This window comes from Fonticella tunisiensis (assembly GCF_004364155.1).
Classification (GTDB): Bacteria; Bacillota; Clostridia; order Clostridiales; family Caloramatoraceae; genus Fonticella; species Fonticella tunisiensis.
Genome location: NZ_SOAZ01000005.1, coordinates 57,672 through 115,342, shown reverse-complemented (window position 1 = coordinate 115,342; position 57,671 = coordinate 57,672). Strand labels below are relative to the sequence as shown.

60 protein-coding genes, 1 pseudogene and 1 riboswitch (2 of these 62 cut by a window edge) are annotated in these 57,671 nt (G+C 36.5%); of the genes and pseudogenes, 56 read left to right on the top strand and 5 right to left on the bottom strand.

Annotation, left to right across the window (positions count from 1 at the left end; translation table 11 throughout):
* The 12 genes from EDD71_RS04605 to spo0A form a co-directional block, all read left to right on the top strand.
* Positions 1-347: the final stretch of a bifunctional 5,10-methylenetetrahydrofolate dehydrogenase/5,10-methenyltetrahydrofolate cyclohydrolase gene (locus EDD71_RS04605; protein WP_133627572.1), read on the top strand. Its footprint begins 502 nt before the window's first position; the window shows 347 of its 849 coding nt (coding positions 503-849); its start codon lies off the left edge, out of view; its stop codon occupies positions 345-347.
* Entirely contained in the window at positions 343-1,569 is a 1,227-nt protein-coding gene (gene xseA / locus EDD71_RS04600; RefSeq protein ID WP_479724191.1) for an exodeoxyribonuclease VII large subunit, read from the top strand. Before EDD71_RS04605 ends, xseA begins: the two co-directional genes overlap by 5 nt.
* Positions 1,545-1,787 (top strand): exodeoxyribonuclease VII small subunit, encoded by a 243-nt coding sequence (gene xseB / locus EDD71_RS04595; protein ID WP_133627570.1) that lies wholly within the window; start codon positions 1,545-1,547, stop codon positions 1,785-1,787. The genes xseA and xseB overlap by 25 nt, the downstream gene beginning before the upstream one ends.
* A gap of 1 nt (position 1,788) precedes the next feature.
* Positions 1,789-2,667 (top strand): polyprenyl synthetase family protein, encoded by an 879-nt coding sequence (locus tag EDD71_RS04590; RefSeq protein WP_133627569.1) that lies wholly within the window; start codon positions 1,789-1,791, stop codon positions 2,665-2,667.
* Positions 2,668-3,429: 762 nt separating this feature from the next.
* Positions 3,430-4,020, top strand: coding sequence for a hypothetical protein (locus EDD71_RS04585; protein WP_133627568.1), 591 nt, complete (start codon positions 3,430-3,432; stop codon positions 4,018-4,020).
* Positions 4,021-4,038: 18 nt separating this feature from the next.
* On the top strand, positions 4,039-5,895 hold the full coding sequence (dxs, locus tag EDD71_RS04580) for a 1-deoxy-D-xylulose-5-phosphate synthase (RefSeq protein WP_133627567.1): 1,857 nt from the start codon (positions 4,039-4,041) through the stop codon (positions 5,893-5,895).
* Between the two features lie 12 nt (positions 5,896-5,907).
* Complete coding sequence (locus EDD71_RS04575; protein ID WP_133627566.1) at positions 5,908-6,741, top strand: TlyA family RNA methyltransferase; 834 nt, start codon at positions 5,908-5,910, stop codon at positions 6,739-6,741.
* A gap of 66 nt (positions 6,742-6,807) precedes the next feature.
* Positions 6,808-7,665 carry an NAD(+)/NADH kinase gene (locus EDD71_RS04570; protein ID WP_133627565.1) on the top strand — a complete coding sequence of 286 codons (858 nt, stop codon included), beginning with the start codon at positions 6,808-6,810 and terminating at the stop codon, positions 7,663-7,665.
* A 71-nt stretch (positions 7,666-7,736) separates the two neighbouring features.
* Positions 7,737-8,201 (top strand): arginine repressor, encoded by a 465-nt coding sequence (locus tag EDD71_RS04565; RefSeq protein WP_133627564.1) that lies wholly within the window; start codon positions 7,737-7,739, stop codon positions 8,199-8,201.
* Positions 8,201-9,895, top strand: a complete 1,695-nt coding sequence (gene recN, locus EDD71_RS04560) for a DNA repair protein RecN (protein WP_133627563.1) — start codon at positions 8,201-8,203, stop codon at positions 9,893-9,895. Before EDD71_RS04565 ends, recN begins: the two co-directional genes overlap by 1 nt.
* Before the next feature lie 170 nt (positions 9,896-10,065).
* On the top strand, positions 10,066-11,301 hold the full coding sequence (gene spoIVB, locus EDD71_RS04555; RefSeq protein WP_133627562.1) for a SpoIVB peptidase: 1,236 nt from the start codon (positions 10,066-10,068) through the stop codon (positions 11,299-11,301).
* Positions 11,302-11,696: 395 nt separating this feature from the next.
* Positions 11,697-12,497: a sporulation transcription factor Spo0A gene (gene spo0A, locus EDD71_RS04550; protein WP_133627561.1), complete on the top strand. Its 801-nt coding sequence runs from the start codon at positions 11,697-11,699 to the stop codon at positions 12,495-12,497.
* A gap of 235 nt (positions 12,498-12,732) precedes the next feature.
* On the opposite strand, the gene EDD71_RS04545 is transcribed toward spo0A, so the two are convergent.
* The 3 genes from EDD71_RS04545 to EDD71_RS04535 all read right to left on the bottom strand — a co-directional run bounded on the left by EDD71_RS04545 (position 12,733) and on the right by EDD71_RS04535 (position 15,549).
* Positions 12,733-12,942: an aspartyl-phosphate phosphatase Spo0E family protein gene (locus tag EDD71_RS04545; RefSeq protein WP_243116402.1), complete on the bottom strand. Its 210-nt coding sequence runs from the start codon at positions 12,940-12,942 to the stop codon at positions 12,733-12,735.
* A 5-nt stretch (positions 12,943-12,947) separates the two neighbouring features.
* Positions 12,948-13,496, bottom strand: a complete 549-nt coding sequence (locus tag EDD71_RS04540) for an HD-GYP domain-containing protein (RefSeq protein ID WP_166636337.1) — start codon at positions 13,494-13,496, stop codon at positions 12,948-12,950.
* 103 nt (positions 13,497-13,599) lie between these two features.
* The gene (locus EDD71_RS04535) at positions 13,600-15,549 is read right to left on the bottom strand and encodes a DUF342 domain-containing protein (protein ID WP_133627558.1); all 1,950 of its coding nucleotides are present in this window, start codon (positions 15,547-15,549) and stop codon (positions 13,600-13,602) included.
* 298 nt (positions 15,550-15,847) lie between these two features.
* Here EDD71_RS04535 and EDD71_RS04530 point away from each other — a divergent pair, with 298 nt between their 5' ends.
* Together EDD71_RS04530 and EDD71_RS04525 are read left to right on the top strand one after the other, a co-directional pair.
* A complete protein-coding gene (locus EDD71_RS04530; RefSeq protein WP_133627557.1) occupies positions 15,848-16,408 on the top strand; it encodes a tyrosine-type recombinase/integrase in 561 nt (186 codons plus the stop codon).
* A 471-nt stretch (positions 16,409-16,879) separates the two neighbouring features.
* A complete protein-coding gene (locus tag EDD71_RS04525; protein WP_133627556.1) occupies positions 16,880-17,692 on the top strand; it encodes an MraY family glycosyltransferase in 813 nt (270 codons plus the stop codon).
* On the opposite strand, the gene EDD71_RS04520 is transcribed toward EDD71_RS04525, so the two are convergent.
* On the bottom strand, positions 17,689-18,123 hold the full coding sequence (locus EDD71_RS04520) for a hypothetical protein (protein WP_207669280.1): 435 nt from the start codon (positions 18,121-18,123) through the stop codon (positions 17,689-17,691). The genes EDD71_RS04525 and EDD71_RS04520 overlap by 4 nt on opposite strands.
* A gap of 40 nt (positions 18,124-18,163) precedes the next feature.
* Between EDD71_RS04520 and spoIIM the strand changes: the two genes are divergently transcribed.
* The 34 genes and pseudogenes from spoIIM (at position 18,164) to mnmM (ending at position 49,807) form a co-directional block, all read left to right on the top strand.
* Entirely contained in the window at positions 18,164-18,805 is a 642-nt protein-coding gene (gene spoIIM / locus EDD71_RS04515) for a stage II sporulation protein M (protein ID WP_133627554.1), read from the top strand.
* Between the two features lie 310 nt (positions 18,806-19,115).
* Positions 19,116-19,994 (top strand): site-specific tyrosine recombinase XerD, encoded by an 879-nt coding sequence (gene xerD, locus EDD71_RS04510; protein WP_133627553.1) that lies wholly within the window; start codon positions 19,116-19,118, stop codon positions 19,992-19,994.
* Between the two features lie 127 nt (positions 19,995-20,121).
* Positions 20,122-21,294 carry a phosphopentomutase gene (locus EDD71_RS04505; protein ID WP_133627552.1) on the top strand — a complete coding sequence of 391 codons (1,173 nt, stop codon included), beginning with the start codon at positions 20,122-20,124 and terminating at the stop codon, positions 21,292-21,294.
* 19 nt (positions 21,295-21,313) lie between these two features.
* The gene (locus EDD71_RS04500; protein WP_133627551.1) at positions 21,314-22,639 is read left to right on the top strand and encodes a pyrimidine-nucleoside phosphorylase; all 1,326 of its coding nucleotides are present in this window, start codon (positions 21,314-21,316) and stop codon (positions 22,637-22,639) included.
* 126 nt (positions 22,640-22,765) lie between these two features.
* Positions 22,766-23,938: a D-alanyl-D-alanine carboxypeptidase family protein gene (locus tag EDD71_RS04495; RefSeq protein ID WP_207669279.1), complete on the top strand. Its 1,173-nt coding sequence runs from the start codon at positions 22,766-22,768 to the stop codon at positions 23,936-23,938.
* Between the two features lie 241 nt (positions 23,939-24,179).
* A complete protein-coding gene (locus EDD71_RS04490) occupies positions 24,180-25,274 on the top strand; it encodes a CCA tRNA nucleotidyltransferase (protein ID WP_166636336.1) in 1,095 nt (364 codons plus the stop codon).
* Entirely contained in the window at positions 25,255-25,878 is a 624-nt protein-coding gene (locus tag EDD71_RS04485; protein WP_133627548.1) for a site-2 protease family protein, read from the top strand. The genes EDD71_RS04490 and EDD71_RS04485 overlap by 20 nt, the downstream gene beginning before the upstream one ends.
* A 10-nt stretch (positions 25,879-25,888) precedes the next feature.
* A complete protein-coding gene (locus tag EDD71_RS04480) occupies positions 25,889-26,623 on the top strand; it encodes a segregation/condensation protein A (RefSeq protein WP_133627547.1) in 735 nt (244 codons plus the stop codon).
* 2 nt (positions 26,624-26,625) lie between these two features.
* Positions 26,626-27,192, top strand: a complete 567-nt coding sequence (gene scpB / locus EDD71_RS04475; RefSeq protein ID WP_133627546.1) for an SMC-Scp complex subunit ScpB — start codon at positions 26,626-26,628, stop codon at positions 27,190-27,192.
* Between the two features lie 44 nt (positions 27,193-27,236).
* Positions 27,237-27,758: a DUF2953 domain-containing protein gene (locus tag EDD71_RS04470; RefSeq protein ID WP_133627545.1), complete on the top strand. Its 522-nt coding sequence runs from the start codon at positions 27,237-27,239 to the stop codon at positions 27,756-27,758.
* A 14-nt stretch (positions 27,759-27,772) separates the two neighbouring features.
* Positions 27,773-28,192 carry a GerW family sporulation protein gene (gene ytfJ / locus EDD71_RS04465; protein ID WP_133627544.1) on the top strand — a complete coding sequence of 140 codons (420 nt, stop codon included), beginning with the start codon at positions 27,773-27,775 and terminating at the stop codon, positions 28,190-28,192.
* Positions 28,193-28,280: 88 nt separating this feature from the next.
* Positions 28,281-29,399: a D-alanyl-D-alanine carboxypeptidase family protein gene (locus EDD71_RS04460; RefSeq protein ID WP_133627543.1), complete on the top strand. Its 1,119-nt coding sequence runs from the start codon at positions 28,281-28,283 to the stop codon at positions 29,397-29,399.
* A 361-nt stretch (positions 29,400-29,760) separates the two neighbouring features.
* On the top strand, positions 29,761-30,747 hold the full coding sequence (locus EDD71_RS04455) for a sulfide/dihydroorotate dehydrogenase-like FAD/NAD-binding protein (RefSeq protein ID WP_166636335.1): 987 nt from the start codon (positions 29,761-29,763) through the stop codon (positions 30,745-30,747).
* Positions 30,747-32,024, top strand: coding sequence for an FAD-dependent oxidoreductase (locus tag EDD71_RS04450; RefSeq protein ID WP_133627633.1), 1,278 nt, complete (start codon positions 30,747-30,749; stop codon positions 32,022-32,024). Before EDD71_RS04455 ends, EDD71_RS04450 begins: the two co-directional genes overlap by 1 nt.
* A 433-nt stretch (positions 32,025-32,457) precedes the next feature.
* The gene (locus EDD71_RS04445; RefSeq protein ID WP_133627541.1) at positions 32,458-33,465 is read left to right on the top strand and encodes a TRAP transporter substrate-binding protein; all 1,008 of its coding nucleotides are present in this window, start codon (positions 32,458-32,460) and stop codon (positions 33,463-33,465) included.
* Positions 33,466-33,508: 43 nt separating this feature from the next.
* A complete protein-coding gene (locus EDD71_RS04440; protein WP_133627540.1) occupies positions 33,509-34,018 on the top strand; it encodes a TRAP transporter small permease in 510 nt (169 codons plus the stop codon).
* Between the two features lie 2 nt (positions 34,019-34,020).
* Entirely contained in the window at positions 34,021-35,304 is a 1,284-nt protein-coding gene (locus EDD71_RS04435; RefSeq protein WP_133627539.1) for a TRAP transporter large permease, read from the top strand.
* Between the two features lie 4 nt (positions 35,305-35,308).
* A complete protein-coding gene (locus EDD71_RS04430) occupies positions 35,309-36,553 on the top strand; it encodes a nickel pincer cofactor-dependent isomerase, group 22 (RefSeq protein ID WP_133627538.1) in 1,245 nt (414 codons plus the stop codon).
* 39 nt (positions 36,554-36,592) lie between these two features.
* The gene (locus EDD71_RS04425; RefSeq protein ID WP_243116401.1) at positions 36,593-36,940 is read left to right on the top strand and encodes a hypothetical protein; all 348 of its coding nucleotides are present in this window, start codon (positions 36,593-36,595) and stop codon (positions 36,938-36,940) included.
* A 13-nt stretch (positions 36,941-36,953) separates the two neighbouring features.
* The gene (locus EDD71_RS04420; RefSeq protein WP_133627536.1) at positions 36,954-37,976 is read left to right on the top strand and encodes a hypothetical protein; all 1,023 of its coding nucleotides are present in this window, start codon (positions 36,954-36,956) and stop codon (positions 37,974-37,976) included.
* Between the two features lie 14 nt (positions 37,977-37,990).
* Positions 37,991-38,353, top strand: a complete 363-nt coding sequence (locus EDD71_RS04415; RefSeq protein ID WP_133627535.1) for a hypothetical protein — start codon at positions 37,991-37,993, stop codon at positions 38,351-38,353.
* Positions 38,343-38,873 carry a molybdopterin-binding protein gene (locus EDD71_RS04410; protein WP_133627534.1) on the top strand — a complete coding sequence of 177 codons (531 nt, stop codon included), beginning with the start codon at positions 38,343-38,345 and terminating at the stop codon, positions 38,871-38,873. Before EDD71_RS04415 ends, EDD71_RS04410 begins: the two co-directional genes overlap by 11 nt.
* Complete coding sequence (locus EDD71_RS04405) at positions 38,870-39,451, top strand: hypothetical protein (protein WP_133627533.1); 582 nt, start codon at positions 38,870-38,872, stop codon at positions 39,449-39,451. Before EDD71_RS04410 ends, EDD71_RS04405 begins: the two co-directional genes overlap by 4 nt.
* 20 nt (positions 39,452-39,471) lie before the next feature.
* Positions 39,472-40,917 (top strand): sigma 54-interacting transcriptional regulator, encoded by a 1,446-nt coding sequence (locus tag EDD71_RS04400; RefSeq protein WP_133627532.1) that lies wholly within the window; start codon positions 39,472-39,474, stop codon positions 40,915-40,917.
* Positions 40,914-41,195, top strand: a complete 282-nt coding sequence (locus tag EDD71_RS04395; protein WP_166636334.1) for a hypothetical protein — start codon at positions 40,914-40,916, stop codon at positions 41,193-41,195. Before EDD71_RS04400 ends, EDD71_RS04395 begins: the two co-directional genes overlap by 4 nt.
* Before the next feature lie 255 nt (positions 41,196-41,450).
* Positions 41,451-41,969 (top strand): GNAT family N-acetyltransferase, encoded by a 519-nt coding sequence (locus tag EDD71_RS04390; protein WP_133627530.1) that lies wholly within the window; start codon positions 41,451-41,453, stop codon positions 41,967-41,969.
* Between the two features lie 148 nt (positions 41,970-42,117).
* Positions 42,118-42,273: pseudogene (locus EDD71_RS16090) on the top strand (PrpR N-terminal domain-containing protein); the annotation flags it as partial.
* Between the two features lie 36 nt (positions 42,274-42,309).
* Positions 42,310-42,441: a hypothetical protein gene (locus EDD71_RS15910; protein WP_279233006.1), complete on the top strand. Its 132-nt coding sequence runs from the start codon at positions 42,310-42,312 to the stop codon at positions 42,439-42,441.
* Positions 42,442-42,483: 42 nt separating this feature from the next.
* A riboswitch (purine riboswitch) is annotated at positions 42,484-42,585 on the top strand.
* 109 nt (positions 42,586-42,694) lie between these two features.
* Positions 42,695-44,131 (top strand): NCS2 family permease, encoded by a 1,437-nt coding sequence (locus EDD71_RS04380; RefSeq protein ID WP_133627529.1) that lies wholly within the window; start codon positions 42,695-42,697, stop codon positions 44,129-44,131.
* 245 nt (positions 44,132-44,376) lie between these two features.
* Positions 44,377-45,084: a pseudouridine synthase gene (locus EDD71_RS04375; protein WP_133627528.1), complete on the top strand. Its 708-nt coding sequence runs from the start codon at positions 44,377-44,379 to the stop codon at positions 45,082-45,084.
* Between the two features lie 56 nt (positions 45,085-45,140).
* Positions 45,141-46,841, top strand: coding sequence for a LytS/YhcK type 5TM receptor domain-containing protein (locus EDD71_RS04370; RefSeq protein WP_133627527.1), 1,701 nt, complete (start codon positions 45,141-45,143; stop codon positions 46,839-46,841).
* Positions 46,828-47,595 (top strand): LytR/AlgR family response regulator transcription factor, encoded by a 768-nt coding sequence (locus EDD71_RS04365; protein ID WP_133627526.1) that lies wholly within the window; start codon positions 46,828-46,830, stop codon positions 47,593-47,595. Before EDD71_RS04370 ends, EDD71_RS04365 begins: the two co-directional genes overlap by 14 nt.
* 129 nt (positions 47,596-47,724) lie before the next feature.
* Positions 47,725-49,143, top strand: coding sequence for a carbon starvation CstA family protein (locus EDD71_RS04360; RefSeq protein ID WP_133627525.1), 1,419 nt, complete (start codon positions 47,725-47,727; stop codon positions 49,141-49,143).
* A gap of 61 nt (positions 49,144-49,204) precedes the next feature.
* On the top strand, positions 49,205-49,807 hold the full coding sequence (gene mnmM / locus EDD71_RS04355) for a tRNA 5-(aminomethyl)-2-thiouridylate-methyltransferase MnmM (protein ID WP_133627524.1): 603 nt from the start codon (positions 49,205-49,207) through the stop codon (positions 49,805-49,807).
* On the opposite strand, the gene EDD71_RS04350 is transcribed toward mnmM, so the two are convergent.
* On the bottom strand, positions 49,749-50,399 hold the full coding sequence (locus tag EDD71_RS04350; protein ID WP_133627523.1) for a hypothetical protein: 651 nt from the start codon (positions 50,397-50,399) through the stop codon (positions 49,749-49,751). The genes mnmM and EDD71_RS04350 overlap by 59 nt on opposite strands.
* A gap of 108 nt (positions 50,400-50,507) precedes the next feature.
* On the opposite strand from EDD71_RS04350, the gene EDD71_RS16085 reads away from it, so the two are divergent.
* The 8 genes from EDD71_RS16085 to EDD71_RS04310 form a co-directional block, all read left to right on the top strand.
* Positions 50,508-50,600 (top strand): 5'/3'-nucleotidase SurE, encoded by a 93-nt coding sequence (locus EDD71_RS16085; RefSeq protein WP_133627522.1) that lies wholly within the window; start codon positions 50,508-50,510, stop codon positions 50,598-50,600.
* 264 nt (positions 50,601-50,864) lie between these two features.
* On the top strand, positions 50,865-51,095 hold the full coding sequence (locus tag EDD71_RS04340; RefSeq protein WP_243116400.1) for an indolepyruvate ferredoxin oxidoreductase subunit alpha: 231 nt from the start codon (positions 50,865-50,867) through the stop codon (positions 51,093-51,095).
* Positions 51,088-52,206: a 2-oxoacid:acceptor oxidoreductase subunit alpha gene (locus EDD71_RS04335; RefSeq protein WP_133627521.1), complete on the top strand. Its 1,119-nt coding sequence runs from the start codon at positions 51,088-51,090 to the stop codon at positions 52,204-52,206. Before EDD71_RS04340 ends, EDD71_RS04335 begins: the two co-directional genes overlap by 8 nt.
* Position 52,207: 1 nt before the next feature.
* Positions 52,208-53,002: a 2-oxoacid:ferredoxin oxidoreductase subunit beta gene (locus EDD71_RS04330; protein WP_133627520.1), complete on the top strand. Its 795-nt coding sequence runs from the start codon at positions 52,208-52,210 to the stop codon at positions 53,000-53,002.
* Entirely contained in the window at positions 52,980-53,522 is a 543-nt protein-coding gene (locus EDD71_RS04325; RefSeq protein WP_133627519.1) for a 2-oxoacid:acceptor oxidoreductase family protein, read from the top strand. The genes EDD71_RS04330 and EDD71_RS04325 overlap by 23 nt, the downstream gene beginning before the upstream one ends.
* Positions 53,523-53,541: 19 nt before the next feature.
* Positions 53,542-54,426: a MurR/RpiR family transcriptional regulator gene (locus tag EDD71_RS04320; RefSeq protein ID WP_133627518.1), complete on the top strand. Its 885-nt coding sequence runs from the start codon at positions 53,542-53,544 to the stop codon at positions 54,424-54,426.
* Positions 54,427-54,709: 283 nt separating this feature from the next.
* Positions 54,710-56,074, top strand: coding sequence for an NADP-specific glutamate dehydrogenase (gene gdhA, locus EDD71_RS04315; protein WP_133627517.1), 1,365 nt, complete (start codon positions 54,710-54,712; stop codon positions 56,072-56,074).
* A gap of 405 nt (positions 56,075-56,479) precedes the next feature.
* Positions 56,480-57,671: the 5' portion of a BaiN/RdsA family NAD(P)/FAD-dependent oxidoreductase gene (locus tag EDD71_RS04310; protein ID WP_133627516.1), read on the top strand. 32 nt of this gene lie beyond the right edge of the window; 1,192 of the gene's 1,224 nt are visible here — the first part of the coding sequence; the start codon lies at positions 56,480-56,482; its stop codon lies off the right edge, out of view.

Below are 57,671 nucleotides of genomic sequence, written 5' to 3'. Positions count from 1 at the left end.
GCAACATAGTAGGCAAGCCGGTTTCACAGCTGCTTTTAAATAAAGATGCAACTGTTGTTATCTGCCATTCCAAAACAAAGGAGCTTGATGAGGAACTTATAAGTTGTGATATAATAGTAAGCGCTGCTGGAAAACCAGGATTTATAAAATCCAATATGGTTAAGGAAGGTGCAGTGGTTATAGACGTAGGGACAACGATGGTTGAAGGAAAGCTTATGGGTGATGTGGATTTTGAGGAAGTCATTGAAAAGGCTTCCTTTATAACCCCTGTACCGGGCGGCGTAGGTGCTATGACAACAGCTATGTTAATCGAAAATGTTTTGGAGGCCATGGAAACATATGATTAGGGAACCTATTACAGTTTCAGAGCTGACTTCATATATTAAAAGTATAATAGAAAATGATTTTGAACTTTCGGGTGTACTTGTTAGGGGAGAGATATCCAACTTTAAGCATCATTCTTCAGGTCATATGTATTTTACTCTTAAGGATGAAAACGCTAAAATAAAATGTGTGATGTTTAAAGGCAGTAACCAGTTTTTGAAGTTTACCCCTGAGGATGGAATGAACATGATAGTGAGTGGATATGTGTCAGTTTATGAAAGGGATGGACAGTATCAGCTTTACGTTTTAAAGATGGAACCGGACGGTATAGGCAGCCTTTATTTAGCCTTTGAACAGTTAAAAGAAAAGCTTCAAAAAGAAGGTCTCTTTGATACTGAAAGGAAAAAGCCAATACCTCTTTTTCCGGAAAAGATCGGTGTTGCAACCTCACCAACGGGTTCCGTTATAAGGGATATTATAAACGTTTCCACCAGAAGGTTTAAAAATGTAGATATACTTTTGTACCCTGTAAAAGTTCAGGGGGAAGGGGCTGCAGAGACAATCGTCGAGGCTATCGATTATTTCAATACGCGGAAGGATATAGAGGTTATTATAATAGGAAGGGGAGGGGGATCCATCGAGGAGCTATGGCCCTTTAATGAAGAAATAGTGGCAAGGGCTATAGCTAGAAGCCGAATTCCCATAATATCAGCTGTTGGACATGAGACCGATTTTACGATATCGGATTTTGTAGCAGATGCAAGGGCTTCGACGCCTTCCCATGCGGCTGAAATGGCTGTTCCTTCCCTTGCAGATTTGACATATAAAATAGAAAGTTTAAAGTCCGCACTTTATATGAACCTTACCAGCAAATTTAAAAACAAAAGATATTCCGTAAACAGCATGATAAGAAGATTGGAGAATAATTCCCCATTAAGCAAAATAGTACAAAATATTCAATATATCGATAATCTTCAAAACAAAATTAAATTCATCATGGAAAAAAGGCTCAGGGAAAGCAAAAATAAATATTCAATACTTGTTAACAGACTTGATGATTTAGGACCTGGTAAAATTTTAAGCAGGGGGTTTTCCCTGGTTGAAAAGGATAATAAGGTTGTAAGAAGCGTTAAAGAATTAAGAGAAAAGGATGAAATTAAGCTAACCATGAAGGATGGCTCAGCTTACTGTAAAATAGAAAAAATAATGGAGGGCAGTGTATGGCTACTAGAAAAAAGAATATGAAATTTGAAGAAGCTATTCAAAGGCTTGAGGAGATTGTAAACGTGATAGAGGATGACAGCTTATCTCTCGAGGAATCGATTAAGATATTTCAGGAGGGTATGGAGCTTGCTGCAATTTGCAATAAAAAGCTTGATGAGGCAGAAAGAAGAATTAGCGTTATTATGAAGGGAGAAAATAACAATTTAACAGAGGAGGACTTTATACCCGAGGAGGAATAGCATGAATTTTAATGAAAAACTTAAGAGTAAGCAGGATCTAATAAATAGCTACCTTAGAGAATATATAAACATTAAGGATGCACCTGAAAAAATCGTGGAGGCCATGAAATACAGCCTTATGATTGGGGGAAAACGCATAAGACCTATGCTTGCTATCTCAATTTGTGAGGCTTTAGAGGGTGATTTAAATGAAGTGATGCCATTTGCCTGCGGTCTGGAACTTATACACACATATTCCCTCATACACGATGACCTTCCGTCCATGGATAACGATGATTTAAGAAGAGGAAAACCTACAAACCATAAGGTTTTTGGCGAAGCTATTGCCATTCTTGCTGGAGATGGGCTTTTAAACAGCGCCTTTGAAATAATGCTCGATGCTGCAGCATCCGGAGGATATAAAAACAAGTATATAAGGGCTATTGCTGTCATTGCCAGAGCATCCGGTGTTAAAGGAATGATAGGGGGGCAGGTTATCGATATGGAAAGTGAGGGAAAGAATATCGATATCGACACCCTCTATGAGATGCATTCCAAAAAAACAGGGGCTTTAATTGAGGCAGCATGCATAATTGGTGGAATAATTGCAGATAGAGAGGATAAATTAGAAGAAATCAGGAATTACAGCAAAAATCTTGGCATTGCCTTTCAGATTGTAGATGATATACTTGATTGTGTAGGAGACAGCAGTAAGCTTGGAAAAATGGTTGGCAGTGATGAGGTAAATGGTAAGTCTACCTTTGTTAGCATACTCGGCCTTGACAAGTCAAAAAGGCTTGCTGAAAAATACTCAAAATCTGCACGTGAAATAGCAAAAGTGCTGGATTCTACAGGTTTTTTAGTCGAGCTGACAGATTTTCTGCTAAACAGAGATCATTAGAAGGATTATAAGCTGGGTTAAAACTCAGCTTTTTAATTGCATATGCAATCTTTAGTATAGATATGACCTTAGAATCATGTCTATACTAAAGATTGCCATAATTGTATAGAAAAAATATTGTGTGTTATGTATAATTATGATAGAATGTTGTTTCAGCCAGGGTGGCGCAGTATTCTAGTCAGATATATCCTATTTGAAGGCGGGGCTAAAAATCCGTCAAAGGGCACATCGATGAAGTTCCTTGTGCTGGCCTGCTACGCCCAGTAGTGGGTTGGTGCTGGGAGTAAGGGGGATGGGGCGACCGCAATGGCATGCGTAATCGACCCTACCTTCGCGGAGACCCGTGTGCGTGGTATTTTAAAGTATTACGGCACGGGATTAAACCTGCATAGCGGTTTGAAGCTGCTTGCAGCGTAGCCTGCCTTGAGTGGGATTGGTGGAGGACAGATCAGGTTTGCATATAAAGGCCAATATATGCGAACTATTGCTGTAGGAAACCAGTCCTGCAAAAGAGGCTAGAATAGGATTATTCTGTTGAGGAAAACTCCTAGACTGTTCGATTGAGGCAGAAAAGGGATTGCAGTGTGGACTAAGTGGTAATCCAGCCCCATAACCGGCAACGGTATGGATTTTTGGTTAAAGGGAAACCGCCAGAGTGGCGACGCTCTGGTCTCAAAAATGGGAAAGCCTGCTGGACCTAAGCCGCAAACTTAACCTTTTCTGTCGCCACTTTGGGCTACATATAAGGTGGTTATTATAATAATGAAAAAAGAGAAAAATAATAAAAAGAGAATTAAATTTTATAAGAAGCGAACGAGCAAGGATACAAACTATAAATGGATAATAGGAATAATCATCTGGACATTCATTATATCCTCATTAATAAGCTTTGTTTCTGATGCTATGCTTGCAAGGGTAGATCTTTTTTTTGCTTTTATTATCTTAATTGGGATAATTTTAACCGGCATTTTATTTGATATCATAGGCGTTTCCGTAACTGCTGCAGAGGAAGTACCATTCCATTCAATGGCTTCTCGAAGGGTGAGGGGAGCAAAAACCGCTGTATTTCTAATACGCAACGCGGATAAGGTATCCAACTTCTGTAACGATGTTATAGGGGACGTTTGTGGTGTTGTAAGTGGAGGGGCAGGAGCAGCTATTATAGGGAAAATAATAACCTATGGAGGTTTTGATGATAGAACAAAAACATTATTAACGCTGGCCATAAGTGCAACAATTGCATCTATAACTGTAGGGGGAAAGGCACTGGGAAAGAACTTTGCAATATCACAAAGCAATAACATAGTATACAGCGTAGCATGGTTTTTAGATACTATAAGGAGAAAAAAATAAAGGTGCAGGGTGATAAAAATGGCGATTTTAGATAGAATTAACAGTCCCCGGGATTTGAAGGAATTCTCCATGAAGGAATTGTGTAAGCTTGCAGATGAGATAAGGGATTTTTTGATTGAAAACGTCTCTAAAACGGGGGGACATCTGGCTTCAAACCTGGGGGTGGTTGAGCTTACAATTGCCCTTCACAGGATTTTTAATATGCCGGATGACAGGATAATATGGGATGTAGGTCATCAATGCTATGTACATAAGATTTTAACCGGACGAAAGGGAAATTTTGCTACACTTAGAAAATATGGTGGAATGAGCGGATTTCCAAAGCCCAATGAAAGCGTATATGACAGCTTTGCAACAGGTCACAGCAGCACATCAATATCTGTAGCCCTTGGAATGGCCAGGGCAAGGGATATAAAGAAGGAGAAATACAGCGTCGTTGCGGTAATTGGCGACGGTGCCCTAACCGGCGGTATGGCATTTGAGGCCCTTAATGATGCTGGAAATTCGAATACGGATTTGATAGTTGTGCTCAACGACAATGAAATGTCCATAGCTCAAAATGTAGGCAGTCTGTCAGGCTACTTAAGCAAAATAAGAACAGAACCTGTGTATTTGAATTTAAGGAACGATATAGAAAATCTGTTAAAAAGAATACCAGCTGTAGGCAACAACCTGTATAAATCGGCTGAAAGGGTTAAGGAAAGCCTTAAATACCTCCTTGTCAATGGAATGATTTTTGAGGAACTGGGCTTTACATATCTAGGCCCCATAGATGGCCATGATATTGGCAGGGTATGTGAGGTGCTTGTTGGGGCTAAAAAGAGAAAGGGCCCTGTTCTAATCCATGTAGTTACGAAGAAGGGTAAAGGATACTGCTTCGCTGAGGCAAAGCCCGACAGGTTTCACGGTATTGATCCATTTAAGGTGGAAACAGGTGAGAGCCTTAAGGCTTCAAACCTCACCTATTCCAGTGCCTTTGGGGAGGAAATGATAAAGGAAGGGGAGAAAAACGATAAACTGGTTGCCATAACAGCAGCAATGCCTGATGGCACAGGTCTTAAAGCCTTTGCTGAAAGGTTTCCAGAAAGGTTTTTTGATGTAGGGATTGCCGAGCAGCATGGTGTAACTCTGGCGGCGGGACTTGCGGCAAACGGGCTGAAGCCAGTATTTGCCGTATATTCAACCTTCCTTCAGAGGGGATACGATCAGGTTATTCATGATATATGCATTGGTAAAATGCCTGTAACCCTGGCGATAGACAGGGCAGGAATAGTCGGTGAGGATGGGGAAACCCATCAGGGAGTTTTTGATATTTCATATCTAAGACCGATACCAAATTTAACTATTCTATCACCAAAGGATATAAAAGAGTTTAGAATGATGCTAGAATGGATTTTTGCATTTAATGGCCCTGTGGCTATAAGATATCCAAGGGGTGGCGATTCTGAAGTAGAGTTTGAAAAATATGATGAGATATCTTTAGGAAAATGGGAAACACTTTCAGAGGGAAAGGATCTGGCTATTCTTGCTGTCGGTAAAATGGTACAAAATTCATATAAGGTAGTGGAAAAGCTTGGGGCTAAAGGTATAAATGCCAGGCTTGTAAACTGCAGGTTTATAAAACCCCTCGATACAATCATGCTGAACAATATATTTGATGAGTACGACATAATATTTACGGTGGAGGATAATCTTGTTGCAGGTGGTTTCGGCTCATCTGTACTTGAGCATGCTTCATTAAAAAATTACAGGGGTAGAATAGTTATGATGGGATATCCTGATGAATTTATAACCCATGGAAGCCAGAAAATATTATATAAAAAATATGGACTGGATGTTGATGGTATAATGAATACTATATTGAAAAACATATAGAGGGAGAGTACGATGGCTGAAGGAAAGGAAAGACTTGATACCCTGCTGGTTGAAAGAGGTTTTTTCGACAGCCGTGAAAAGGCAAAAAAGCACATTATGGCAGGGCTTGTTTTTGTTGATAATGTCAGGGTCGATAAGGCAGGGGAAAAGGTAAGAAGAGAGTGTAAGATAGAGGTAAAGGGAGTTGCAATTCCCTATGTGAGCAGAGGTGGATTGAAACTTGAAAAGGCCATAAAGGAGTTTGAAATTGATTTAAAAAATAAAATATGTATTGATGTAGGAGCATCAACAGGAGGTTTTACCGACTGTATGCTTAAAAATGGAGCCATAAAGGTTTTTTCAATCGATGTTGGCTATGGTCAGCTAGCTTGGGAGCTTAGAAAGGATCCCAGGGTTGTTTCTATGGAAAGAACCAATATACGTTTTGTTAAGCAGGAAGATATAGGTGAACAGGTGGATTTTGTTTCGATAGATGTGGCATTTATTTCACTTAGGCTGGTGCTTCCTGTGGTTAAAGAACTTTTAAAGCCTGCTGGAGAGGTAATAGCCCTTATAAAGCCCCAGTTTGAAGCTGGAAGGGATAAAGTAGGCAAAAAAGGGGTTGTCAGGGAACCAGAAATACATAGGGAAGTTATTGAAAATGTGCTGAATTTTGCTTTATGCATTGGATTTAGCCTTAAGGGATTAACCTTTTCACCAATAAAGGGGCCCGAAGGAAATATTGAGTACCTTGCTTATCTTAAAAATAGCGAGGGAAAAAACATTTATGAAGAATCTTTAAAAGAAAACCTGGATAAGTTAATATGGAAAGTGGTCGAAGATTCTCATAAAATTCTGGAAATTTAGACGTAAAAAAGAGGAATCCCATGATTTGTGTAGAACAATATTATTAAGTGAACTGGCGGTGGCAGTATGGCTAGGATTGGAATTGTTGTAAATTTAACGAAGGATACCAATTTAAAGGTTACAGCTTCAATAGTCAAATGGCTTGAGGAAAGGAAGCAGGAGGTTCTTCTTTCTGAAGTTACTGCTGCACAGCTAAATAGGTTAGAGCTCGGGTTTCCACCTGATGATTTATACAGGCAATCGGATTTTGTAATAGTTCTTGGAGGGGATGGAACACTTCTGGGAGTAGCAAGACAGGCCGCTCAATTTGAAACCCCTATTCTAGGAGTTAATATGGGACACCTTGGTTTCATAACTGAGCTGGAAGTTGACGATGTTTTCATTGGCCTTGAAAGGGTATTGAAGGGTAACTACTGTATGGAAGAAAGAATGATGCTTGAAGCAAATATTCTCAAAGAGGATCAGCATGCTGAAACATTTTATTGTTTAAACGATGTGGTGCTTACAAGGGGACCACTTTCAAGGATGATTACCCTTAAAACCTCTATCGATGACAAATATGTAGATACTTACAAAGCCGATGGACTTGTAATATCAACCCCCACGGGTTCAACCGCCTATTCTTTGTCAGCGGGAGGTCCTATTGTAAGCCCGGGAGTGAAGGTGATGCTTTTAACTCCTATTTGTCCTCACTCCTTAAGTTCAAGAAGCATTGTAGTTTCTGATGAGGAGTCCATAAGAATTGAGGTTGCAGGTATCTATCAGGAGGTTTACATTACCCTTGATGGGCAACAGGGTCACGTGATAAAGAGCGGAGATAGGGTGATTGTCAGGAGGGCTCCACTTGCAGCAAAATTTATTAAATTGTGCACTAGAAGTTTCTATGACGTATTAAGGAGCAAGCTTAAGGAATCTTCGGTTTGATTCATTTTTATATGATGATGTATTTTATCTTTTCCTGTAAGGATTTGCAGGGTAAGAAAGGGGTTTAACATATGAAGATTGCAAGACATGCAAAGATACTGGAAATCATAAGCCGGAAGGATATCGAAACCCAGGAAGAGCTTGTAGATGAGCTTAGAAAGCAGGGTATGGACGTAACTCAGGCAACTGTTTCGAGGGATATAAAGGAACTAAAGCTAATCAAAGTCATGTCCCAGTCAGGAAAGTACAAATATGCAGCAATCTCTAAGGGTGAAGGCACAGTAACCGATAAGCTCGTAAATATTTTCGTACAAACAGTTCTGAATGTAGATTATGTAGGAAATACTATTGTACTTAAAACTTTGTCAGGCTCTGCCTCAGCAGCTGCAGAAGCAATTGATTCACTGGGATGGGATGGAATAGTAGGATCCCTTGCAGGGGATAATACTATTTTTGTACTTGCTAGAACACCTGAGAAGGCTCAGGAGCTTGTCACAAAGTTTAAAAAACTACTTAATGAACAGGAGGACCTTTAATGCTCCTTGAACTGCACGTAAAAAATTTTGCACTCATTGACAGAGTGGATCTGGAATTTGCAGAGGGTCTTAATATATTAACCGGTGAAACTGGTGCAGGAAAATCCATAATTATAGATTCCGTTAACTTTCTTCTAGGAGATAAGCAGAGCAAGGATATAATAAGAACCGGAGAGGAATCTGCCTATGTAGAAGGGGTTTTTGAAGTTAGAAACGAAGAGTTTAACCGGTTACTCTTGGAAAATGGAATTGAAACAGACGAAGTGGTGGTAATAACCAGGGAAATAAATCAGAGCGGAAGAAGCATATCAAGGATAAATGGAAGAACCGTAACCGTTGGACTCTTAAAACAGGCAGGCAAATATTTAATCGATATTCATGGACAACATGAACATCAATCACTTCTGGATGAGGACAGTCATATGGACATACTTGACTCTTTCTGTGGAGAAAGCTTCCAAGCCCTAAAAAAGGAATACAGGCAAAAATATGCAGATTTAAAGGAAATTAAAAGGGAGCTTAACAAGTTAAACGCTGATGAGCAGTACAAACTGAGAAGGATGGATCTATTGAGCTTCCAGATACAGGAGATTTCCGAGGCTAACCTTAAGATCGGTGAGGATGAAGAACTTGCAAAAAGAAAGGACATACTTGCAAATTCTGAAAAAATCATATCCAACCTTGCCGCGGCCTACGAAAGCCTCTATGAAGGGGAGGAGAAGGGCTGTGCGTATGACCTTATGGGTGTAGGAATTTCCCATCTGGAGTCAATTGAAAAATACGATGAAAATCTCAGCAAAATGAAGACATCCCTTGAGGATTTGTATTATCAGCTTAAGGATATAATTGATGAAATCAGGGAATACAGGGATAGTATAGATTTTGACCCTGAGGAACTGAACGACATAGAAGCAAGGCTTGATTTGATTAACAGGCTGAAAAGAAAGTATGGAAGCACAATAGAGGAAATATTACAGTATTATGATAAGATAAAGGAAGAGCTTTCCAAGATAGAGCGCAGTGAAGAAATAATTGAAGATATGAATAAAAAGAAGGATGAATATTTAAAGAACCTAAGGGAGATTGCAGCTCAAATGACTGAAATTAGAAAGAAGACAGCACTAAGGCTTAAAGAAGCTATAGAGAAGGAGCTTAAGTATCTTGGTATGGAGAGAGCCATATTTAAAGTGGAGGTAAAGGAAAGGGAAGAACTTGGAGAAAACGGAAATGATAATGTCTATTTCACAATGACTGCCAACCCTGGAGAGCCCCTTAGGCCACTTAGCAAAGTTGCATCCGGTGGAGAAATGTCGAGAATTATGCTTGCCATAAAGAGCGTAATTGCAGATGTGGACAGGATACCAACCCTTATATTCGATGAAATTGATACAGGAATAAGTGGAAGAACTGCACAGTCTGTTGCTGAAAAGATGGTTTTAATCGCAAAGAATCATCAGATATTATGCGTTACCCATCTTCCACAAATTGCTTCAATGGCTGATGTGCATTTTAAAATACAAAAATTTATAAATAATGACAAAACTGTAACTACCGTACAGAAGCTGGAATATATAGATCAGGTGGATGAGCTTGCGAGAATGTTAGGCGGAGCAATTGTGACAGAGCTTACAAGAAATCACTCTAAAGAAATGCTGGAGCTTGCAAGGGACCTTAAATATAAAATAAGAAATTAAAAGCATGTTGTATTACATGCTTTTTTATTTTTTTGTCAGATTTCTCATATTATCTTCATAATGTAATTCCTACAATCTTTATTATAGTATATGTGGACACTAAAAAGGTTAAGTTAGATTTAAAGAAAGGAAGGTGACTTGGAAAAAACGACTGCAAAGGAGTGATAGGCTTGAAAATTAATAAATACAGGGTTTTATTGAGTTTTCTTGTTGCCTTACTAATATTTTTAGTATTTTCCACAATAAATGTCATGTCGATGCCGGGAAATATGAATATAACAGATAGCAACAGGGAATTGATGAGTAATGAAAATTTAAAATCTAATTTATTATATAAAATAGATTCTGATGAAAAGAATTATGATGAAAAATCCAGTTATAAACTAAATAAGCTGCATATAAATGTTAAGCTTTTTGGGATAATACCCATAAAAAAAATGACCATAAATTTTCTTCCTGAGATAAAAGTAATACCGGGAGGATATCCAATCGGAGTCAAACTCCATACTGATGGGATACTTGTTGTTGGATTTTCAGATGTAGAAACTCCTTCAGGCAGAGAGCAAAGCCCTGCTGTGAAGGCAGGAATTGAGATAGGTGATTGTATCATAGAGGTAGATGGAAAAAGAATCGAAAGCAGTAAGCAACTTTCGGATGTTATTTCAAGCAATAGAAACAAGGTGATAGATGTTAAAATAAATAGAAAAGGTGAAGTTAAAAAGCTTCAGATAACGCCTGTGGCAACCGGTAACAAAAATGAATATAAAATTGGACTATGGGTGAGGGATTCAACGGCAGGAGTAGGTACCTTGACTTTCTATGATCCTGTTTCCGGAAAATTCGGAGCGCTCGGCCATCCCATAAATGATGTGGATACAGGAAAGCTTCTTCCAATAAGGGATGGGAAAATATATAACGCAAAGATAATATCGGTAGAGCAGGGAGCTAGAGGTAAGCCAGGGGAGCTCAGGGGTATATTTTCTGAGGATGATGAAATAGGAACGTTGAATAAAAATACTCCTGCAGGTATATACGGTGAGTCAGATAAAATCCTGACCAGAAATAGTTATAATAAACCAATACCAATAGCAAGACAGAGCGAGATCAAGGAGGGGCCTGCAAAAATATTGACCTCTATACAGGGTGATGAGGTAAAGGAATACGATATATATATTGAAAAGCTCACTCCTCAAAGCAGATTAAATCCCAAAAGTATGATTATAAGGGTCACTGATCAAAGGTTAATTGAAAAGACGGGAGGAATCGTACAGGGTATGAGTGGAAGTCCTATAATACAGGACGGGAAGCTAGTTGGAGCAGTAACACATGTTTTTGTAAATAAACCCGATATGGGATATGGAATATATATCGAATGGATGTTAAAAGAAGCAGGTTTTGATATATAGAATTAAAAATGATCTTTTCTACGCTCTAACCCATAATTTCAATTTGTCCGTTCCATTCTTTATCCCATATATTTTTTATCTACGACTGTTTGTAATTTTTCGGCGCTATAGATTAATGGAGATAAAAGTATAAGCTTTTATCTCTTTTTTTGATATGAAGAAAATATCCGTTGAGTTATATGATTATTTATATAATAATTTGGATTTATATGGAATATAATGAAATATCGATAGTTTTATGTGTCGCTGTAAAATTTTATTTTATATGTAGAAAGTGTAATTATTTTTAAAAATACATAACTATTTAAAAAAATTTTGTATTTTAGAAGGAATATTTATAGTTTTGTCGAATAAATACTTTGCTAGGAAATGGAAGTTAAATGGGAGGTTACATTATGGAAAACGGTAAAATCAAAATAGTTATTGCAGATGATAACAAGGAATTTTCCGGTATCTTGAGTGATTATTTAAAAGGTCAGAATGACTTTGAAGTGGTTGGAATAGCCAAGGACGGGCTTGAGGCGGTTAAGCTTGTATCAAGCCATCAACCCGATGCGCTTGTACTTGATATCATCATGCCCCATCTTGATGGACTTGGAGTTCTTGAAAAAATCAATTCCATGACGAATGTGCCTATGCCTAAGGTTATTGTGCTATCTGCTGTAGGACAGGATAAGATTACACAGAGGGCTATAAACCTGGGAGCAGAATATTATGTTGTAAAACCCTTCGACATGGAGATCCTATCAAAAAGAATCAGGCAGATGTTTTCATCGGGTGTTTCAACAGAAGTTAGAAGAACAGGCGGAGTAGTGCCAGAAAGCCAGAGCTATATAAATTCCAACTCCCTTGAAGCAGAAATTACAAATATAATACATGAGATTGGAGTTCCAGCTCATATAAAAGGGTATCTTTATTTAAGAGAAGCAATTCAGATGGTTGTAAACGATGTGGAGCTTTTAAGTGCGGTTACAAAGGAACTATACCCTTCAATAGCAAAAAGATATAATACAACAGCAAGCAGGGTAGAAAGGGCCATAAGACATGCAATTGAAGTCGCATGGTCAAGGGGACAGGTTGAAACTATAAATAGGTTGTTTGGATACACTGTGCACAACGATAAAGGCAAGCCAACAAATTCAGAGTTTATTGCAATGGTGGCTGATAAGTTAAGATTGAAAAGCAAGTTGGGATAATCTTGTATAATCAAGGCATAGATAGGAAAAGGATTTATACTTTCTTACTTATAAACTATTAAGGCTATTACAACAAACCTCTCTTATTTGTCGTCTAATATCTCAATAAATAGGAGAGGTTTTTTATACGATAAATCAATTTTGGAATTGATGCTTTTTTGCTTTTGAATTTCCTTCGATAATCGTAACAATTGATCTATGTGTTTGAGAAATAAGGTATATACCTTAAGAATACTTAAATGCAGTTTGTAGGCTTCATATTATTCTGTTCCTCTTTATAATAAGCACATATCAATTTATCCAAATCCTGACTAATACTTATTACTTCGTCGGATAGATTAAAATTTTTCATATCGCAAATCAACTGGTATAATTTTGTTCTTAACTTTTCTATTTCGTCCTTTACAGGCTTGTCCTTCACAAAACCTTGTTTATGTAATTCCAATTTTATCATCCTTTCTTAAAGACATTAATAGTATTGAACTTTGAATTTATATACTTAAAAAAATTTAATAAAATCGTCTTATCAAATTGAGTTCCTGCATGGGCTGAAAGCTCAACAAGGGCATCATGAAGGTTTGATTTTTTTCTATATACACGATTGGTGGTCATTGCATCAAAGGCATCACATATAGAAATTATTTTGCTTAATTCATCAATTTCGGCGCTTTTTAAACCAAATGGATACCCTTTGCCATCTATTCTTTCATGATGCTTTCTTATTATGCATGCTTCGTCCTTCATGTGAAGTATGTACTTTGTAATTAAATAGCCTATATGTGGATGCTTCTTTATTTTTCTATATTCATCATCGTCCAGCCTTTCGTTTTTCGATAATATTCTTTTAGGGATAGCGAGTTTTCCAATATCATGTAGCAGCGAAGCGTATTTCAATATTTTTATTTCATGGCCCGGTAAATCATAATACTTTGCATAACCATATGCAAGTCTCATAACCCTTATACTGTGGGTGTATGTGTATTCGTCTTTTTGTCTCATTAATAAAAGAAGTATTTTTATGAGTTTAAATCGAAAATAAAAGATAAAAGTTCCATGTCTTTTTATCTTCCGATGCCATTCATTATAAGAAGCCTTGTTATCTTTACTTTGCATTTGTTGCATAATTTTCATTTCCTTTGTATTTATTTTCTGAGTTAGTTAGAGAAAAAGCATTATCATGCATAATTTTTATGTTATTATTAAAGTTTAAAATTGTATTATCATAATAGTATGCAGCATCTATCTTTCCATCTTTATCAAGCACCCTGCAGTAGGTTGAAATGCCAGAAGGGGATCCTACTATCCCCATCTTAATACGCTTTCCAGCAATTAACATACCTCCACGAACGATGCTGGAAGGTTTATGGAATATAATTGAATTTCTCGCTATTAAATCTGTTTGATAGCTTCCCTGTCCTATAATATCAATATTTCCATTTGCCTGAATGCAGGAATTTTGACCATACTTAAACAAGATATTTGCCTGCCTGTCATATGAACCTTTAATTTCTTCTATATAATCGTTAATCAGTGTAGCAATGGTGTTAATTTGTTCGAAACTTTTTGTTACGGGCATTTTTGTGTTCAAAAGCAGTTTTTTGACTTCTCTTAAAATATTGTTGACTTTTTCAATGTCATCATCTGTCAGAAGATCAAACAATTTTGTTAAGTCATTTGTTGTTTTTATTATTTTTCTACCTGCATCTATAACTATATTTTTTAATTGATATTCCGTATATTGAGATGGCTGCAGCATTTTAACTCTGGTGTACATTTCTTTAAATATATCCTGTACCTGTTTCATTTTAGGTAGTACGTATAAATAGTTGATTACGCTTGCACCAGCTCGTACTTTACTGTTAATTATGCTGCCATGTACTTCTATATTTCCTTTAGAAGAAACCTTTGCCTGATTAATATTTCCGAACACTATAATATTTCCTTCGGCTTCAACTTTTATGTTGTCCATGATATTACCCTTAATGACTATGTCACCGTCAAAATGGACATTACCCGTCCTGACATCAACATCGTGTGAAATTGTAAGTGTCGGTAAAACACTGACAACACCATCATGTAGTACAGGACGTCCTGAAGAAATAGCTACGATCTTCATATCATTATCCAGCAAAACTGTACCTTTTCCTGCCTTTAAAGGAATATCCCTTCCATGATGTGCTTTAAGAATCTCTCCTGTCACCGCAACACCATCCCTGCCTGGTATGGCTGGCATAACTTTAATTGCCAGTACGTCACCAATACTTACAGTAGGAATAATAGTGTGGCTTAAAAGATCTACTTGTTTGTCCGTATCAAAATCGGGATTGCGATAACTACTGTTGTTGAATAGATATTTTATTTTGCTGTTAAATCCGTGAATTGGAGCTTCACCCTTTGCTACAACAGAACTTCCACCATTAGGTGAATTTATCAGATCATTGATAGCCTGGACATTGATATACTGTATTTTAACGCCTGCTTTCAGCAGCTCTTCAATACACTGGTAAAGTGTAACTTTGGGAGCTGGAATTTCCCTGAAGTCCGAACATATATGTACGGAGTTTTGGCGTCCTGCATCCTTAACAAAGTATTCCTTGCCCGGTTTTTTTTCTATTGTTAAAGTTGCTTTGAGCTTATCGCCTGATATATCAACTTTTATCTTGGTAGAAGGAGCGATAGTCTTTGCCTTAAATTCTATTCTGTCTTTTTCTGTAACAATAGCACTGCCTTCTACCACCTTATCATTAATGTATACTTGAATATTTGGATCGTCAGCTATAATTGAGGCATATTTTCCCTCAGGTGAAGGGTCCGTTACCTTTATCTTTCCCGATGATATCTCAACTGTGCCATTCTCTATTCTTTTATTTTCTTTTTGCTGCGTTTTAGGCTGTATGAGCTCAATGCGAAATATTCCTTCTTTCTTTATTATGCCCCAGAATCTGTAATATGGCTGTTTGATAATATGTATTTTTAACTCATTTTCATTACATCTATAAAATTCACTGGCTTTTATTATTGCTTCTTTAATATCAAACGCAGTAAACAACATTAGACATCACTCCCTTCATTTCTTTTTATAGAGCGACGTAATGAAATTTACCAAAATACACCAATATTTTATGTTTTACTTATATATAGAAGTTCCGATTTTTTCCATGCAAGTATTTTTTTAGTTAAATAAAATGCAACAATATGTATATAATGTTGCTTTTTATAGTTTTGTAAAATTGTTTACATATAAAGATGTTGATAAAAAAATGTTAGCATTTTTTGAAGAAAATTGTTGAAAATTGATGTAACGTTTTTTAATATATTATTGTTAAATGTTGCATAAAGGAGTGCTGTACATGACGGTTGAGCCCATAAGAGAAAAAAATAAGATTAAACAGATGTATCAATACTTAAATGGTTATGATCCTAAATATGCTCTGCTTTTTAAATTTGGCATAAATACAGGGTTAAGAATTAGTGATATCATTCCTTTAAAAATAAAAGATATTTTCAATAGTAATGGTCAATTCCGTGAATATCTTGTTATAAAAGAAAAGAAAACAGGAAAAGAGAAAAAGATAAAATTGAATGATGTGCTGCGAAAGGCCATCACTACATATGTTAAAGACCAAAACTTTACAGATGATAGTTATATATTCTATAGCCAGAAAGGTGGACATCTCGGCCGCATTCAGGTGTACCGAGTTTTAAAAGAGGCAGCAAGTGCTGTTGGCATTGAGAATTTTGGAACGCACAGTCTAAGAAAAACCTGGGGATATTGGACATATCGAATGTCTAAGTATAATATTGGTTTAATCATGGATACCTTTAATCATAGTTCTCAAAGTATAACTTTGAGATATATTGGTGTAAATCAAGACCAAAAAGATGAATTATATTCCATAGTACAATTATAAAAATTCTTCTACCCCTAACTCAAGTGATCAAGATAGGGGTAGTTTTATTAATATTGAAATTTTGCAAAATTTGGTGTAAAATGCTTTTATATAAAAAGAAATGTTGTTTTATGTCAAATTATATATAAAAAGCAACATTATATACATATTGTTACGTCTTATGCTATAAAATGCATTGAATGATTGATTTATTTATATTTTTCTAGAATTATATACAGTCTATTCGTTCTTTTCTCAAATTTCTAGAGTTAATTTTTCTGTCTGTCACTTACAGCATAGTGTTAGAATTTAACAGGGGAAATAGAATGTGATTGGAGATAGAATACTGAGCCATTAAATGATAGGATCTGTTTTTTATTGAATATATTCTCACTGCTTCTAGGTATGGTATTCAGGTTTATTTTTTTCTTTTTATGGCAAAATAATATCAGAATTTCAAAAATGCCATACTGTTTATAGAGGAGTGAGGATATGATAGTTTATGAATCAACACTTATATTAACCACGATGCTGTCTTTAATTTTGCCCTTGATATTCCAAAAGCTTCACCTTGTAAAGAATATAGATGAAGAAATTTCTATTCCATATTCGGGAGGAAGTGTAATATTTTTAGGAATATCCGTATCCTACTGCCTGCTTTACTTTCAAAGGGAGGTCTCACTTTTCAAATTTTTATTTTATATAATCAGTCTCTTTGTAATATATTTCATTGGTATCTTTGATGATTTATATGGACATCATACTGCGCCAAAAGAGAAAAAAAGATTAAGATCATTGCTTAAAAGGCTTCTTTCTACAGGATTTATTAATTATACGGCTATTTTAATAATATCCTCCTACATCTTTTTCTTTTTTAACGAGGAATATTGGATTTTTAAGGGAATTTTGACAACATCCATTTCAATCCTGTTTAGCCTTATAGACAATAAACCCGGAAGAAGTATCAGGGCTTATTTCCTATTCTATATACTTGCTGCATTTTCATCTCTAAGATGGACCAGGGAGCTTTATAATATAATGGTTTTAGTCTTAGCACCCTATTACTGCTTTGATAATTGGCATTATTCAGCCCTTGGAAAATCAGGCTCAAACTTAATAGGTTTTGGAGTTGGATTCATTCTATCGGAAATGTTTTCTACGAATCTACTTGTGATTTCAGTTATGTCTTTATCTGTTCCTTTATTTTATGCTGTAAACAAGAGGCATGTATTAATTGAGGCAATAATAAAAAGTCCATTTCTGGACTATTTACACAGGGTTGCAGCTCAAAGACAGGAAAATTAGTTAAGGCATTTTGTTTTATTGTCTGATTTCAATGCTTCTATTAAATCCTTTACATAGATATACTTCTTTTCGAAATACTTTAGACAGCTGCATACATCATTTATTTTACCTACAATGACAAGTTGATTTGTAGTTTTTTTTGCTTGCATAATTAATTCTCCCTTCGTGGTATTTATTGGTATTAAAATGTTATGCAGTTTATTAAAAAATATGCAGGCTAATTTTACAAACCCCGTTGTAACTTCTTCATTTACCATTCCGGTAAATATATTGCTTCCGTTAATTCTGTCCCTTCTTAAAGAATCTATAGCGCTGGCTTTGTTTGAATTTTTTTCCACGGATACGACGTGCGCAGGCGAAGTGGTGAATGGAGTATATTTTTTATTGCAGAGTCTTTTAAAAGCGATACATATTCCATGCCTTCTTTTCATATAAATTTATATAGCTACTTGAGAAGAAGGGGGAATTACTTTGAAAAACGGTTTTAATGAACAATTAGTAAAAAACATTAAAGAAAATCTTGGATCCTATTTTATGGCAGTACTTTTTTTTACCATTGGAATAGCTGCGGGAGCATTTACGGTAAAGGCTCTCGACAATGGGCAGAAGCAGGATCTGGTTATATATCTTAACAGATTTTTTCAAATACTTGGGAATGAACAGATAAAGAGTACAACGATACTAGTACAATCTCTTAAAAATAATTTTCAGACTATATTTTTTATATGGCTTTTAAGCATAACTATAATTGGTGTACCAGTTACCCTTTTCATTACTTCCTTCAGAGGATTTATTGTGGGCTTTACTATATCCTTTCTCATTCAGGGACTTGGATGGAAGGGCCTTCTGTTTACCCTTGTAGCAGTATTGCCCCAGAATATAATATTTATACCATGTCTTATTATTATTTCTGCATTAAGTATCAGCTTTTCGGTGCACAGCATTAAAAGAAAGGTGAGAAAAGGATTTATAAACAACGTTAAGGGAAATATGCTTTCCTACACCCTCTCCGTTGGAGCTATTCTTTTGATTATGCTCCTTGGGAGCCTTGTTGAAGCGTACCTATCACCTATCTTGATAAAAAGCCTATCAGCATACATGATTGTTCAATAGAGGTGAAACAGGTGAAAAATAAAAATGCTGTCATATTATATTTAAAAATATTTCTTATAATTTTAATCATAGGTTTTATATTGCCCTATTTAATAAATTTAATATTAAATAGGTTTTTTATAATTAATGACAGAATTCCACCAGGAAATGCCTATTACGTGATGTATATAAATGAAACTCCCAAGTCTTTTCTATATTATATTTTCAGGCTGATGGAGAAAATAATAGATTTTTCATAAATTTTGAAGGAATTATAGCTTTTATGTTGAATATATAAATAAATTAAAGTTGTCATAAAGGAGACTTAGTAATGGAAAAGGTTATAAATGATTTTATTAATGAACTTGAACATGGTAAAAAGCTCAGCAAGAATACCCTTGAATCCTACAGCAGGGATATAAGGCAGTTTTTAGAATACCTTAATGATATTGGCATTAGCTTCGAAAACGTAAAGAGGACTAATATCATCGCCTATATTCTCCATCTTCAAAAAATGGGTAAGGCTACGTCCTCAATTTCCAGAAGCATTGCGTCAATAAGGGCTTTTTATCGGATTTTAGTTAAAAATGCAATAGTAATGAACGATCCGACATTAAACCTTGAGTCTCCAAAAATCGAAAAAAAGATGCCTCAGATATTGTCCATAAAGGAAGTTGAAAAGCTTTTATCCCTTCCATCGAATATTGATCCCAAGGGCATTAGGGACAAGGCAATGCTGGAGATACTTTATGCGACGGGAATAAGGGTTACAGAGCTTATCAATCTAAACCTGGAAGATGTTAATCTTGATCTTGGATATATAAAATGCAGCGGAAGCAGGGAAAGAATTATACCAGTAGGAAAAATCGCTCTCAAGGCATTAGAGGAGTATGTTAATAAGTCCAGAGGAATCCTGCAGAAAAATAAAAAAGAAAAGGCGTTTTTCTTAAATTTCCATGGGGAAAGAATGACAAGGCAGGGATTTTGGAAAATTATAAAATATTATGCATCTGTAGCTGGTATAGATAAGGAAATAACTCCGCACACCTTAAGACATTCCTTTGCAGCCCATCTAATTGAAAATGGTGCAGATTTAAAGTCTGTACAGCAGATGCTGGGGCATTCCGATATATCAACAACGCAAATCTATGCAGAGGTTATAAAGAACAGGATAAGTGACATATATAAAAAGTCACACCCAAGGGCGTAATGCCCTTTTTATGATTCTTTGGAATATAAAAAATCTTTAAAGCAGCATATATAAAGTATGCTTTTATGATAAAATATGGATATATAAGAAATAATATATTTATGAAATTGAAAAAGAGGTGATATAATTGGTTGATAGAGTGGTGCTTATCGTTCTTGATAGTGTTGGAATAGGAGAACTTCCAGATGCGGCAAAGTACGGCGATGAAGGAAGCGATACGATAGGGAACATTTCAAAGGCAATAGGAGGTCTTAAGCTTCCTAATATGGAAAGAATTGGCCTTGGAAATATTGAGGGTATTAAGGGCATAGACAGGGTATCAAACCCTGAAGGTTCCTTTGGAAAATGTGGTGAAATGTCTGCAGGTAAGGACACTACTACAGGTCACTGGGAAATAGCCGGGCTTATACTCGATAAACCATTTCCTACCTATCCTGATGGTTTTCCAGAGGAGATTATAGAGGAGTTTGAAAGAAAAATTGGGACAAAAATCATTGGAAACAAACCGGCTTCAGGAACGGTTATAATACAGGAGCTTGGGGATGAACATGTTAAAACAGGATATCCTATCGTTTATACGTCGGCCGACAGTGTATTTCAAATTGCTGCACATGAAGAGGTTATACCCCTTGAAAGGCTTTATGAAATGTGCCAGATTGCAAGGGATATGCTGAAAGGGGAGCATGCTGTTGGAAGAGTTATTGCAAGGCCCTTTGTGGGTACCTCCGGCAATTACAAAAGAACTACAAACAGGAGAGATTTTTCTCTGAAACCCTTTAAGAGCACTTTATTAGACTATGTATCAAAGAAGGGGCTTGATGTATGTGCAGTTGGCAAGATAGAAGACATCTACGCAGGTTGGGGAATTACAAAGGCAGTACATACAAAGAATAATATGGATGGAGTGGATAAAACCCTTGAATACATGAAGGAAGATAATAAAGGTTTAATATTTACAAACCTGGTTGACTACGATATGATTTACGGCCATAGAAACGACGTTCAGGGTTATGCTAACGCTTTAATGGAGTTTGATAACAGGCTTCCTGAGATAATAGGGGCAATGAGGGAAAAGGATGTTTTATTTATAACTGCAGACCATGGATGCGATCCTACAACCCCGAGTACGGACCATTCAAGGGAATATGTTCCGCTACTTATATATGGAAAAAGCATTAAGGCAGGGGTTAATCTGGGTGTTAGAAAAACGTACAGCGACATAGGAAAAACAATTGCAGATCTTTTAAACGTAGAGAATGATATTGCAGGTACAAGCTTTGCAGGGGAAATTTTAAAATAAAGCACTGGGGGAGATTAACATGAGAATGTATGACATTATACTTAAAAAGAGAAATGGTGGAGAGCTTACAAAGGAGGAAATTGAATTTTTCGTAAATGGTTATACAAGGGGGGAAATACCTGATTATCAGGTTTCTGCACTGCTTATGGCCATATATTTTCAAAAGATGAGTAAAAAGGAAACGGCGGACCTTACTATGGCCATGGTAAACTCCGGCGAAACCATTGACCTGTCGGCTATTGAAGGAATTAAGGTTGATAAGCACAGCACAGGAGGAGTTGGAGATAAAACCACCCTTGTTTTAGGGCCAATAGTTGCAGCTGCCGGTGCCCCCGTTGCCAAGATGTCGGGAAGGGGGCTCGGACATACTGGAGGAACGATAGATAAGCTTGAATCTATAAGGGGCTTTTCAGCGGAAATGACCAGAGAACAATTTATTGACAACGTAAACCGCGTCAAACTTGCTGTTGGAGGGCAGACTGCAGATCTTGCCCCTGCGGATAAAAAGCTCTATGCCTTAAGAGACGTTACCGGTACGGTTGACAATGTATCACTTATTGCCTCAAGCATTATGAGCAAAAAGATAGCCTCAGGTGCTAACAGCATAGTTCTGGACGTTAAAACGGGTACAGGAGCCTTTATGAAGACTGTAGACGATTCCTTTGAGCTTGCAAAGGAAATGGTTGACATAGGAACCAGCCTTAACAGAAATACTGTAGCAGTAATATCTGACATGGACCAGCCCCTTGGATTTGCTGTAGGGAATGCCCTTGAGGTTAAGGAAGCAATAGATACGCTAATGGGAAATGGTCCCGAAGACCTTCTGGAGCTCTGCATGGTTTTGGGTTCCTACATGCTTGTACTTGCAGAAAAGGCTAAGAATACGGACGAGGCAAGGGCTGTGCTTGAGAAAACCATAAAAAATGGTTCTGCACTTGAAAAGCTTAAGGAATTTGTTAGTGCACAGGGTGGCGATGTGTCTTTAATCGATAATCCGGATATGCTTCCTGGGGCAAAGTATCAGGTTGAAGTTAAGGCAAGAATTGATGGATATATTTCAAAGATAGTTGCAAGCGAGATAGGCCTTGCAGCACTGGTGCTTGGAGCAGGAAGGGAAACGAAGGAAAGCGCAATCGACCACTCCGTCGGCATTGTTATTAAGGAGAAGGTTGGAGCGTATGTTAGAAAGGGAGATACCATAGCTGTAATTCATACTAATGATTTAGAAAAGGCAAAGGATGCAGAAGAAAGAATTCATGAAGCTTATAATATTACTGAGAATAAGCCTGAAAAGAGACCTCTCATATTTGGCATTGTAACAAAGGATGGTATACAGAGATTTTAAAACTATTAAAGGGCCACAGGGGTCCTTTTCTTTTTTTTTGTAAAAATTGATGCCACATATAAATTTTAAAATTCAGGGGAAAATAAAATCAGGCAGCTAAAATATTTAATAACAGGAGGTAGGAAGATGAAAAGGTATTTATCACTAATAATGGTAGTACTGCTGCTCATTGTGTCACCGGTAAGGGTTTCGGCTAAAGCAGCTGACGAAAATTTAACACCGGAAACCTTCAACATAAAAGCAAAATCTGCCCTTCTTATGGAATACGATTCGGGTAAAATAATATTCGAATACAACTCACATGATAAACTGGCGCCAGCAAGCGTTACGAAGATTATGACCATGCTCCTTGCAATGGAGGCAGTTGACAGCGGAAAGGTTAAGCTGTCGGATAAGGTTACTGTAAGTGAAAGGGCGAAGTCAATGGGTGGAAGTACCATGTTTCTTGAAACAGGAGAAATAAGAACCCTTGAGGAACTGATTAAGGGAGTTGCAATAGAATCGGCAAACGATGCAGCAGTTGCAATAGCAGAATTCCTTGGAGGTACGGAGGAAGAATTTGTTAAGATGATGAACAAACGGGCCAGGGAACTTGGAATGAAGGATACAAACTTTGTAAACAGCATGGGGTTCCACGATCCAAACCACTACACATCTGCACACGACGTTGCAATAATGTCCAGGGAGCTTTTAAAGCATAGAAAGATACTTGATTATACAACTATATGGATGGAAACCATAAGTGAGGGAAGAAAATCTCCATTCACTTTGACAAATAGAAATAAAATGATTAAAAGATATTCAGGCTGCGATGGACTTAAGACGGGTTATACAAGTGAGGCTAAATACTGCATCTCCGCAACAGCAAAGCGCGGTAACATAAGGTTTATTGCAGTTATTATGGGGGCTGATTCATGGAAGGATAGAAATGCCCAGGCCGAGAGGCTCATGGATTATGGATTTGCAAAATATGAAAGTGTAAATGTTATAAAGAAGGGCGAAGTTATTCAGGAGATTAAAATGCCAAAATCCATACCTGAGAAGGTTAATCTCATTGCAAAGGAAGACTTAAACGTTGTCTTTGAAAAAGGAACTAAAGCTCAAATTTCTAAAAAGATCGATATTAAAGAGAACGTAAAGCTTCCTCTTAAAAAAGGTGATGTAGTTGGAAGTATAAAAGCCATTGAAGGAGACAAGATTTATGGTGAGATTCCTCTTGTAATTGACTGTGATGTAAATAGAATGACATTTCCTGATGCTCTTAAGAAGGCTTTCAAATCATGGCTTGGGATTCAATAATAAAAAGGGATGAGTTAAGCTCATCCCTTTTTATTATTGAATTAACGTGTGGCTTTATGTGAATTTCATATATTTTTTATCTCCGCTTATTTATTAATATATAAAAGAACAAGGATAAAGAGTTAAATTAAGTTCAGAAAGTTTATAAGTAATGGTATAATATAAGTCACGGGAAGGTGGTTTGATGCTAAACTTGCAAAAATATGATATTATAGGTTTATTCTCAAAAATTTTTAACAGTATGAATCTCAGGGCATATCTTGTAGGCGGGGCCGTAAGGGATATGTATCTTGGAATTGTCCCACTTGATTTTGATTTTGTGGTTGAGATAGGTGAGGAGGAGCACCTAAATGCCTTTGAAAAAATAACTTCTATATTAAAGTGTAAGTCAAAGTATAATTCATATTATCATACGGGTAAGTTTTCAATAAATGGAGAAGATGTAGATTTTATTATGGCAAGGGATGAAAGCTATAGTGGAATAGCATCGAAACCACGGGTATGGTCTTCAAATATCATCAAGGACCTTGGAAGAAGGGACTTTACTATTAACTCCATTGCTGTTTCTCTTTATGGGGATGAATATGGAAGGATAATTGACCCCTTTAATGGACTTTTGGACTTAAAAAGGAAGAAAATAAGGGTACTCCATGATAAAAGTTTTATGGATGATCCAACCAGAATATTTAGGGGCATAAAATATCTATCAAGGTTTGATTTTGAATTCGATAGGAAAACCTATGAGCTTATTTTATGCGCCATAGAAAGGGGAGCAATGCTTTATTTAAAGTCTGAAAGAGTAAGGCAGGAGCTTGAAAAAATACTGGAAGAGAAAAATATTTATAAAGGGATTAAATATATAAAAAAGACTAAAATATTGAATTCAGTTATAGGCAAAGAGGTGTTTATAAATACATGCTTCGATGAAGCTTCCTTCCTCAATTTAAAATTTAAAAACAAGCTTGCAGTGCTGCTGTACAGAAATTCAATCGATATAATAAAAGAAATAGAAGAATATTTAAAGCCTGGGGCGTCATTTTCGGATCTGTGCTTAAAGATTAAGGAACTAAAGGAGGCTACATTAAAACAGGATGATTCTCTGTATACTTCATTGTTTAACTGCCAAAACGTTGTAGCGGATGAAATCCTCAGAACGCTATTTAAGAAGGATAAAAGGATAGATGGTTTTTTAAGGTTTAAGAAAATTGTAAAACTGTCAAGACATCAATTCGATAAAGCAAACAAAAGAGGAGAAGGTCAGGATTTTATTGACGTAAAGCTTGACGCACTATATAGTTTTTTAAGAGGTGAATTAAATGGATATAACAAACTTTGATTTTGCAAGTTTTATCCTTAGAGGAATAGCTGTGATAATATCGCTTTCAATACATGAATATTCACATGCTCTTGTGTCCTATATGCAGGGGGATAAGACACCACAATATTATGGCAGGCTAACGTTAAACCCCCTTGCACATATTGATGTAATGGGACTTATAGCGCTTTTTGTATTCAAGTTTGGATGGGCAAAGCCTGTGCCGATAAACTCATATTACTATAAAAATGAAAGGGCTGGAGTTGTACTGACTTCAATGGCAGGACCTTTATCCAATCTGCTTCTGGCATTTTTCAGTATACTTATTTTGCTCGGTATACAGCCGCGGAATTCAGGAGTTGAGGCATTTTTATGGGAATTATTTGTTATAAATATAGGACTTGCTGTATTTAACATTCTTCCCTTCCCACCCCTTGATGGTTCGAAGATATTTGCAGAGCTTTTTGGAGGAAAAGTAGCTGAATTCATATATAGAATCGAAAGAACAGGCATATTTATTCTTTTCTTTTTATTGTGGATTCCTGAAGTAAGCAGAGCATTTGGCGGGTTAATTGGCATTGTAGCTGAATTTATATTTAAGGTTGCTGCTAACATTGTAGTGTAGGTGGTTTTTTATGGGTATTAACATTAAATTAGAAATATTCGAAGGGCCATTAGACCTTCTTCTTCACCTTATTAAAAAGGCAGAGGTTGATATTTACGATATACCTATAGCCGAAATAACGGATCAGTATATTACCTATCTTAGGGCCATGGAGGATCTGGACCTTGAAATAGCAAGCGAGTTTCTTATTATGGCAGCTACACTTTTAGAGATAAAATCAAGAATGCTTCTTCCAAAGGCAAAGACCGAAGGGGATAAAGAAGCTTCAGCGGAAGAAGACCCCAGAGAGGAGCTCGTTCGAAAACTCGTGGAATATAAAAAATATAAGGAGTTTGCATATCAGCTTAAGAGTATAGAAGAAAATAACGTTATTTTCTTTAAATCTCCGGATATAATCGACGATATTGATAACAGCGAGGTTTTTTTCAAAAACATAACCCTTGAAAACCTTATGGTGGCATTTAAAAAGGTTATCAGAGCCTATGAAAACAGGTACAATGACAGAGGGAAGATACCTGAAAACATAGATCATGACGAGTTTAAAATTGAAGACAAGATGGATGAGATCAGGATGCTTCTTAAGGAGAAAAGAAGGATAAGTTTTAATAGATTTTTTGAGAGGGCATCAAACAAAATAGAAATCATCGTTATATTTCTTGCCATGCTGGAACTTATAAAGCTTAAGGAGATTAACGCAATTCAATATGAAAGTTTCGGTGATATTATAATAGAAGGGCAGGGATAAAGATGGACAATTTTTTAAGGGAGCTTGAGCTTCTCAATGACGATGACAGGTTTAAAGGAATAATAGAGGCTCTGCTTTTTGCCTCGGGAGACCCGCTATCAATAAAGGAACTTAGCTCCATACTTGGAATCGGGGAAAAGCAGGTGAGAAGAATAATGGATCAAATGATAGAAGAGTATAATAAGGACACAAGAGGAATATGTGTAATTGAATTCAACAATAAATTCCAATTATCTACCAAGCCTGAATATGGAAACTATGTGAAAAAGCTTGTTAAACCGGATAACAAGCAAAATCTATCCAATGCAGCTATCGAGACGCTTTCAATCATAGCATATAAACAGCCTATCACCAAGGCGGAAATAGACGAAATAAGAGGGGTTAGGAGCGACAGGGCTATAACAACCCTTCTGGAGAAGGGCCTTATAAGGGAGGCCGGAAGAAAGGAAACAACGGGAAGGCCAATACTTTATTGTACAACGGATGAGTTTCTGAAATACTTTGGATTTAAAAATCTTGAAGAACTTCCAGAACTTATTGAATTTAATATGGAATTTGAGGAAGAATAAAATACAGAATAGGTATTTTATTCTTCTTTTTTTGAGGTGCAGTGATGGTATTAAATATACTCTTCATAGCAATGATCATTATATTATTTTTAATATTGCTGCTTTTTACTCTAAGGGTTGAGATTGAACTGTTTTTTAAAAACAAAAAATTTAATGCTAACCTTAAAATCTTTAAAGTTATAAAAATCAACCTAAAGGATAAAAATAAGAAGGAAAGGGAGGGAAAATTAGATTTCGCCAGAATAAGCGCTATTTTAAACAGGAAAAACACGGAACACGTTAAATATCTGTTATCTAAATCTGACATGGAGGTATACGGAACCCTTATTTTTGGAACTTCCTATCCTGATAAAACAGCACTGCTTTATGGCTTTATAAATTCATTATTATACACCATAGAGCCGGTTATACAAAGTACATTCAAAAGTTTTGAGAGGGAATACAAGGTATATCCAGATTTGAAGAATAAAAAACTGGAATATGAGGTAAAAATAAAGATATATTTAAAAATTATTCATTATATCAAATATAAACTAAGAAGCATGAAAGATGCTAAAAAAATGTAGAGGTGGTGTATTAAATGTCAGAGCATCCAATAGGAGACCTCATGAGAACTACCATGGATAACCTGAAGCAGATGATAGATGTAAACACTATAGTAGGTGATCCGGTTGAAACAAATGAAGGAACTTTAATAATCCCTATTTCCAGAGTAACCGTAGGGTTTGTTTCAGGAGGTTCCGAGTTTAAAAATGAAGAAAAAAAAGATAGCAGCAATTCAACAGACTATCCCTTTGGAGGAGGAAGTGGAGCTGGCGTTTCAGTAAGCCCTGTAGCCTTTCTCATTGTTTCAAAGGGTCAGATAAAACTGATGCCTATAGAATATGGAACACCCATTGAAAAGATAATAGACAGCATACCTGACTTGCTTAGAAACGTTTCAGGAGTATTTAAGGGAAAAGAGGAAAGCTCCGATGAGATTGTAGTGAATCCAACATAAAGCTATTCTAGCTTGCGGAAAAGGTAAGGATCTGCAAGCTATAATTTTAATTATGCATTAATAAGTTGGTGTATGGTTGGTGATAGACATGAAAAAAATATCTGTAATGATATATTTACTTATTCTTGTTTACTTAATCATTCCAGGAGTTAAATCCGAGGCAAAGGAAAAGGAGCCAAAATTAAGATGCGTATCGGCGGTGGTAATGGACCAGGATTCTGGAAGAATATTGTATTCGAAAAATGGAAATGCTGTTCTTCCGATGGCAAGTACAACTAAAATAGTTACAGCAATTGTTGCCATTGAAAAGGGAGACCTAAGGGATATGGTGGTTGTATCAAAACACGCCGCAGGCATGCCTGGATCTTCAGCAAGGCTTTCAAGTGGCGAAAAGATAAACCTTGAAGAGCTTTTGTATGGGCTTATGCTGCGCTCCGGAAACGATGCTGCGGTAGCCATAGCAGAGCATATAGGAGGCACTGTGGAAAAATTTGTTGACATGATGAATGAAAAGGCCATAGAACTTGGGGCATACAGTACCAGCTTTAAGACACCCCATGGGCTTGATGAGGAAAACCATTTTACAACTGCAGAGGATCTTGCAAGGATAACGGCATATGCAATGAAAAATGATTTTTTTTCAAAACTTGTATCAACTAAAGAAATATCCTCGGGCATTAGCGGCAACTTCAATAGAACTTACTCAAATATAAACAAGTTTTTATACCGTGTTGATAATTCAGATGGTGTTAAAACAGGATATACTGGAAATGCAGGCAAGTGCCTGGTTGCTTCCGTCAAACATGATTATGGAAGATATATATGTGTTGTATTAAACAGCCAGGACAGATGGGATGATGCTGCAAGGCTTGTAGAATATGCGAAGGATAATTACAAATATATTAAGATCATGGATAAGAACGAACCCGTTAAAAGGTTCAGGGTTTATGGAGGTAGTGAAAAATATGTATCAGGGGTTGTAAGACAGGATCTTATGTTTCCTGTTAAGAAGGATAGCGTTGAGGATTTTAAAATTGACGTTTATGCTCCATCAGCTGCATTTTCGCCAATTGAGGAAAACGAGGTACTTGGAAATGTTGTTGTAACGATAGATGATAAGATTGCAGCTAAGTATCCTATATACAGCGACAGAGAAGTAAAGAGAAAAAACTTCATAAACATAATTAAACAGATGTTTTCAATGTGAAAATATATTCCATTCATTACCATACTGTGGAAGAGGTTTCAAATCTCAGGGTGGATGACAGGCCAAGTGAATTCGTAAAGCTTACTAACGAATTACACCAGGGCTTATCAACCACCCTTTTTTATGAATTTTAATTGCTTACTAAATATTAATTTTACGTGTTGTGCTACTTTTACTCTGAAAAGCTCATTGAAATAAAAGCAGAGTATAATACATCATTGTCTTTGCAACTTTATATAAAATCTAAATGAAGCAATGAATATAGCTTGAAGAAACATGGAGTGAGTCTTATTTTTGTATCATTGTAACCAATTTCAGTTTAGGTGAATAATCTAATTATATGGGAAAGGAGGTTGTTTATGTGCTCAGGTATATTGATTGCATAGACGCAGGAACGGATTTTTGTCCGTGTACCCTTGCTGAAAGAAAGGAGTGCATTATATGCCCACAGCTTCAGGACAGGAACGTATGTGACTGCCTTAATTGGAAGGGAACATGTATGTGTCAGGAATTCATTTGCAATGGGTTAAAAAGTAAGAAGAGCAGGGAGTTTAAGAAATTTGATATAGTTGAAACGGTTAAACTCAGGGAGGATTTATTTCAGCTGGATATAAAGGTTACAAAGGGCCTTGCAAGGGAGTTAAACAATATTGGCTCATATGTGTTTTTGAAAAGGGAAGGTGACATTGAAGCCTACAGCACCCCATCATCAATAATGAATAGTGATACGGTAAACAACATAATTTCAATAGTAATAAGAATAGTAGGCCCTAAGACAAAAGCATTAAAAGAAGTTGAAGATAAAATTTTAGTAAAGGGGCCATACTGGAATGGCATACAGGGGCAGAGATTTTTAAAGGAGCTTAAGAATAAGAGCTGTCTTATACTTGCAAGGGGCGTTTCTGCTGCTCCTGCAGTGCTTGCAGCGAAGAAGGTTATGGAAAATGGAAACCAGGTCTATGTTCTTCTTGATAGGGGCAGGAGTACAGAGAACTTCACAAAGCAGAAGTTCAAAGATCTTGGTTGTAAAGTAGAGGATGTAAGTTTTTTTGATAGGAGCGGCAATATAAGTGGTGAAAATGCTGCTATCATAGAACACCTTTTGAAGAAATGGGGTTTTAAAGTAGTTTTAAGCGCAGGTAGCGATTGGTTTCATAGGAAGATGATTTCTTTTATACGTGGATTGGATAAGAGTATAAATTTTTCTACTGTAAACAACAGCATTATGTGCTGCGGCGAGGGAGTATGTGGAAGCTGTGAGATAATAAATATACGGGGTGAAAGGATAAGATCCTGTAAGCAGCAATATGATCCTTCTGAAGTATTCTTAAAGGAGATGGATAATTGATGAAGGTTGTTATAATCGGGGGAGGATGGGCAGGTTGTGCAGCTGCAATTCAGGCTAAAAAATCCGGGGCAGATGTTTTAATACTTGAAAGGACTGATTTGCTTCTGGGCCTTGGGAACGTTGGCGGAATTATGAGAAACAATGGAAGGTTTACTGCTGCAGAGGAAATGATAGCCCTTGGAGCAGGAGACATTTTTAATATAACAGACAGATGTGCAAGGCATAAAAATATTGATTTTCCAGGGCATAAGCACGCCTGGCTCTATGATGTTACAATAATTGAACCTAATGTTAGAAGGTATATATATGACATGGGCATAGATGTTTTCTTTGAAGCTAGAGCTGTGGATGTAAGCATGGATGGAAAAGCCATAAAGGGCATATACCTCCATGACGGCACACTGATTGAAGGGGATGTGTTCATTGAAACTACCGGTTCTACAGGCCCTATGGGGAACTGCATAAAATACGGTAAGGGTTGTTCGATGTGCATATTAAGATGCCCATCCTATGGACCCAGGGTAAGTATAAGCCGAAGGGCCGGGGTTGAGGATTTAATGGGTATGAGGGAGGATGGAAGCTATGGTGCCATGAGTGGTTCCTGTAAGCTTAACAAGGATTCCCTCTCAAAGGAAATAAGAGATGCCCTAAACGAAAAGGGAGTTTATGTTGCACAGGTTCCACCTGAGGATGTAAATCTGGATAAGCTTAAAATGAAAGTATGCCAGCAGTATGCACTTAAAGAGTTTGCGGAACAAATTGTGCTTCTTGACACAGGCCATGCAAAGCTTATGACAAGCTACTATCCCCTTGACAAACTAAGGAAAATAAAGGGTTTTGAAAATGCAAAATTTGAGGACCCATATTCAGGGGGGAAGGCAAACTCCATAAGATATCTTTCAATGGCTCCAAGGGATAATTCGATGAAGGTTAAGGGAATAGATAATCTCTTCTGTGCAGGAGAAAAAAGCGGTCTTTTCGTAGGGCACACTGAAGCTATAGTAACAGGTACCCTTGCAGGATACAACGCTGTCAGAACATCTATTGGCCTTGATCCTGTTGAACTTCCGGTATCCCTTGCAGTTGGCGACATAATTAGATATGAAAACAGTATGAAGGATACACAGGAGGGCATACGCAAGAGATATACCTTTGCCGGAGCAGGATATTTTGAAAGAATGAAGGAATTGGGGCTTTATACAACTGATGTGGCAGAAATAAGGGAGAGGGTTGAAAGGCTTAGAATGGAGGATTTCTTCAGGCAGAGGCTGATATAAAAATAGCCATATGTCAGTGAAAAGGCTGGCATATGGCTATTTTTATATCAAGTAGTAATACATCATTTAATAAAGTACGTATGTCTGTCTACTTTATTTAAACAATAAATTGTAATAAAAAATTTTAGATTTTTAATGCATTTAAGACTTTTTTAGCAAATATAAGTTGGAAATTGGATACAGTAACGGTATATTTATAAATATATTTAAATTTTTGTATGCAAAAAGCTCGATAGTTAATTGAAATGTTATAAATTTAATAGAAATATAACAATATTCTAACGATTTCTAATAATTTGGTATAACATTCTTTTAAAAAATATTATAGAAAATTCTAAAATATAAGCAAAATAAAGAAATTTATATTAATGGCACAGCTTTTGCATATATAACATATATGTAATGCAATAATTAAGTAAAGGGAGGGGAAACTATGTCCCAAAAAACTATCTCAATATTAATGATAGTTATAATTTTTTCCACATTATTTACTGGTTGCGGAAATATCAAAGCTAACACAGCATTAAAAAATGACGTTATAACTATCAAAATAGGACATGTGTTAGCACCAACTCATCCTTATCAATTAGGACTCGAAAAATTTGCCCAGCTTGTAAGCCAGAAAACCAATGGTAAAGTAAAGGTGGAAATCTTCCACAGTTCACAGCTTGGCAATGAAAGAGATATGGTTGAGGGGCTTCAAATTGGGGTGCTTGAGTCAACACTTGTTTCAACAGCACCATTATCAAGTTTTACAAAAAAATTTTATGTATTTGACCTGCCTTTCATATTCAAAGATATTAAATCTGCAAGGCAGATAGTTGATGGACCAATAGGCCAGGAACTTTTAAAGAGCCTTGAAAATCAAGGAGTTATAGGATTATGCTATTTTGAAAATGGATTTAGAAATATTACAAACAGTAAAAAGCCTATAAATACTCCAGAAGATTTGAAGGGCATGAAAATAAGGACAATGGAAAACCCTGTTCATATGGCAAGCTTTAGAGCAATGGGAGCCTCACCAACTCCAATGGCATTTGGGGAATTGTTTACAGCGCTTCAACAGGGAACAATAGATGGTCAGGAAAACCCACTTCCAGTTATAGATACTTCAAAATTCTATGAAGTTCAGAAGTATCTATCTTTTACAGAACATTTTTATGCACCAGCGCCACTACTTATTAGCAAGCTCTTTTTTGAGAAACTCTCCCCAGAAATCCAAAAGGCTATAAAAGAATCTGCACTCGAAGCTAGAGACTATGAAAGACAACTTCTAGATGATATGAATTCAAAGCTTGAAAAGGACCTTGCAGAAAGAGGCATGAAAATAAATAAGCCTGATAAGGCACCTTTTATAGATGCTGTACAATCCGTATACAAGCAATATGAAAAAGTTATTACCCCTGAGTTAATCCAAAGAGCTATCGATGCTCAAAAATAAATACTGAGGGTGGTTAGACTCTCTAGAATTTATAGGAGGAATCATGAGAAGGATTTTAAGATCTTTAAATAATATAGAGGAATACTTAATTATAGGTTTACTTTCAGTTATGACTGTTGTAGTCGTTGTTCAGGTAATATGTCGATTTATATTTAAGTTTTCACTAACATGGTCAGAAGAATTGGCAAGATACATCCTTGTATGGACAACCTTTATAGGGGCAAGCATGGGGATAAAAAGGGGAGCACATATAGGAATTGAAGCTTTTACACTTTTGCTTCCTGAAAAATTTAGAAAATATGTAGCTGCTTTTGGATATATACTTTGTGCTATCTTTACAATTATAGTTTTTAAGGAAAGCTCAAGGATAATACATAAACAGATATTAAACCACCAAATATCTCCTGCAATGGGAATGCCAATGTGGCTTGCATACCTTGCACTTCCAGTGGGAACATTCCTAATGACTTTAAGATTTGGACAAGCATTATTTGAATTGTTTAAGCCAGATAAAGACATATCAGCTCAACAAAGAGCAAGTAAGGAGGTGTAATAATGGGCTCAATACTTTTAACAAGCTTTGTTGTTTTTGTAGTTTTAGGTCTGCCCATAGCTGTTGTTTTAGGATTATCCTCAGCAATTGCTTTGGCGTTAACAAGCAATATACCCCTTGCTGTTGTTGCTCAAAGAATGTTTACAGCGACAGATTCCTTTCCACTTATGGCCATTCCCTTCTTTATGATAGCCGGCGCTCTTATGGAAAGAGGTGGTATATCTAGAAGGCTAATAAACTTTGCAAACAAAATTGTAGGTTCCCTTCCAGGTGGACTTGCACTGGTTGGAGTTCTAACATGTATGTTTTTTGCAGCTATATCAGGATCAGGCCCGGCAACGGTTGCAGCAATTGGTACAATACTAATTCCTGCAATGGTTAAAGAAGGTTATGATGTAGGGTTTGCTGCAGCTGTAATGGCTATTGCGGGCTCAATTGGTATTATTATACCTCCAAGCATTCCTATGGTTACATACGGAGTAATAGGGGGAGTTTCAATAGGTTCACTTTTCCTCGGTGGATTTGGTCCTGGCATTGTAGTCGGTCTCTCACTTATGGTAGTGGCATATTACATTTCTAAAAAAAGAGGATATGGAAATAAAAATGAGAAATTCTCGTGGTCAGGATTATGGAAAACTTTTATAGATGCATTTTGGGCACTTCTAATGCCTGTAATAATACTTGGAGGTATTTACGGAGGAATATTTACTCCTACGGAAGCATCTGCTGTTGCTGTTGTTTATGGATTAATTGCAGGTTTCTTTGTATATAAAGAACTTAAAATAAATCAGCTCCCAAAGGTGCTAGTTAACTCAGGTGTAAGTACAGCAGTTGTAATGCTTATAATATCAACAGCCCAGGTATTTGGTTGGATTATGACAAGCCAGAGAATTCCTGATGCTGTTGCAAAAACTTTTATTAGCTTTTCAAGTAATCCAGCAGTATTTCTTCTATTAATAAACATTTTACTATTATTTGTTGGATGTATTATGGAAACTAACGCAGCAATAATAATTCTTACTCCTATATTCTTACCTCTTGTTGTTAAACTCGGAATAAATCCAATATTCTTTGGTGTAATTATGGTTGTAAACCTTGCAATAGGAATGATTACTCCGCCACTTGGCGTAAATTTATTCGTTGCATGTGGTATTCAAAAGATAAGTTTAGAGAGAATAACAAAAGCAGTGATACCGTTTCTTGTAGTAAATATAGTTGCACTGCTTCTTGTAACTTATATTCCTGATATAGTGATGTTCTTACCAAAAATCTTAATGGGAAGGTGATAAGTTGAATTATCCTAGGATTTATAGAATAAAACAGAGATTTAATACTTTAAAAATACATGATATAGAACGAGAAATTTTAGAACAACTTAATTTAATTAACATTAACTCTAGAATAAAACTAGGAATGAAGATAGCTGTAACTGCAGGAAGCAGAGGTATATCTAATATTGCATCAATAATAAAAACAGTTTGCAACGTATTAAAGAACTATGGTGCTGAGCCATTTATAGTTCCTGCAATGGGAAGCCATGGAGGAGCTACAGCAGAAGGGCAAAAGAATGTTTTAAAAAAGCTTGGTATTACTGAGGAAACTATGGATGTTCCCATAGTTTCCTCCATGGATGTGGTTGAAATTGGAAGAACTCCTAATGACATTCCTGTATATATGGATAAGAATGCCTATAATGCCGATGGAATTGTTGTTATAAATCGTGTGAAACCACACACTGATTTTAGTGGAGAAATTGAAAGTGGTTTGATGAAAATGATAGCTGTAGGGCTCGGAAAAGCAAAGGGCGCAGTAACTATGCATTCAAACGGAATTAGTAAGGCTATACTTGAAGCTGCAAGAGTCGCTTTAGAAAAAGCACCAATTATGTTCGGATTGGCAATACTTGAAAATTCCTGTGATGATACATATATGCTTAAGGCAGTATTGCCGGAAGCTTTTGAGAAAGAGGAGAAAAATCTGTTAAAAGAATCTAAAACAATAGTTCCTAAAATACCTGCTGATTATTTGGATGCTTTAATTGTTTATGAGATGGGAAAGATGTTCAGTGGTACTGGAATGGACACAAAGGTAATAGGCAGAATGAAGATTTTTGGTGAAATGGAGCCTGAAACTCCAAAAATTAACAAGATAGCTGTTTTGAATCTATCGGATTCTTCTTACGGAAATGCACTTGGAGTTGGCCTTGCGGACATAACTACCCGAAAGCTAGTGGATAAAATAAACTATGATATTACCTATGCAAATACAATTCCAACTACTTATTTAGAAAGAGCAAAGATACCAGTAATATCTAAGGATGATAGAAGTGCCATAGAGCTGGCTCTAAAAACCATAGGTAATGTAAAGCCTGAAGAAGCAAAACTTGCCATTGTAAAAAATACACTTAGCCTTGAAGAACTATATGTTAGTGAAAGTTTATTAAAGGATATCAATAGTAACAAGTATGAATTAATCGATGAAAATTGTATTATAAGCTTTGATAACAATGGAAACTTAATCTTGGATTGGGAGTGATGAAACATGAAATTAATGCATACAAGTTTGCCAGAATTTATGTTAAAGATTATGCAGGCCGTAATCAAGCGCTCTCCAAATAAAAAGCTGGAAGTTAGAGGACTTGAAAACTTGAAGTCTGCAAAGATGCAATCGCTAAGAACAGGAAGAATTGAAAGTGCGGTTGAGGAAGTTGCAAACGATAAGGATATAGATAGAGTTGAAGTTATTGTATTACCAAGGGTACCCGAAACAATGCACACTGTTATTGTAAAGGGAATAGATAAGTATGGAAATGCAAAAAAGGCAATACTTGAAGTAATAAACATAATACATCCAACAGAAGAGGCAGAACTTGAGAACTGTGAAGAAATTATAGATAGAAGGCCACAGCTTGGAAGACATTAAGGGGGGAATTGTTATGGCAAATTTAAAGTTTAGATTGATAAAAGAAGGGGTAGGTCCAAAGGGAGGGGTTCCTTTAAACATAGCCTTTATAGATATTAGGGATATAAAAGAGGCAGGAATTACTATTGAGCATGCATTTAACGCAATATCAAAGGAAGTCAATGGCCCAATAGGAATGAATGTTTTTGATATGGATGCAGTTACAACAACAAGCGATGGGATCGCCGTAGATGGAGCTATAATAGCTATGGCAGCAGGCGATATTGGAAAGGTTCATAAGGAATTCGGAATTTTATATATGGAGGAAATACCTGTAACAGATGAGTTAATTAGTGAGGAGCCGCATTTGATACAGTTAGTGAAAAATTATCAGGGAAAAAGATTATTTAGAGGCCCCGACCCACGTAAGAAGTTAATACCTGTACATAATGCAGTAATGACAGGAAAGGCGGTAAACAATAACTCGGCAACAGAAATGATGAATGCTGTAACAATGAAAGAAATAATACTTCCCATATTAGGACAGATACAGATCATGAGGGATGGACCTATTCTTTTTGGTTATACAGGTGAAGTAATATCCGTTGGAATTGGAATGACAGTTGCAGAAAAATATGGACGTGTATTTCCAACACGTCAGTTTAGAGCAGGAGATACAGCTCATGGTTCAGGTCAATATGCTAAAACTTTAAAAAAGAATATTCCATGTATTGTTGCTTCCAAGGCTATACTAGCTAAGTACACTATACAAGCATTAAAAGCAGGGATGGTACCTGGAAAGGATATCGGATGCTCACCTGCAGTTTTATGTATTGCAAAGGCCATGGGGGTGCCAATTGCGTTTGATAATATAACTGAAAAAGCATGGGTTGAGCTTGAAAGTGTAGGAATTACTCGCGAATTTCTAAAGGCGAAATCACGTGTATTAACAGAAGATGAGATCATAGAAAGATCAGATGAAATTGTACCAGGAGTTGAGGAGCCTGTAGCGATGAGTTCAATGGATATAGTAGAGAAAGTTGAAATATTTGTGTAGACCGAGGTGAAAAAATGGGATCAAGTGTTATTGCTTATGTCGATAAAACTATAGTAAAAATTAGTGGCCTGAAGGTAAAGGGACTTAAGCCATATCAATTGGAGGATAATCTAAGAAATTTCATAGGAAGGCCCATTAGAGTTATTGGTGTTACTGGGGAATCAATTGAGATGGACATATATGGCATTGAGCCTGAAGCTATCTACAAGGATGAACAGGGGTTTATTAAGGCTGTATCTACCGCAGATGGAATAACTGCAGCAGATGTTGTAAAAATTGATTCAGCACAAAAGGCGATTGAAGTACCAATTGACAAAGTTCCAAGGGGTAACTCAGAAGGCTGCATAAAGGAAAGGTGGATTAATATTGGTAGATAAAGTTTTTATTATACCAACGGGTGACGAAATATTAAATGGAACTGTAATAGATACAAACAGTTCCGCAATAATGGAGATGCTTTTGGAGAATTTTCCAGCTTGTGAGATAACGCGTACAAGGCCCGTTTATGATTTAGAAGAGGAGATAATAGAAAAATTAGATAGATGTGTTGAAAAAGGCGGCGATCTAATTTTTCTTATAGGAGGATCAGGTGGAGGTCACAGATATATTCCAACTTTGGGTAAGGATTATACCCATAGTGCTTTAACAGCATATCTTTCTAATGTCGAATGCAGGGAGATATATGGACCGAATGGACACCTCTGGTCAAAATTGGTTGTTGGTGAAAAATTAAAAAGTTTAATTGTAACTGTGCCAGGCCCCTTTGTAGAAGCTGTTGCAGCAGCAAAGGCGGCCATAGAGATTATTAAATCAGGTGAAAGAAATTTAAACGTTCTGGTTGAAGCCACCTCAAAGGCTGTTTTTTCTCAGTATCCATCAGGTGGGGAGATAATATGAGTGAGTTAACAACATTTATATTTAAAGAATATACCGTGGATGGATATCCTGTGTTAGTGGCAGGAATCTGTCCACTTATTTTTAAGCAATTTGCAGAAGCAGAAATCAAAGAGAAGATAAAAAGTTTCAAAATAGATGCAGTCGATAATCCATATTATATTGACTATATGCTTGCTTCTTATATCAGCGAAATCTCACCTAAATGTTTATACGCACTTGGTATTAGTATAAACATACCAGGGATATCAGGACCTACAGGAGGAATTATAGGTAATCCTTTAGCTGTCATTTCTTCCGCAGAGGGGCTAAGTGAATACATTGACAATGGCTTAAGCATGGCAGCCTATCCTGGTGGTCCAGGTATAGTAATAAATGGCAAGCCACATGTCGCGAAAGAGATTTTAAGAACAGTAAAACCAGGAGATGGAGAAATAAACACTCTACTTAATATGGCAGAAATAGCTGTTAAATATGACATAAAAATTGCTATAATAATAAGTGATGGTACAGGAACATCATATCCTGGAGCCGCTGTTACTATAGAAAATAGAAAAATAAATTATTTTTCTATCACTTAAATAAAGGGTAGGGTTAGGGTATGGAGTTTGGATTTAAATCCGAAGATATCATTTCTATGTTTAAAATTATCCTCGATAATTTAAGGGAAGGCGTAAACATAGTAGATGAGAATGGAATACTGATGTATGTCAACAAAACATCTGCAGAATATGCAAAGGTTTCTATAGAAGAAATGATTGGGCAGCATATATCAAAATTTTATCCAAAGGCTGCATTACTGGATGTATTAAAATATAAAAAACCACAGCTTGATCAGAAAATAGATCATCATAATGAAAAAAAATACATAGTAAATGCATTTCCGCTAATAATAAATGATAAATTTGTAGGTGGTTTTGCTACGTTTAGGGATGTAACTGAAATAGAGGAGCTTATTAAAAAGATTGAACATCTTGAAATGCAAGTTGCGTTAAACACAATTGACGATGTTTTTGATAATCTGATCGGTAAAAGTGGAAGCCTTAAAAATGTGATTATTAAGTCACAAAAGGCTATTGGCTCTCTCGCAGGGCCAAGACATTCTGTAATAACAGGTGAATCTGGAACTGGCAAAACCTATTTAGCAAATATTATGTACCATTATGCTAAAAAGATAGGTGTCTTAAAAGAAGACGCATCATTTATTGAGGTTAATTGTGCACAATTTACTAATCCGGATATTGCGGCAATAGAAATATTTGGCTCAGAAAAAGGAGCCTTCACAGGTTCATTAGAGAAAAAAGGTCTTTTTGAACTGGCAAATGGCGGTATGCTTTTTTTAGATGAGGCTCATGCCCTTGAACATCATCAAACTATCCTTTTAAAGGCTATTGAATCTGGCAAAATTAGAAGAATAGGTGGAAGAAAAGAAATAAATGTCAATGTTATTATTGTAGCAGCTTCTACTCAAGATTTAAAAAAGGTATTTATTCCAGAACTTTATCAGAGACTTGCACAGTATGAATTAAAACTGCCACCTTTGAGAGAAAGGCCAATGAAGGAAAGGGAAGAACTTTTGCAGTTCTTCGCTATTAACTATGAAAAATGTGTTTATAACAGAAATGGAATAAGTTTAAGGGTTAATTTTTCTAATGAAGCTAAGGATATATTATTAAATGTAAACTATCCAAGGAATATAAGACAATTTAGAGATGTAGTTAATGCTAGTATTGATGCAGCGGTTCCCTTGATAAATGATATTTACGATAAAAGAAAACTTGAGGTTGTAGTTAATGCTGAGAATATTCCCATTGATATTATTGAATTCAAAGATGCATTTAGAGAATCATCAGAATGTAATAAAAATACTACATCTTCTTCTATTGAAAATGAATATCTAGGAATAATTGATCAATTAATTTTAAGCCTCAATGAAAAAGGGTATGGGCCGCGTAAAATAGCTAAGATATTAAATAACAAAGGGTTTGATCTTAAGTACTATCAGATTGCATACAAACTAAAAAAAGCTAAACTGAATAAAGAATGAAGGAACCAAAGCACATGGCCTGTTTAAGAATTCATATTTACTGCTGCCGTATCGATGAAATGGTAGAATGTGAATTACCTTCATTTCAGGTTTTTAACAAAGTCAACTATATCCGTAATATTTTTCTCATCCATAGAAGAGGTGAAGATGGTTTACCTGATTCAGTAGAAAGAAATAATTACAACCTGGGGATTTGGAGGATATATGAAGAAGGCTTTGATCAATTTAATCAGAACAAATTATTACCAACTGAACATGATTGCAGAGGTAAAGAGTAGATTGATAAATGTGCTTCAAATCAAAGTGAATTAAAGGAACTTTATGTAAGAGCACTTCAGGATGAACAGACTGGAGTCAGGCACTTCTTTGGAAATTAGTTTGAGGTACTAGGCATATGCGATACAGGTTATTTCTTAGGAGAAGAACTTATTAAAGAAATTGATAGAAAGTATGGTATTGAATTTGTAGCAAAATTACCGTTAGTAAAATTGCTGATGAAGTTATTAGTTTTTTAGAAGGAGGGGAAAGTAATATTGCTAAGTAGTTTTAGAGCTGATGGGAATTTAGTTTATATAAAGAAACCTAATTTTGATGAGTTGGATTATGTGGCAGAGCTATGGGCTGATGAAGAAACAATGAATGATGTCGGTGGAGTTGTATCCTTTCCGGTAGAAAAAAGAGAAGCGTGGTATAGGAAAATGGTAAATCCATCTGATGGAAAGAATTTTTATTGTTTAATTTATACTTTTGATGATGTTCCAGTTGGAGAAGTAAGTTTTCATAGATTTGATATGGAAGAGAGAAAGGCTGATTTTAATATAAAGATTCAGGCTAAATACAGAGGTAAAGGATATGCTAAGGAAGCAATGCAACTTATTTTAAGTTACTATTTTTGTGATTTTGGCGGACAAGTTATTTATGATAATGTAATAAACGAAAAAGGCAAAAAGGCATTGCAAAATTTTGGGTTTGAGATAGTATCAAAGTTTGACAATGAAGTTTTATTTAAAATGACAAAAGAAAGATTTATTGAGTTATTAAATAAAAAGTAAGCGTAAAATAATCTCCCCCTAATTATATTGATGGGGATTGATATATCATTTGCTTTTTAAAAATATGCTGTATGAAAAAAGAGATTTATCCAAGCTATTTGATTGCAATATTAAAATATACTACATAGAAAAATAAGAGGAAGCAGAAGTATTTGTTATTCAGGCAGTAAAGGATGGGTACGGCATCATTATTGGGGGAAGAATTGTTGAAAAGACTACTGCCAAGATAGGAGTTCCAGACATTTTAATCACATCGGGTAAGGAATCTATATATAGTGCCATAAGAGAGGCTGAAAACATATTAAAGGCTAAAGATGAGTCAGCAAGAGAATTAAACCTTATGAAAGAAGTTATAGAGAATACAGCTATAGGAATTATTGCTGCAAACAATTCAGGTGCAGTTAAAATAGTAAATAAAACTACTTTTGATATGAAAAATATAATCATAGATAAACATATGCTTTGGGATTAACTGACATTGACTTTATCTTCCCTAGTTGATATTATATAAAAAATAAATTTAATAACTGCCATCCATATAAGCCCGATAATATGGTTCGGGCGTTTCTACGAGATTACCATAAATATCTCTGCTATGGGTGAATCCGATTAATAGTCATACAAAAGTATTATTATGACAATACTAGTATTTTTGTATGTAGCTATTTAAGTATTCTGTCATTGGATTTGCCTGGTCTGATGGCAGAATTTTTTTGTAAGGAGGAATGATAATGGAAGCATTAAAATTGAAGGAAGAAAAAAAGGATATGGGATTTTTAGAAAGGTATTTTAAGCTATCAAAGTATAAAACTGATGTTAAAACAGAAGTGATTGCAGGTTTTACAACTTTTATTACAATGTCTTACGCACTTTTAGTTATTCCAAACATATTAAAATTTTCAGGTATGAATGCAGCAGGGCTTAAGGGAGATGCAGCGGCACAACTTACAATATTAAACGATACCGTTGTTGCATCAATTTTTGCTGGGACATGCATTGTGGCTGCTATTGGGACACTAATAATGTCGTTATATGCAAACCTTCCCTTTGCAGTAGCTCCTGGAATTGGTCTTACAGCCTTCTTTACCTACGGTGTAACCCTTACACTGGGATATTCCTGGAAGCAGGGCCTTGCAGCAGTTATGATATCAGGAATACTTTTCATATTAATAACTGTAACCTCAATAAGAGAAAAGATAGTAGACAGCCTCCCCAAAAACATTAAAATTGCCATAACAAGTGGAATAGGCCTTTTTATAGCACTTATAGGGCTCAAAAGTGGTGGAATTATAATATCAAATCCAGGAACACTTGTTAGCTTAGGGGATTTTACAAAACCTAATGTGATACTTACACTTATCGGAATAGTTGTTATGGGAATACTCATTGCGAGACGGGTTAAGGGAGCAATGCTTATATCAATCTTAATTACAACTGTAATAGGCATACCTATGGGGGTTACAAATGTAACCGGAGTAAAGTTTTTGAGCGCTCCTCCTTCCTTTATTCCGACATTTATGAAAATGGATTTTCAAGGTCTTTTATCGCATGGAGGTTCCGGTATTGTTGGGGGACTTACAAATATATTTATGATAGTTTTAACCTTCAGTCTTGTTGACCTTTTCGATACAATAGGGACCCTCGTTGGAACAGCTCAAAAGGCGAATATGATTGAAAAGGATGGAAGGGTAAGAAATATGAAAAAGGCCCTTTTAGCAGATGCAGTTGCGACAACTTTAAGTGCTCTATTCGGTGGTACAACCACTGCAACCTACGTTGAATCAACTTCAGGAATTGCAGAAGGCGGAAGGACAGGCCTTACTACCTTTGTGGTTGGAATACTCTTTATACTTTCAATCTTTTTAGGAGGAGTAGTTGGAGTAGTGCCTTCAGAAGCTACAGCACCTGCACTCGTAATAGTTGGAATTCTTATGATGGAATCCATAAAGGAAATAGATTTCAGCGACTTTACAGAGGCACTCCCTGCATTCTTTACAATTGCAATAATGCCTTTTAGCTACAGCATAGCAAATGGAATCGCAGCGGGAATAATATTCTACCCTGTTATGAAAGTAGCAACAGGAAAGCATAAGGATGTTCATCCAATAGTGTACATTCTTGCTATTCTCTTCGTATTAAGGTTCATCCTTCTTCCTCAATAAATGGGGGCAGGTTTCATTTAATTTGATTTAGAAAGCTATTTTTGAGATAAAAAATTTAAAGAAAGATGTTTAAAGTAAGGTTGTATTCAAATTTGAATACAACCTTACTTTCATTATGAAAATTATGCTATGAAGATATGTTGTTTATAATTTCACATATCTTCTTTTTTATCCTGTTTGTATAATACACTTATGCAGGATATAATGATGTATGGATGTTTATTTCATGCAGGAGATGATGATATATGCAGGAGAGACTTCATAAATACATGGCAAGATGCGGAGTTGCATCAAGAAGAAAATCTGAGGAGATTATATTTAGCGGTATGGTTAAGGTAAACGGTGAAACCATAAAATCGATCATATCCATAGATCCAGATAAGGATATCGTTGAAGTTAATGGGAAGGTTATAAGACCGGAAGAGAAAAAGGTATACATAATGCTTAATAAGCCAACGGGAGTTATAACTACGGTTAGGGATCAGTTTGATAGAAAAACCGTGCTTGACATCGTCAAAGTCGATGAACGTATATTTCCGGTAGGCAGGTTGGATTATGATACCTCGGGGCTTCTGATTCTTACCAACGATGGTGATGTTGCATACAAGATGACGCATCCATCCCGTGAGATCGATAAGGTCTATATAGCCGAGGTAGCAGGAATACCCGATGAAAGTGAGATGGATAGGTTTAGAAAGGGGCTTAAAATTGAAGACTATATAACATCCCCGGCGAAAATCAGGATTATCAAAAAGAAGACGAAAAGTTCTGTTATAGAGGTAATAATTCATGAAGGCAGGAACAGGCAGGTAAGAAAGATGTGTGAGGCCATAGGACATCCTGTTATTAAACTAAAAAGAGTACGAATAGGCAAATTAACGTTAAAGGATTTAAAGCCGGGGAAATGGAGATATCTTACTGATGAAGAGATAAACTACTTAAAATCTCTATAATGGTATTAAACTTAAATATTGTATAATTATATGGGATGGATAATAGGGGGGATTCCATGCTTTTTATCAGGTTGCTTGAACGAATGTCTATAATTGCCCTTGCTGCTTATATTTTTAGCCATACCTACATATTTAGAAAGATTGTAAAAAATAAATTAACGTTGACTGATAGGGTACTGATGGTATCTTTTTTCAGTATACTTTCCATACTTGGAACTTATATGGGTATAATTGTAGATCCTCAGAATTTTACCAGTTTAGATTTTGGAACGTATATGAAGGAATTGGAGAGTGAGGCCCTTGCCAATACAAGACCAATAGGGGCCATTGTTGCGGGGTATTTTGGGGGGCCGGTCATAGGTATAATTGTTGGAATTATTTCAGGAACACACAGATATTTTATAGGAGGTTTTACAGCCCTTGCCTGTGCTGTTGCAACGGTTTTTGAGGGACTTATTGGAGGAATTGCAGGAAGAGACAAAAGAGATGGGAAATTCAGCACCATGGCTGCCTTCTTTGCAGGTATCATAGCAGAATTTATTCAGATGACTATAATAATACTTATTTCAAAACCCTTTGAGAATGCGGTCGAACTGGAAAAAATGATTGCCATACCAATGATATTGGTCAATTCAATAGGTGCAGCCATATTCGTAGATATAATTAACCACACAAGGGATGAATACAGCAGAGTAGGTGCATTTCATGCCCAGAAGGCATTAAACATTGCAAAACGAACTATACATTATCTAAGAAAGGGGCTTAATAAGGAGACGGCTCAGAAAGTGGCCGAAATAATTTATAAAATAGGTGAAAGTAAAGGGGTGTTTATAGGGGATAAACATGAGCTGCTTGTATATTGTGGAAAGAGCATTGAATTTCAAAAACTAAGAACGTTCATGGAGGAATATTACAACTATCCTAAATTTGGAACCATGACCTTCAAACATTCTAATAAAATCCTGACGTTTTATTGCGTACCACTTCTAATTCAGGATAGGGATTTTGAAGGAGTGCTTGGAATAGAGGTTGAAAGAGCAGGGGAAATGGATAAATATTTTGTTGAGTATATGAAAGGAATTGGGGAATTGCTTTCAACACAAATAGAATTATACAAGCTTAATAAGCTTGCACAGGAAGCATCGACTGCAGAACTTAAGGCTTTACAAGCACAGATACATCCTCATTTTCTTTTTAATGCTTTAAACACGATTGCATCATTTTGCCGGACCAATTCCCTAATAGCAAGGGAATTGATAATGGACTTATCAAACTACTTTAGAAAGACGTTGAAAAGAGAAAACGATTTTGTGAAGGTTAAGGAAGAGATAGAGCTGATTAACTCCTATCTGTCCATTGAAAGGGCACGTTTTGGAGACAGGCTTAAACTGCACATAGATATTCCAGATAACATTATGCAGGTTAAAATACCCGTGTTTCTTCTTCAGCCAATTGTTGAGAATTCTGTAAAGCATGGAATTTCTCCAAAACCTTCTGGAGGCAGCATATTCATAAAGGCCTTTGAGGAAGGTAATGAATTTGTTTTCATTGTGGGAGATACAGGAGTTGGCATGACAAGGGAGAGGCTTAATACAATATTGAGGGAATGGCCTGGCATAGGCCTTAGAAACATAAATGAAAGATTAAAGTTTATATATGGAGACAACTATAAGTTTGAAATATCAAGTTCTATAGAAGAGGGAACGAGGGTTTCTATAAGAGTACCTAAGGAGGATGGTATAAATGAAAACAGTTAAATGCATAATTGTAGAGGATGAATTTCCATCAGAGGAAGAGCTTAAATACCTCCTATCACAGTATGATTTTTTGAGTATTGAAGGTTCTGCCTTTGATGGAAATAGTGGATATGAAATGGTTAAAAAAATAGTTCCTGATGTTGTATTCCTGGACATAAATTTACCTGGAATGAATGGAATCGAACTGGCAAAAAAAATAAGGGATTTTAATAAGAATATATCCATAGTCTTTGTAACTGCCTATGATGAATATGCTCTTGAAGCCTTTGAACTATATGCAATGGATTACGTGCTAAAACCCTATGATGAGAGGAGAATATATAATACTATCATAAGAATTAAAGATAGACTGGATAATAACGTTGATCAGGATAATATTTCTGATAAGATTGAAAAAATACTGGTAAGGCTCCAAAAAATAGACAATACTTTAAAGAAAATTCCCTGTGAATATGGAGGAAAAACTGTTCTTGTAGATATAAAGGACGTGTATTACTGTTTTATAGAAGATGAGCAAATCTATGTAAAATTAAAGAATAAAAAATATTACTCTAACTATGCTCTTCATGAAATAGAGGAAAGGACAGGGCTTTTCAGAACTCATAGGAGCTTTCTTGTAAACCTTGACCATGTTAAAGAGCTCTATCCATGGTTTCATGGCACCTATAAGCTTGTGATGGATGATAATGAAAAATCAGAAATACCCGTTAGTAGAAACAACGTTAAAAGAATGAAAGAAATATTAGGGCTTTAAATTCACTGCTTTTTAAGGTTAAATTTTACGCATGATAAGTCCGAATTTTAACATTTTACCCTAAATAAATAGTCGGAAAATTCAATTTATTGTATGATTGGCTTGTACAAAAATAAAGGAGGGGGTAAAATGTTTTCTTTCATTGGAGGAATCATGGTTCTAATTATCGGGTATGCTGTCTATGGGAAATATGTTGAAAAGCTCTTTGGTGCAAACTCCGAAAGACGAACACCAGCATATGTTCTTCAGGACGGCGTAGATTATGTGCCAATGCCAACATGGAAGGTTTACCTAATTCAGCTTTTGAACATTGCAGGACTTGGTCCTATTTTTGGAGCTATCCAGGGAGCTCTCTTTGGGCCTGCTGCATTTTTATGGATTGTTCTTGGAACAATATTTGCAGGCGCAGTTCATGACTATATTTCAGGCATGATATCATTAAGACATGACGGTGCAAGCATTTCAGAAATTCAGGGGATTTATCTAGGCAAAACAATTCAAAACATCATGAGAGCATTTACAATTGTTCTGTTAATACTTGTTGGTGTTGTATTCGTCACAGGGCCTGCAGGACTGATTGCAGCATTGACACCAGAGAAATACAATCTTACGTTCTGGGCAGTTGTAATATTTGTTTATTACTTCCTGGCTACAATTCTTCCAATAGACGTGCTCATAGGAAATTTATATCCAATATTCGGTATTTCGCTTATAGTTATGGCTTTTGGAGTTGGTGGTGGAATAATTTTACAGGGATATCATATTCCTGAAATAACGCTCCAGAACCTGCATCCGGCTAAAATTTCCATATGGCCCTTTATGTTCATAACAATAGCATGCGGCGCTATATCAGGCTTCCATGCAACTCAGTCACCTCTTATGGCAAGAACTTTAAAGAATGAAAAGTATGGCAGAAGTGTGTTCTATGGCTCAATGGTTGCAGAGGGGGTTATAGCTCTTGTTTGGGCGGCAGCAGGTATGGCCTTCTACAACGGAACACCAGGGCTTGAAGCAGCTCTTAAGAATACACCAAATGCTGTTGTTTTAGAGATTACAAAGACATTGCTTGGGCCTGTCGGTGGAGTTCTTGCAATGATAGGAGTTATCGCATGTCCTATAACTTCAGGGGACACTGCCTTTAGAAGTGCAAGGCTTATGCTTGGTGATATGATTAAATACAAGCAGGATAAGATATATAAAAGACTTGCTCTTGCAGTACCGCTATTTGCAGTGGGAATTGGATTAACCCAAATTGATTTCAACATAATCTGGAGATATTTTGCATGGGCCAATCAGACCCTTGCAATGGTAACACTCTGGGCTTGCTCAATGTTTTTAGTCAAGTACAATAAGCCACACTGGATTGCAACGGTTCCTGCAGTGTTTATGTCAGGAGTATCGGTAAGCTATATTCTTCAGGCAAAGGAAGGCTTTAAGCTTAATGCTTCAATATCTAACTCATTCGGTATTGTAGCAGCCGTAGCGTTATTAGCAATATTTCTTGTAAAAAGTAGGAGTTTTGCAGAAACTATTGAAACAGTTGCATAGCTATGGTAATAATAAGTAGGGGGATTTATCTCCCTACTTTTTTGTTTGAAAGGAAGATCATATGTTTAAAATAATATTAAAAATTACGGAAATGGCGCAAAATTACGTAAAGCAGGTATTAAGAGACAGGGATGTTGCCGTTGATGCAACCCTTGGAAATGGAAATGATACTATCTTTTTGAGCGGCCTTGTTCCGGAAGGCAGGGTTTATTCCTTTGAAATTCAAAGGGAATGCGTAAAAAAATTCAAAAAAGAAATTGAAATAAAGGGTATAAGAAATATAGAAGTTATAAATGATGGGCATGAGAACATGGATTTATACATTAAAGAAAGCCCTAAGGCCATCATGTTTAACCTTGGATATCTTCCGGGAGGGTATAAAAACGTTATAACGAGGCCTGAAACGACTATTGCTGCTCTTAAAAAGGGGCTTAAAATGCTTTCTCCGGGTGGAATTATAACTATAGCAGTTTATAGAGGTCATGAGGGAGGAGAAGAGGAGGGGAATGCGGTCCTTGATTTTATAAATGGCCTTGATCCTAAAATTTATAATGCAATGGTTATAAAATATGTTAATAGAAAAGGAATGGCTCCATTTTTAATAGTCATTGAGAAGAACTGCAGTGTGGGTGGAGATAAATATAATAATCCCGATTTGTTGTAAACTTAATAACCTTTATTTTCCCAGGAACCTCAATATAATTGCCGCATTTCATGCATCTGTAGGTACCGCCCATTAGGTAATCATAATAATGATGTGTCGCGACAGAACCGTATTTTTTCCAGCTGCGCCAGGCTGTCTTGCACAGTTTTTCTCTATTTTTAAGGTCCGCAAGGACCCATTTTAGCATTCTGTGAAAGTGAAATGGGTATTTAGTGAACTGGAGATAGTCAAGGGGAACACCAATACCTATTATATAATCCATAAAGGTTTCTTCTATAACGGATTGAAGCGGCTCCGAAATTTTTGTGCTTATAATATTGTATCCACCCTCCTTTAATAAACTCCGGGCAGCGTTAAACATATACCCCTGACATATTTCAATTGGCTCGGATTCATCGACTTTAAGATTTGAAAGGCCTTCATATATTATCTTTATACAGTAATCTTCAAATTTTTTTTGTTCAAAATAGGGAGTGGTGAAGTATTTAACCGGTATTACATCGTAATAAAAATCCCTGGTTTCAACCCTCATCATGCCAATTAAAGTTCCTCCAATAAGGCTGCCGCTTCCTGCATCATCAATTTGAATCATTTTTATACATCCTTTCAAGGGTAGTAAAAAATCGTATATGTATTTAGTATGTTTAATAAGTTCAAATTATATTAAACATGCACAATACATTTAGCTTGAAGGATATAAATGAAAGTGCTTATAACAAATGATGATGGAATAAATTCAGCAGGATTACATATGTTAGTAAAGGAAGTGGAAAAAATTATAATTTCATGGTGATGCAGGAATAATCAGAGAAATACATGGTTACAAGTCTGCAAAAATTAAAAGCCAACGGTGGAGAAGGAGGTGAGGCCTAATCATAGGCTTTTAAAGCTATGAAGATTTTGAGGAGTGCGTAAAATTTGAATTTTAGATATGATGCAAGATGGTAACCCTTCGAATACAAAAACATATTCTGAATGAGATGTTGCATCAATTCGAATTAAATGATAAAATAAATTTGCATTTTGGTAAATTGAATGAGAATTTTGAAAACATTCAATGGAAAAGAGGGTATATATGGGGGAAATGGGAGAAAGCAAGCCTATTGCAATCCATAGAGATTGGTGCAAAGGCTGCGGACTTTGTTCAGCATTTTGCCCCAGAGGAGTCCTTGTGCTGAACTTAGGCAAGGTTGAAATACAGAACTCTGAAAATTGCATAGGATGTGGATTATGCGAGAGAATATGTCCCGACTACGTAATATATCTAGGGAGGGATATTTATGGGTGAAGCCCTTCTTATGCAAGGAAATGAAGCATGTGTAAGGGGAGCGATAAGGGCAGGAATGAGGTTTTTTGCTGGTTATCCCATAACCCCATCAACTGAAATTGCTGAACTTGCTTCCTTAATGCTTCCAAAATACAATGGAAAGTTCATTCAAATGGAAGATGAGATTTCCAGTATGGCTGCTGTTATTGGGGCGTCCCTGTGCGGCCTCAAAGCCATGACGGCAACAAGTGGCCCGGGATTTTCACTTAAGCAGGAAAATATAGGATATGCATCCATGACTGAGATACCCTGTGTTGTTGTGGATGTTATGAGAGGTGGGCCAAGTACCGGGCTTCCTACATGTGTTTCCCAGGGAGATGTAATGCAAAGCAGGTGGGGAACACACGGAGATCACCCAGTAATTGTAATTGCCCCATCCACCGTAAAGGACATATATTATATGACTATTAAAGCTTTCAATTATTCTGAAAGGTATAGAATTCCTGTGATACTTCTTCTTGATGAAGTAAACGCGCACATGAGAGAAAGCGTTGTTATAGAAAATGATGTGGAAATATGGGATAGAAAAAGACCCTTAACAAGGGAGAACCATAAACCCTATGCCGCCGATGAAGATGGAGTTCCCCCAATGGGGGAGTTTGGAAAGGGTTACAGGTTCCATGTTACGGGGCTTGTACATGACGAGACAGGCCATCCTACAAACAGCTCTGAAGAGGCTGAAAAACTGATTAGAAGGCTTCATTATAAGCTTGAGAAAAGCAGAGATGATATTGTAATTTATGAAAAGTTTAAAACAGAAAGATGCAGGACGCTTATAATAGCCTTTGGCTCGGTGGCCAGAGTATGCAAGGATGTTATATGCCAGATAAATGACGACAGCATAGGACTGTTCATACCATATACTATATGGCCATTTCCTGACAAAGAACTTCTTTCTCTTATACAAAAAAATAGAATAGAAAGAATATATGTACCAGAGCTAAATACCGGGCAAATGATACTTGAGGTTCAAAGGATTGTATTTGGGAGATGTGAGGTATTGGGCATAAACAAGTATAGTGGAGAGCTTATTACCCCTACTGAAATAATTAAGTGTCTAAGGAGGGGGTAAGATGCGTATTGAACTTCTTAATAAGTATTTTAAAATGGATCAGCTGCCTCATATATGGTGTCCTGGATGTGGAAATGGCATTGCCCTTGGGGCTGCTGTTGAAGCTATTGATAATTCTACAATGGACAAAGATAAGATATGCATAGTTTCTGGAATAGGATGCTCCTCAAGAGCTTCGGGTTACTTAAATTTCGACTCGTTACATACAACTCATGGGAGAGCGATAGCCTTTGCAACTGGAATAAAACTTGCAAACCCTGAGCTTAATGTAATAGTAATAACAGGAGATGGTGACTGTACTGCGATAGGAGGAAATCATCTAATACATGGATGCAGAAGAAATATAGATATAAACGTTTTAGTATTCAATAACAATATTTATGGTATGACAGGAGGCCAATATTCTCCTACCACTCCAAGAAACGCAAGAACTTCAACCTCAAGGCAGGGCACAGTAGAGAGACAATTTGACATATGCAAGCTCTCTGAAAACGCTGGAGCAACATACGTTGCAAGAGGAACAGTTTTTCATTACAAACATTTAATAGGTTTGATAGAGGGGGCCTTTAAAAATAAGGGATTTTCCATAGTTGAGATATTAACACCCTGTCCCATCCAATTTGGAAGAAGAAACAAAACACCGGAGCCTGCCGATATGATGAGGCTTTTAAAGAATTCTACTTCCTTTTCGGATGACGGAAAGACCAAAATAGGGGTTTTCAGAGATGAAAAGGAACCGGAATTTGTAAGTGAATACATCAAGCTCCTATCAAATGAGGGAGACATTAGTGTTTAAAAAACAGGTTATAATCGGGGGGACAGGGGGACAGGGAATAATGCTTGCAGGGATAATTATTGGTGAAGCTGCTGTTTATGATGGCTACCATGTAATACAGTGTCAAAACTATGGTCCCGAATCTAGAGGGGGGGCAAGTAGATCTGATATAATAATTTCAGACAGCGAAATATACTATCCAAAGGTACAGAAGGCTGATATATTTGTATCCCTTAGCCAGGAGGCCTTTAACAGGTATTTAAAATACTCGGATGCCAGTTCTATCATAATAGTCGACAAAAGCATTGATGTAGGAAATGTAGCAGGCTGTAAAAGCTATGGAATGATAGAATATGCCTATAAGGTTTTAAATAGGCCCATGACGATTAACATGATAGCAATTGGGATTATGAATTCACTGACTGGCATATTAAGTCAGGAAGGGATTAGAAAAGCAATTGAAAAGAATGTTCCGCCGAATACATTTGATGTAAATTATTCTGCCTATAACGCGGGCTATAGTTTATTAAAAAGCTTATGAAAAGGATGTGGGATGTGCTATGGAAGAAAAAAAGCAGGATTTGATGAGGCTTATTCAGATGAAATTTCCAAGGCTCAGCAAGGGACAAAAGCTGATTGCTGAATACATTCTTAAACACTATGACAAAGCCGCATTTATGACAGCTGCAAAGCTTGGAGTTACTGTAGGTGTCAGTGAGTCTACGGTTGTAAGGTTTGCAAATGAATTGGGATTCAGTGGGTATCCAACACTTCAGAAGGCGCTTCAGGAACTTATTAAAACCAAGCTTACCTCGGTTCAAAGAATAGAGATTTCAAGCGATTATATAAGCGAGGATAATGCACTAAAAAGTGTACTCAAGGCAGATATGGAAAATATAAGGGCAACTCTTGAAAAAATAAATAACAATGCCTTTGACGACGTTGTAAAGGCTATTTTCAATGCTAAAAGGATATATATTATTGGCCTTAGAAGTTCACAGACTCTTGCTGAATTTTTAGGTTTTTATTTGAACCTCATTTTGGATAATGTTAGAGTTGTTTCTACGGGCGTTAGCGATATATTTGAACAGCTTTTAAGAGTTGGGGAAGGAGATGTGGTTATAGGTATTGGTTTCCCGAGATACTCTATAAGGACAATTGAAGCCCTTAAGTTTGTAAAGAGCAAAAATGCAGAAGTGGTTGCCATAACTGACAGTCTTCTGTCACCCCTTGCTTCATATGCTGATCATACCCTCATTGCTCAGAGCAACATGGCCTCCTTTGTAGATTCTCTTGTTGCACCGCTTAGTGTAATTAATGCCCTTATAGTAGCTGTAGGAATGAGGGAAAAGGAAAAGATATATGAAACCTTTAAGGCCCTTGAAGGTATATGGGAAGAATATCACGTCTATACTTACAATCCAAAGGATAAAAATATGGAGTAATTCAAAGAGGATCTTAAGATGAATGAATACATTCGTTTAAGATCCTCTTTATTCTGAATGAATGATGTATTGCAAAGAAAAGGATTTATGTTTTTTATTCATATAATAAATAGGTCTATTGTGTGAATAGACAGAAAATAAAGAAAAAATGGAGGATAGCACTAAATAATTGAATAAAATCCTGAAAATATGGGGGCTTTTATGATTGAAAATATGAATGAAATATTTCACAATTAAATTGTATATAGTATATTTCAATCTCTTTTATTTAGGGGGGTATATAATGGCAAAGGTAAGACCAAACCCATCGGCCTATATTGAAGAGGTCATTGAAAAGGTAAAGAAGAGAAATCCTTATGAACCTGAATTCATACAGGCCGTAGAAGAAGTTTTAAAGTCACTTGCACCAGTGTTTGAAAAGCATCCGGAATATATAGATGAGAATCTACTGGAGAGATTTGTGGAACCAGAAAGGCAAATAATGTTCAAGGTTCCATGGGTTGATGATAACGGTAATGTGCAGGTTAACCGCGGATTTAGGGTACAGTTCAATGGTGCTATAGGACCTTACAAAGGAGGACTCAGGTTTCATCCTTCAGTATATATAGGTATAATTAAATTTCTTGGCTTTGAGCAGATATTAAAAAATGCACTTACGGGACTTCCCATAGGCGGAGGCAAGGGCGGTTCTGATTTTGATCCGAGAGGAAAATCGGATGGAGAAGTAATGAGATTCTGTCAGAGCTTTATGATTGAGCTGTACAGGCATATAGGACCAGATATTGACGTTCCTGCAGGGGATATTGGAGTTGGCCAGAGGGAAATTGGATACCTCTATGGTCAGTATAGAAGAATTAAAGGTGCCTTCGAAAACGGAGTATTAACAGGAAAAGGTTTATCATATGGTGGAAGTTTGGTAAGGCTTGAAGCTACCGGCTTTGGAATAGCCTACTTTTGTAATGAAATACTCAAGCACGAAGGCACAAGCTTTGAAGGTAAAACTATTGCCCTTTCAGGATTTGGCAATGTAACCTGGAGTACAGCCAAAAAGATTACCCAGCTTGGAGGAAAGGTAGTAACTGTATCAGGTCCTGATGGATACGTTTATGACCCAGATGGAATATCAGGAGAGAAGATTGATTACCTGCGTGTAATGCGTTCGTCAGGAAGGGATAGGGTGCAGGACTATGCTGATAAGTATGGCGTGGAGTTTTTCCCCGGGCAAAAGCCATGGGGTGTTAAGGTTGACGTTGTAATACCATGTGCCACTCAGAATGAAATACATCTTGAAGACGCTAAAAAGATAGTTGCAAATGGAGTTAAGTTTGTTTGCGAGGGTTCAAACATGCCATGCACAAACGAGGCGATTGAATACCTCCAATCGAATGGAGTGATTGTTGGACCTTCGAAGGCTGCAAATGCAGGAGGAGTTGCAGTATCAGCCCTTGAAATGGCGCAAAACAGTATGAGATTATCATGGAGTGAGGAGGAAGTTGATAGGAGGCTTCATGAGATTGTGGTAAATATATATAGGAATGCAATAAAAGCTGCTGAGGAATATGGGTTTGGTCACAACCTCGTTGCCGGTGCAAATATAGCAGGATTCTTAAAGGTTGCTGACGCAATGCATTCACAGGGTAATTATTAATAGAAAGCCCCTCACGGGCTTCTTCTTTTTTTGCCTCTTTTATGATATTGTATTTATGGTACTAAGCTTTGGGAATCTACGAAGGATTAAAATGTATAAGATTTATTTGATACGGCATGGAGAAAGGGTGACGGGAATAGGGCCTAAAAATATACATAAAATAAGAAAAATGATATATTAACTCGTTGTGCTAGATAAATTTACAGATGGTTGCTGCGATAAAAAATATATTTCATTCACCAGCACGCTTAGCAAAGAAGTTCCAAGGCTCGGAATTTGAAAAATATGAATTTCATATATTTTTTATCGACTCTCAGCCCCTGAACTGGTACAACGGATTATATTGCTTAATATCTTTGAATAAGCAAATAATACATGTGACATAAGCTTTAAGGAGGACAGAAGATGAAAAAAGTGGTTGTAGTAGGGGGAGGCCCTGCGGGAATGATGGCTGCGATTAAGGCAGGAGAAAAAGGTCATAGAGTAACTTTGATAGAAAAAAATGACAGGCTGGGAAAGAAACTCTTTATAACAGGTAAAGGGAGATGCAATTTAACCACAAACAAAGACATTGAAGAGATAATTAAAAATATCCCCGGCAATGGAGCCTTCATGTACAGCTCTCTGTACACATTTTCCAACTATGATTTAATGGATATGATTGAAAGAAAGGGAGTAAAACTAAAAGTTGAAAGAGGAGGTAGAGTTTTTCCCCAGTCTGACAAATCAAGCGACATAATAAAATGTTTTGAAAGATATCTTAAGGAAAACAATGTAGAGGTATTGCTTAATACAAAGGTTACAGATGTTAGGGCTTCTAATGGGCATATAGAAGGCGTTGAAGTGGATAGCGGAAGATTTATTAAATGTGACGTTGTGATCCTTGCAACTGGTGGAAAGTCATATCCTGCTACAGGCTCAAGCGGCGATGGGTATGTTTTTGCAAGTAAACTTGGGCATAAAATTACGGAGATAAAGCCCTCTCTAATACCTCTTGTAACCAGGGAAGAATGGGTAAGGGAATTGATGGGATTATCGCTAAAAAATGTTGAACTCACGGTGAAGTACAAAAACAAAACCATATACAGAGATTTTGGAGAAATGCTCTTCACACATTTTGGAATATCGGGACCTATTGTTTTATCCTCAAGTAGAAAGGTCGTTGACTACCTTCCAGGAGAGGTTGATATATATATAGATCTTAAACCGGCTCTAAGTGAAGGTGAGCTCGATAATAGAATATTAAGGGATTTTGAGAAATTTAAGAACAAACAGTTTAAGAATTCACTGGATGAGCTTTTGCCTAAAAAACTTATACCAGTTGTTATAAAATTAAGTGGCATACCATCTGAGAAGTCAGTAAACTCTATTACGAAGGAGGAAAGGATTGGACTTGTAAAGCTTCTCAAGCAATTCAGATTAACTGTGACAGGAACACGTCCGATTAGCGAAGCTATTGTCACAAGGGGAGGAGTAAATGTGAAGGAAGTAGACCCTTCGACCATGGAATCAAAAATAATCAATGGGCTTTATATAACGGGGGAACTTCTTGATGTAGATGGACTAACAGGTGGATTTAACCTGCAGATAGCCTTTT

Excerpts from the sequence above, each read along its gene's own strand:
- xseB (WP_133627570.1), top strand. The coding sequence starts at position 1,545 with ATGGCTACTAGAAAAAAGAATATGAAATTTGAAGAAGCTATTCAAAGG.
- EDD71_RS04570 (WP_133627565.1), top strand. The coding sequence starts at position 6,808 with ATGGCTAGGATTGGAATTGTTGTAAATTTAACGAAGGATACCAATTTA.
- EDD71_RS04565 (WP_133627564.1), top strand. The coding sequence starts at position 7,737 with ATGAAGATTGCAAGACATGCAAAGATACTGGAAATCATAAGCCGGAAG.
- EDD71_RS04325 (WP_133627519.1), top strand. The coding sequence starts at position 52,980 with ATGAGGGAGACATTAGTGTTTAAAAAACAGGTTATAATCGGGGGGACA.
- EDD71_RS04575 (WP_133627566.1), top strand. The coding sequence starts at position 5,908 with ATGGCTGAAGGAAAGGAAAGACTTGATACCCTGCTGGTTGAAAGAGGT.
- EDD71_RS04540 (WP_166636337.1), bottom strand. The coding sequence starts at position 13,496 with ATGAGACAAAAAGACGAATACACATACACCCACAGTATAAGGGTTATG.
- EDD71_RS04320 (WP_133627518.1), top strand. The coding sequence starts at position 53,542 with ATGGAAGAAAAAAAGCAGGATTTGATGAGGCTTATTCAGATGAAATTT.
- EDD71_RS16085 (WP_133627522.1), top strand. The coding sequence starts at position 50,508 with ATGAAAGTGCTTATAACAAATGATGATGGAATAAATTCAGCAGGATTA.
- EDD71_RS15910 (WP_279233006.1), top strand. The coding sequence starts at position 42,310 with ATGAAAGAAGTTATAGAGAATACAGCTATAGGAATTATTGCTGCAAAC.
- EDD71_RS04520 (WP_207669280.1), bottom strand. The coding sequence starts at position 18,123 with ATGAAAAGAAGGCATGGAATATGTATCGCTTTTAAAAGACTCTGCAAT.
- EDD71_RS04445 (WP_133627541.1), top strand. The coding sequence starts at position 32,458 with ATGTCCCAAAAAACTATCTCAATATTAATGATAGTTATAATTTTTTCC.
- EDD71_RS04415 (WP_133627535.1), top strand. The coding sequence starts at position 37,991 with ATGGGATCAAGTGTTATTGCTTATGTCGATAAAACTATAGTAAAAATT.
- scpB (WP_133627546.1), top strand. The coding sequence starts at position 26,626 with ATGGACAATTTTTTAAGGGAGCTTGAGCTTCTCAATGACGATGACAGG.
- ytfJ (WP_133627544.1), top strand. The coding sequence starts at position 27,773 with ATGTCAGAGCATCCAATAGGAGACCTCATGAGAACTACCATGGATAAC.
- EDD71_RS04495 (WP_207669279.1), top strand. The coding sequence starts at position 22,766 with ATGAAAAGGTATTTATCACTAATAATGGTAGTACTGCTGCTCATTGTG.
- EDD71_RS04335 (WP_133627521.1), top strand. The coding sequence starts at position 51,088 with ATGGGTGAAGCCCTTCTTATGCAAGGAAATGAAGCATGTGTAAGGGGA.
- EDD71_RS04370 (WP_133627527.1), top strand. The coding sequence starts at position 45,141 with ATGCTTTTTATCAGGTTGCTTGAACGAATGTCTATAATTGCCCTTGCT.
- EDD71_RS04375 (WP_133627528.1), top strand. The coding sequence starts at position 44,377 with ATGCAGGAGAGACTTCATAAATACATGGCAAGATGCGGAGTTGCATCA.
- EDD71_RS04420 (WP_133627536.1), top strand. The coding sequence starts at position 36,954 with ATGGCAAATTTAAAGTTTAGATTGATAAAAGAAGGGGTAGGTCCAAAG.
- EDD71_RS04405 (WP_133627533.1), top strand. The coding sequence starts at position 38,870 with ATGAGTGAGTTAACAACATTTATATTTAAAGAATATACCGTGGATGGA.
- EDD71_RS04400 (WP_133627532.1), top strand. The coding sequence starts at position 39,472 with ATGGAGTTTGGATTTAAATCCGAAGATATCATTTCTATGTTTAAAATT.
- EDD71_RS04500 (WP_133627551.1), top strand. The coding sequence starts at position 21,314 with ATGAGAATGTATGACATTATACTTAAAAAGAGAAATGGTGGAGAGCTT.
- EDD71_RS04365 (WP_133627526.1), top strand. The coding sequence starts at position 46,828 with ATGAAAACAGTTAAATGCATAATTGTAGAGGATGAATTTCCATCAGAG.
- EDD71_RS04450 (WP_133627633.1), top strand. The coding sequence starts at position 30,747 with ATGAAGGTTGTTATAATCGGGGGAGGATGGGCAGGTTGTGCAGCTGCA.
- EDD71_RS04525 (WP_133627556.1), top strand. The coding sequence starts at position 16,880 with ATGATAGTTTATGAATCAACACTTATATTAACCACGATGCTGTCTTTA.
- mnmM (WP_133627524.1), top strand. The coding sequence starts at position 49,205 with ATGTTTAAAATAATATTAAAAATTACGGAAATGGCGCAAAATTACGTA.
- spo0A (WP_133627561.1), top strand. The coding sequence starts at position 11,697 with ATGGAAAACGGTAAAATCAAAATAGTTATTGCAGATGATAACAAGGAA.
- EDD71_RS04425 (WP_243116401.1), top strand. The coding sequence starts at position 36,593 with ATGTTAAAGATTATGCAGGCCGTAATCAAGCGCTCTCCAAATAAAAAG.
- EDD71_RS04530 (WP_133627557.1), top strand. The coding sequence starts at position 15,848 with ATGACGGTTGAGCCCATAAGAGAAAAAAATAAGATTAAACAGATGTAT.
- EDD71_RS04590 (WP_133627569.1), top strand. The coding sequence starts at position 1,789 with ATGAATTTTAATGAAAAACTTAAGAGTAAGCAGGATCTAATAAATAGC.
- EDD71_RS04330 (WP_133627520.1), top strand. The coding sequence starts at position 52,208 with ATGCGTATTGAACTTCTTAATAAGTATTTTAAAATGGATCAGCTGCCT.
- gdhA (WP_133627517.1), top strand. The coding sequence starts at position 54,710 with ATGGCAAAGGTAAGACCAAACCCATCGGCCTATATTGAAGAGGTCATT.
- EDD71_RS04585 (WP_133627568.1), top strand. The coding sequence starts at position 3,430 with ATGAAAAAAGAGAAAAATAATAAAAAGAGAATTAAATTTTATAAGAAG.
- EDD71_RS04435 (WP_133627539.1), top strand. The coding sequence starts at position 34,021 with ATGGGCTCAATACTTTTAACAAGCTTTGTTGTTTTTGTAGTTTTAGGT.
- EDD71_RS04535 (WP_133627558.1), bottom strand. The coding sequence starts at position 15,549 with ATGTTGTTTACTGCGTTTGATATTAAAGAAGCAATAATAAAAGCCAGT.
- dxs (WP_133627567.1), top strand. The coding sequence starts at position 4,039 with ATGGCGATTTTAGATAGAATTAACAGTCCCCGGGATTTGAAGGAATTC.
- EDD71_RS04340 (WP_243116400.1), top strand. The coding sequence starts at position 50,865 with ATGGAAAAGAGGGTATATATGGGGGAAATGGGAGAAAGCAAGCCTATT.
- EDD71_RS04395 (WP_166636334.1), top strand. The coding sequence starts at position 40,914 with ATGAAGGAACCAAAGCACATGGCCTGTTTAAGAATTCATATTTACTGC.
- recN (WP_133627563.1), top strand. The coding sequence starts at position 8,201 with ATGCTCCTTGAACTGCACGTAAAAAATTTTGCACTCATTGACAGAGTG.
- xerD (WP_133627553.1), top strand. The coding sequence starts at position 19,116 with ATGGAAAAGGTTATAAATGATTTTATTAATGAACTTGAACATGGTAAA.
- EDD71_RS04350 (WP_133627523.1), bottom strand. The coding sequence starts at position 50,399 with ATGATTCAAATTGATGATGCAGGAAGCGGCAGCCTTATTGGAGGAACT.
- EDD71_RS04460 (WP_133627543.1), top strand. The coding sequence starts at position 28,281 with ATGAAAAAAATATCTGTAATGATATATTTACTTATTCTTGTTTACTTA.
- EDD71_RS04480 (WP_133627547.1), top strand. The coding sequence starts at position 25,889 with ATGGGTATTAACATTAAATTAGAAATATTCGAAGGGCCATTAGACCTT.
- EDD71_RS04360 (WP_133627525.1), top strand. The coding sequence starts at position 47,725 with ATGTTTTCTTTCATTGGAGGAATCATGGTTCTAATTATCGGGTATGCT.
- EDD71_RS04440 (WP_133627540.1), top strand. The coding sequence starts at position 33,509 with ATGAGAAGGATTTTAAGATCTTTAAATAATATAGAGGAATACTTAATT.
- EDD71_RS04470 (WP_133627545.1), top strand. The coding sequence starts at position 27,237 with ATGGTATTAAATATACTCTTCATAGCAATGATCATTATATTATTTTTA.
- EDD71_RS04380 (WP_133627529.1), top strand. The coding sequence starts at position 42,695 with ATGATAATGGAAGCATTAAAATTGAAGGAAGAAAAAAAGGATATGGGA.
- EDD71_RS04485 (WP_133627548.1), top strand. The coding sequence starts at position 25,255 with ATGGATATAACAAACTTTGATTTTGCAAGTTTTATCCTTAGAGGAATA.
- EDD71_RS04490 (WP_166636336.1), top strand. The coding sequence starts at position 24,180 with ATGAATCTCAGGGCATATCTTGTAGGCGGGGCCGTAAGGGATATGTAT.